The sequence below is a fragment of the Nitrospirillum iridis genome, from assembly GCF_014205765.1.
GTDB lineage: Bacteria > Pseudomonadota > Alphaproteobacteria > Azospirillales > Azospirillaceae > Nitrospirillum > Nitrospirillum iridis.
Genome location: NZ_JACIIZ010000007.1, coordinates 1 through 57,671, shown reverse-complemented (window position 1 = coordinate 57,671; position 57,671 = coordinate 1). Strand labels below are relative to the sequence as shown.

Annotated in this window: 45 protein-coding genes (1 of these 45 running past the window's edge); 20 read left to right on the top strand and 25 right to left on the bottom strand. The window is 67.2% G+C overall.

Going from position 1 to position 57,671, the window contains the following annotated elements; genetic code table 11:
* The 6 genes from FHS74_RS13610 to FHS74_RS13585 all read right to left on the bottom strand — a co-directional run.
* On the bottom strand, nucleotides 1-451 hold the start of the coding sequence (locus tag FHS74_RS13610) for a flagellin N-terminal helical domain-containing protein (RefSeq protein WP_184801358.1). It extends 1,403 nt beyond the left edge of the window; the window shows 451 of its 1,854 coding nt (coding positions 1-451); its start codon is at nucleotides 449-451; its stop codon lies off the left edge, out of view.
* A 186-nt stretch (nucleotides 452-637) separates the two neighbouring features.
* Complete coding sequence (locus FHS74_RS13605; protein ID WP_184801356.1) at nucleotides 638-2,875, bottom strand: tetratricopeptide repeat protein; 2,238 nt, start codon at nucleotides 2,873-2,875, stop codon at nucleotides 638-640.
* A 213-nt stretch (nucleotides 2,876-3,088) separates the two neighbouring features.
* A complete protein-coding gene (locus FHS74_RS13600; RefSeq protein WP_184801354.1) occupies nucleotides 3,089-3,697 on the bottom strand; it encodes a hypothetical protein in 609 nt (202 codons plus the stop codon).
* A 348-nt stretch (nucleotides 3,698-4,045) separates the two neighbouring features.
* A complete protein-coding gene (locus tag FHS74_RS13595; protein ID WP_184801352.1) occupies nucleotides 4,046-6,100 on the bottom strand; it encodes a tetratricopeptide repeat protein in 2,055 nt (684 codons plus the stop codon).
* 24 nt (nucleotides 6,101-6,124) lie between these two features.
* Complete coding sequence (locus FHS74_RS13590) at nucleotides 6,125-6,841, bottom strand: MBL fold metallo-hydrolase (protein ID WP_281384650.1); 717 nt, start codon at nucleotides 6,839-6,841, stop codon at nucleotides 6,125-6,127.
* Between the two features lie 81 nt (nucleotides 6,842-6,922).
* The gene (locus FHS74_RS13585; RefSeq protein ID WP_184801350.1) at nucleotides 6,923-7,435 is read right to left on the bottom strand and encodes a CcdC protein domain-containing protein; all 513 of its coding nucleotides are present in this window, start codon (nucleotides 7,433-7,435) and stop codon (nucleotides 6,923-6,925) included.
* Nucleotides 7,436-8,311: 876 nt separating this feature from the next.
* On the opposite strand from FHS74_RS13585, the gene FHS74_RS13580 reads away from it, so the two are divergent.
* Entirely contained in the window at nucleotides 8,312-8,533 is a 222-nt protein-coding gene (locus tag FHS74_RS13580; RefSeq protein WP_184801348.1) for a hypothetical protein, read from the top strand.
* Complete coding sequence (locus tag FHS74_RS13575; protein ID WP_184801346.1) at nucleotides 8,523-8,954, top strand: helix-turn-helix domain-containing protein; 432 nt, start codon at nucleotides 8,523-8,525, stop codon at nucleotides 8,952-8,954. Before FHS74_RS13580 ends, FHS74_RS13575 begins: the two co-directional genes overlap by 11 nt.
* Nucleotides 8,955-9,038: 84 nt before the next feature.
* On the opposite strand, the gene FHS74_RS13570 is transcribed toward FHS74_RS13575, so the two are convergent.
* Nucleotides 9,039-10,052 (bottom strand): NADP-dependent oxidoreductase, encoded by a 1,014-nt coding sequence (locus FHS74_RS13570; protein ID WP_184801343.1) that lies wholly within the window; start codon nucleotides 10,050-10,052, stop codon nucleotides 9,039-9,041.
* 197 nt (nucleotides 10,053-10,249) lie between these two features.
* Nucleotides 10,250-13,198 carry a TonB-dependent receptor domain-containing protein gene (locus FHS74_RS13565; protein WP_343066916.1) on the bottom strand — a complete coding sequence of 983 codons (2,949 nt, stop codon included), beginning with the start codon at nucleotides 13,196-13,198 and terminating at the stop codon, nucleotides 10,250-10,252.
* 411 nt (nucleotides 13,199-13,609) lie between these two features.
* Between FHS74_RS13565 and FHS74_RS13560 the strand changes: the two genes are divergently transcribed.
* Nucleotides 13,610-14,851 (top strand): aspartyl/asparaginyl beta-hydroxylase domain-containing protein, encoded by a 1,242-nt coding sequence (locus FHS74_RS13560; protein ID WP_184801341.1) that lies wholly within the window; start codon nucleotides 13,610-13,612, stop codon nucleotides 14,849-14,851.
* A 136-nt stretch (nucleotides 14,852-14,987) separates the two neighbouring features.
* Here FHS74_RS13560 and FHS74_RS13555 read toward each other — a convergent pair whose 3' ends face one another.
* A complete protein-coding gene (locus tag FHS74_RS13555; protein ID WP_184801339.1) occupies nucleotides 14,988-15,590 on the bottom strand; it encodes a TetR/AcrR family transcriptional regulator in 603 nt (200 codons plus the stop codon).
* A 210-nt stretch (nucleotides 15,591-15,800) separates the two neighbouring features.
* On the opposite strand from FHS74_RS13555, the gene FHS74_RS13550 reads away from it, so the two are divergent.
* From FHS74_RS13550 to FHS74_RS13540, 3 genes are read left to right on the top strand one after another with little or no spacing between them, the layout of a single operon-like run.
* Entirely contained in the window at nucleotides 15,801-17,288 is a 1,488-nt protein-coding gene (locus FHS74_RS13550; protein ID WP_184801337.1) for an efflux transporter outer membrane subunit, read from the top strand.
* A gap of 26 nt (nucleotides 17,289-17,314) precedes the next feature.
* Nucleotides 17,315-18,511, top strand: a complete 1,197-nt coding sequence (locus FHS74_RS13545) for an HlyD family secretion protein (protein WP_184801335.1) — start codon at nucleotides 17,315-17,317, stop codon at nucleotides 18,509-18,511.
* 12 nt (nucleotides 18,512-18,523) lie between these two features.
* Entirely contained in the window at nucleotides 18,524-20,029 is a 1,506-nt protein-coding gene (locus FHS74_RS13540; RefSeq protein WP_184801333.1) for a DHA2 family efflux MFS transporter permease subunit, read from the top strand.
* Between the two features lie 127 nt (nucleotides 20,030-20,156).
* On the opposite strand, the gene FHS74_RS13535 is transcribed toward FHS74_RS13540, so the two are convergent.
* From FHS74_RS13535 to FHS74_RS13525, 3 genes are all read right to left on the bottom strand, one after another.
* Complete coding sequence (locus FHS74_RS13535) at nucleotides 20,157-20,675, bottom strand: hypothetical protein (RefSeq protein WP_184801331.1); 519 nt, start codon at nucleotides 20,673-20,675, stop codon at nucleotides 20,157-20,159.
* A gap of 192 nt (nucleotides 20,676-20,867) precedes the next feature.
* Nucleotides 20,868-23,795: a TonB-dependent receptor domain-containing protein gene (locus tag FHS74_RS13530; RefSeq protein WP_184801329.1), complete on the bottom strand. Its 2,928-nt coding sequence runs from the start codon at nucleotides 23,793-23,795 to the stop codon at nucleotides 20,868-20,870.
* 527 nt (nucleotides 23,796-24,322) lie between these two features.
* Nucleotides 24,323-26,755: a TonB-dependent receptor gene (locus FHS74_RS13525; protein WP_184801327.1), complete on the bottom strand. Its 2,433-nt coding sequence runs from the start codon at nucleotides 26,753-26,755 to the stop codon at nucleotides 24,323-24,325.
* A gap of 704 nt (nucleotides 26,756-27,459) precedes the next feature.
* On the opposite strand from FHS74_RS13525, the gene FHS74_RS13520 reads away from it, so the two are divergent.
* Nucleotides 27,460-31,032, top strand: coding sequence for a PAS domain S-box protein (locus FHS74_RS13520; RefSeq protein WP_184801325.1), 3,573 nt, complete (start codon nucleotides 27,460-27,462; stop codon nucleotides 31,030-31,032).
* Nucleotides 31,033-31,127: 95 nt separating this feature from the next.
* Here FHS74_RS13520 and mbfA read toward each other — a convergent pair whose 3' ends face one another.
* Nucleotides 31,128-32,084, bottom strand: coding sequence for an iron exporter MbfA (mbfA, locus tag FHS74_RS13515; RefSeq protein WP_184801323.1), 957 nt, complete (start codon nucleotides 32,082-32,084; stop codon nucleotides 31,128-31,130).
* A 262-nt stretch (nucleotides 32,085-32,346) separates the two neighbouring features.
* Here mbfA and FHS74_RS13510 point away from each other — a divergent pair, with 262 nt between their 5' ends.
* Complete coding sequence (locus FHS74_RS13510) at nucleotides 32,347-32,997, top strand: LysE family translocator (RefSeq protein ID WP_246463119.1); 651 nt, start codon at nucleotides 32,347-32,349, stop codon at nucleotides 32,995-32,997.
* Nucleotides 32,998-33,128: 131 nt separating this feature from the next.
* The gene (locus tag FHS74_RS13505; RefSeq protein ID WP_184801321.1) at nucleotides 33,129-34,175 is read left to right on the top strand and encodes an SEL1-like repeat protein; all 1,047 of its coding nucleotides are present in this window, start codon (nucleotides 33,129-33,131) and stop codon (nucleotides 34,173-34,175) included.
* 12 nt (nucleotides 34,176-34,187) lie between these two features.
* Here the strand turns inward: FHS74_RS13505 and FHS74_RS13500 are convergent, their stop codons facing one another.
* From FHS74_RS13500 to aceA, 3 genes are all read right to left on the bottom strand, one after another.
* A complete protein-coding gene (locus FHS74_RS13500; RefSeq protein WP_184801319.1) occupies nucleotides 34,188-35,234 on the bottom strand; it encodes a hypothetical protein in 1,047 nt (348 codons plus the stop codon).
* A 258-nt stretch (nucleotides 35,235-35,492) separates the two neighbouring features.
* Complete coding sequence (aceB, locus tag FHS74_RS13495; protein ID WP_184801317.1) at nucleotides 35,493-37,139, bottom strand: malate synthase A; 1,647 nt, start codon at nucleotides 37,137-37,139, stop codon at nucleotides 35,493-35,495.
* 327 nt (nucleotides 37,140-37,466) lie between these two features.
* A complete protein-coding gene (aceA, locus tag FHS74_RS13490; protein WP_184801315.1) occupies nucleotides 37,467-38,756 on the bottom strand; it encodes an isocitrate lyase in 1,290 nt (429 codons plus the stop codon).
* Nucleotides 38,757-39,076: 320 nt separating this feature from the next.
* On the opposite strand from aceA, the gene FHS74_RS13485 reads away from it, so the two are divergent.
* Nucleotides 39,077-40,519: a helix-turn-helix domain-containing protein gene (locus FHS74_RS13485; protein WP_184801313.1), complete on the top strand. Its 1,443-nt coding sequence runs from the start codon at nucleotides 39,077-39,079 to the stop codon at nucleotides 40,517-40,519.
* A 167-nt stretch (nucleotides 40,520-40,686) separates the two neighbouring features.
* Here the strand turns inward: FHS74_RS13485 and FHS74_RS13480 are convergent, their stop codons facing one another.
* Complete coding sequence (locus FHS74_RS13480) at nucleotides 40,687-40,989, bottom strand: hypothetical protein (protein ID WP_184801311.1); 303 nt, start codon at nucleotides 40,987-40,989, stop codon at nucleotides 40,687-40,689.
* 226 nt (nucleotides 40,990-41,215) lie between these two features.
* On the opposite strand from FHS74_RS13480, the gene FHS74_RS13475 reads away from it, so the two are divergent.
* A complete protein-coding gene (locus FHS74_RS13475) occupies nucleotides 41,216-41,434 on the top strand; it encodes a short-chain fatty acyl-CoA regulator family protein (protein WP_425491295.1) in 219 nt (72 codons plus the stop codon).
* A gap of 133 nt (nucleotides 41,435-41,567) precedes the next feature.
* Nucleotides 41,568-42,065: a hypothetical protein gene (locus tag FHS74_RS13470; protein ID WP_246463118.1), complete on the top strand. Its 498-nt coding sequence runs from the start codon at nucleotides 41,568-41,570 to the stop codon at nucleotides 42,063-42,065.
* A gap of 25 nt (nucleotides 42,066-42,090) precedes the next feature.
* Here FHS74_RS13470 and FHS74_RS13465 read toward each other — a convergent pair whose 3' ends face one another.
* Nucleotides 42,091-42,726 (bottom strand): hypothetical protein, encoded by a 636-nt coding sequence (locus FHS74_RS13465; RefSeq protein ID WP_184801307.1) that lies wholly within the window; start codon nucleotides 42,724-42,726, stop codon nucleotides 42,091-42,093.
* A gap of 41 nt (nucleotides 42,727-42,767) precedes the next feature.
* On the bottom strand, nucleotides 42,768-43,319 hold the full coding sequence (locus tag FHS74_RS13460; protein WP_184801305.1) for a GNAT family N-acetyltransferase: 552 nt from the start codon (nucleotides 43,317-43,319) through the stop codon (nucleotides 42,768-42,770).
* A 190-nt stretch (nucleotides 43,320-43,509) separates the two neighbouring features.
* Here FHS74_RS13460 and FHS74_RS13455 point away from each other — a divergent pair, with 190 nt between their 5' ends.
* From FHS74_RS13455 to FHS74_RS13445, 3 genes are all read left to right on the top strand, one after another.
* Nucleotides 43,510-44,832 (top strand): metal-dependent hydrolase family protein, encoded by a 1,323-nt coding sequence (locus FHS74_RS13455; protein ID WP_211106292.1) that lies wholly within the window; start codon nucleotides 43,510-43,512, stop codon nucleotides 44,830-44,832.
* A gap of 34 nt (nucleotides 44,833-44,866) precedes the next feature.
* Nucleotides 44,867-45,805 carry a phytanoyl-CoA dioxygenase family protein gene (locus FHS74_RS13450; protein WP_184801303.1) on the top strand — a complete coding sequence of 313 codons (939 nt, stop codon included), beginning with the start codon at nucleotides 44,867-44,869 and terminating at the stop codon, nucleotides 45,803-45,805.
* Nucleotides 45,806-45,918: 113 nt separating this feature from the next.
* Nucleotides 45,919-46,923, top strand: a complete 1,005-nt coding sequence (locus tag FHS74_RS13445; RefSeq protein ID WP_184801301.1) for a DUF6624 domain-containing protein — start codon at nucleotides 45,919-45,921, stop codon at nucleotides 46,921-46,923.
* A gap of 237 nt (nucleotides 46,924-47,160) precedes the next feature.
* Here FHS74_RS13445 and FHS74_RS13440 read toward each other — a convergent pair whose 3' ends face one another.
* On the bottom strand, nucleotides 47,161-47,640 hold the full coding sequence (locus tag FHS74_RS13440) for a YchJ family protein (protein ID WP_184801299.1): 480 nt from the start codon (nucleotides 47,638-47,640) through the stop codon (nucleotides 47,161-47,163).
* 325 nt (nucleotides 47,641-47,965) lie between these two features.
* Between FHS74_RS13440 and FHS74_RS13435 the strand changes: the two genes are divergently transcribed.
* The 4 genes from FHS74_RS13435 to FHS74_RS13420 all read left to right on the top strand — a co-directional run bounded on the left by FHS74_RS13435 (nucleotide 47,966) and on the right by FHS74_RS13420 (nucleotide 52,151).
* Entirely contained in the window at nucleotides 47,966-48,346 is a 381-nt protein-coding gene (locus tag FHS74_RS13435; RefSeq protein WP_184801297.1) for a hypothetical protein, read from the top strand.
* A gap of 280 nt (nucleotides 48,347-48,626) precedes the next feature.
* Nucleotides 48,627-48,791: a hypothetical protein gene (locus FHS74_RS13430; RefSeq protein WP_184801805.1), complete on the top strand. Its 165-nt coding sequence runs from the start codon at nucleotides 48,627-48,629 to the stop codon at nucleotides 48,789-48,791.
* 263 nt (nucleotides 48,792-49,054) lie between these two features.
* Nucleotides 49,055-50,326 carry a Bcr/CflA family multidrug efflux MFS transporter gene (locus FHS74_RS13425; RefSeq protein ID WP_246463117.1) on the top strand — a complete coding sequence of 424 codons (1,272 nt, stop codon included), beginning with the start codon at nucleotides 49,055-49,057 and terminating at the stop codon, nucleotides 50,324-50,326.
* A gap of 253 nt (nucleotides 50,327-50,579) precedes the next feature.
* Nucleotides 50,580-52,151, top strand: coding sequence for an efflux transporter outer membrane subunit (locus FHS74_RS13420; RefSeq protein WP_184801295.1), 1,572 nt, complete (start codon nucleotides 50,580-50,582; stop codon nucleotides 52,149-52,151).
* A 164-nt stretch (nucleotides 52,152-52,315) separates the two neighbouring features.
* Here the strand turns inward: FHS74_RS13420 and FHS74_RS13415 are convergent, their stop codons facing one another.
* The 5 genes from FHS74_RS13415 to FHS74_RS13395 all read right to left on the bottom strand — a co-directional run bounded on the left by FHS74_RS13415 (nucleotide 52,316) and on the right by FHS74_RS13395 (nucleotide 57,299).
* The gene (locus FHS74_RS13415) at nucleotides 52,316-53,098 is read right to left on the bottom strand and encodes a MerR family transcriptional regulator (RefSeq protein ID WP_184801293.1); all 783 of its coding nucleotides are present in this window, start codon (nucleotides 53,096-53,098) and stop codon (nucleotides 52,316-52,318) included.
* A 128-nt stretch (nucleotides 53,099-53,226) separates the two neighbouring features.
* Nucleotides 53,227-53,997, bottom strand: a complete 771-nt coding sequence (locus FHS74_RS13410) for an exodeoxyribonuclease III (protein ID WP_184801291.1) — start codon at nucleotides 53,995-53,997, stop codon at nucleotides 53,227-53,229.
* Nucleotides 53,998-54,074: 77 nt separating this feature from the next.
* On the bottom strand, nucleotides 54,075-54,275 hold the full coding sequence (locus tag FHS74_RS13405) for a YbdD/YjiX family protein (RefSeq protein WP_184801289.1): 201 nt from the start codon (nucleotides 54,273-54,275) through the stop codon (nucleotides 54,075-54,077).
* 4 nt (nucleotides 54,276-54,279) lie between these two features.
* Nucleotides 54,280-56,349 carry a carbon starvation CstA family protein gene (locus FHS74_RS13400; protein ID WP_184801287.1) on the bottom strand — a complete coding sequence of 690 codons (2,070 nt, stop codon included), beginning with the start codon at nucleotides 56,347-56,349 and terminating at the stop codon, nucleotides 54,280-54,282.
* A 473-nt stretch (nucleotides 56,350-56,822) separates the two neighbouring features.
* Nucleotides 56,823-57,299, bottom strand: coding sequence for a spore coat protein U domain-containing protein (locus FHS74_RS13395; RefSeq protein WP_184801285.1), 477 nt, complete (start codon nucleotides 57,297-57,299; stop codon nucleotides 56,823-56,825).
* Nucleotides 57,300-57,378: 79 nt separating this feature from the next.
* Here FHS74_RS13395 and FHS74_RS30150 point away from each other — a divergent pair.
* Nucleotides 57,379-57,671, top strand: a 293-nt coding sequence (locus FHS74_RS30150; protein WP_211106291.1) for a hypothetical protein, incomplete at its 3' end; no start/stop codon positions are given.

Below are 57,671 nucleotides of genomic sequence, written 5' to 3'. Positions count from 1 at the left end.
CGGCGAAGCCTTGGCCGTTGCCGGCGACGAGATTCTTGCCTGAATAGCCGCTGTCGCCAGCCAGCTTGTCGATTTGGTCCTTGATCGCGTTGAACTGTGTCGCCAGGGACTTACGAGTCGAAATGGAGCTCGCGTCGGTGCCCAAGTTGGCATAGGCGCTGGTTAGCAAGCCCTGGGCTTGGCCAACGAGAGACTGAACGGAGGTGATGCCCTGGTTACCCGCCTTGATGGTGCTGACGGCTTGCGTCATCGCATCCTTCAGGGTGGACAGATCGCTTGCGCGCTGATTAAGGCTCTGCGCGGCGAAATACGCGGTCGGACCGTCAAGGGCGGTGTTGACCTTGTTACCGGTCGACAGCTGGTTTTCCAGCTTGGCGGTAGACGTATTCGTCTGCTGCAGCAGCAGCAGGTTGGTCCGCATGCTGGAAGAAAGCTGAACGGCGTCAGACATAATAATCTCCTTTGGAGGGTATGAGTCGCCCGAATTTTTCGGACAGCCTTAGAGATGACGTGTTTCGGCGGTGGAGTCAAGGCGTGATTGATAAAATTTTAGATATCGGGTCCGCTTCAATCAAGGTTACCGTCATGCCGTGCCTCACCGCCAGACCTGAATATATCCCCGATCATTGAAAATCTCTTAAAGCAACCCGGCCAATTCCGTCAGCTCGCCGGCCACACGCCGCATCACGGCCCGCCAATCGCCACGGCCCTCCTGTCTGAAGAGGCGGGCGGTTGGGTACCAGGCGCTATCACAGGCGCCCAGGCCCCAGCGCCAATCGGGCGCCTGCGGCAAAACGACCCACACCGGCCGGCCCAGGGCACCGGCCAAATGCACAGGCGCCGTGCAGGAACTGATCAGCAGATCAGCTTCGGTCAGGATGGCGGCGGTGTCGGCGAAATCGGCGATGTCGGGGCCAAGATCGGTGAACCCCGCCGGCAGGTCGGCACCTTCCAAATCACGCCGCCCATCCCCCATCTGTATGCTGAAGAACCGCACCCCCGGCACCCGTAGCACCGGGGCGAACGCGGGCAGGCGGGGCGACCGCCAGCGATCGCCGGTGAAATTGGGGTTGCCCGCCCAGACCAGCGCCACCTTAAGGGTGCCGCCGCCAGCCAACCGGTCCCGCCAGTGGGTCCGGCGGCCCTCGTCCACCGATAGATAGGGGACCCCGGCCGGGATGGGGTCGATACCGGCGCGGAACAGTCCCGGCAGGCTCATGACCGGGCATTGCAGATCAAAAGGGGGCAGGGGGCGGTCGGTGGGCGCCAGATCCAGCCGGCCGGGTTGGACCATGCCTTGGAACAGGGCCGCCAGGTCCGGTGGCGTTTCCACCAGCAACCGGCCCCCCCGCGCCGCCACCAGTGGCAGATAGCGCGCTATCATCAGCATGTCGCCCAGCCCCTGTTCGATATGGACGAGCAGGGTGCGTCCCGGAAACGGCGCCCCGTCCCACGCGGGGACGTCGAACGTGCGCAAGGGGTTGGTGCGGCTGTGGCGACGCCATTCATAGAGCGGCCACCCCTGGGCATGGCGGCCCAGCAGCAGCGCCACCAGCCCCAGATTCCAGTTGGCCTCCACGCTGTCGGGTTTGAGCGCCAGGGCCTTTTCCGCCGCCTGGGCCGCGTCCTCGAAGCGGCCCAGATCGTACAAGGCGGCGCCGAGGGCGGTCCAGGCGCGGTGGAAGCTCGGGTCCAGCGCCAGCGCCCGGCCATAGGCCTCGACCGCGCCGTCCAGGTCGCCCACCCCCCGCCGGCCCATGCCGACGTTGAGCCAGCCGCCAATGAAGGCGGGGTTCAGGCGCACCGCCTCCTCATAAGCGGCCAGGGCCTCCGTGGGCCTGCTCAACTCGGCCAGCGCGGTGCCCAGATTGGTATGAATCTCCGCCACCCTGGGGAACAGGGCCAGCGCCCGGCGGTAGCTGTCGACGGCTTCATCCAGTCGCTTGGCCGCCTTCAGCGCGTTGCCCAGGTTGGACAGCGCCTCGCCGTAGCGTGGATCGGCGTCCACGGCCGCCTGGAAGGCCGCCACCGCGTCGGCCACCCGGCCCGCCGCCAACTGGCTGACACCCAGGCTGTTCCACAGGTCTGGGGCCGGGGCCAGCCCGCCGTCGCGAAGTGTGGCCAACGCCTGCTGGTGCACAGGAATGGCGGCATCGGGCTGTCCCTGATCGCGCAAGAGGGTGGCGCGTGTTTCCTGGATGCGGGACAGCGCGGCACGGGCGGCGGCCACCTGTGGGTGGCTGGCCTGCGGATGGCCGGCAGGGACCGCCCGAACCACCCGCTCCAGCGCCGCGGCCGCCTGATCGGGCCGGCTCAGCCGGTCAAGCGCCAACCCCAACCCCGCCTGGGCCGGCACGAAGCCGGGAGCGAGGCGGAGCGTGGCCTCGTAATCCGCTGTCGCTTCCGTTTGCCGCCCCAGGGCGTCCAGGGCTTGCGCGCGCGCGTAGGGGTGTTCCGCCGCCTGAGGGGCTCCCGCCATGGCCGTGGCCAAAGGGGCCAGCGCTTCCGCTGGCCGGCCTGCGGCCAGCAGCAGCGCGCCCAGCGCACCGGCGGCTTGGGCGTGGCCGGGTTCGGTCGTCAGCACCTGCCGATACAGGGCTTCGGCCGCGTCCCGCCGTCCCAGGCCCTGCTGCGCGGCGGCCAACAGGGTCAGGATGGCGTCGGCGTCCGGCGCCAGGCGGCGGGCCCGCTCCAGCCGGGTCACGGCCGCGTTGTCGTCGCCCCGCAGATGGGCCACCATGCCCCAGAGATAAAGCGCTTGCACGTGGCCGGGGGCCACAGCCACCACACGGCCATAGAGAATCTCGGCTTCGGCCAGGCGGCCGGCCTCATGGTGTTCCAGCGCCAGCTTCAGCGCCTGTTCAACGGTGGCCATGGTGCGCCCGGTCCTCATGCTGCGTGCCCCGCAGCATCGCCGTAGCGGCCGCCCGGTTCAAAGCAAATAGCGGAAGGGGAGGTTCGGGATGCCCGGCGAAGCGGAAAGCAGGCGATCTGCTCGCGGACAGACTGAGCTATAGCCGGCGGTGGTTCCGATTAAACGCGGCCCACAATAGCCGGCCGAGGGATGACGAGAAGCCGAGGCGGGAGGTCAGGCGACCACGTTCACGGACGCCGCCGCAGCACCCAGGGTGATGGCGGCCACGGTGGGGCTGATCACGGCACCGCCCGATCCGCCACTGGCGCCTGTTCCGGCGGTGGACGTGCCGGACCCGGCATCCGTTCCGCCCGCCGCGGTGCCCGCCGTTCCGCTTCCCGTGCTGGCCGTCCGGTCTGGTGCCCCCCCGGCTGTCGGCTGGTCGCGCGATGGGGCCGTCACCTCGGCTGGTAAAAGGGTGGTGCCACCCTGGTAGCGTGGCGAGCCGGCGGCCCGCAGGCGGTATTGCTCCACCACCTGACGCGACGGGATCTGGTAATCCACGGCACCGGTCACGCTGTCGCGGAACTCGGTAACGGCGATGGCCGCCTGGCTGTCATAATTGACGACAGGACTGATGTAGGCGGGTGCTGAAAACCGGGAGGCCGCATCTTCCGATGATCCCGTCCCACCGGCACGGGTGGCGCCGGCGCTCGTCCCGCCGCTGGCCGCATTGCCGGCTGTTTCAGTCGCGGTGTCGCTGGAGGCATAAGCCGCCGTCAGGTTCCCGTTGGGGACCTGCGCATACAGGGAGCCAGTGCTTAACACGCCATCCAGTGCCATGGACTCGGGTCCTTGGTTAGGAGACAATGGGAAATATTCGCCGTCCCCTCAATAGAAGGACGCCGCAGGCCAGGAAGACATCGGTTCAATCCCCTTATTCCACCTTTGGCTCCAGGGGGTCTTCCTTTGGACGTGTCCTTAGGAAAAGCCGGGGAGAGGGTGGGCGGGGGTGGCGGATTCACGCCACAGTAAATTTTTCAACAACAACTTTAACAAAATTGACGCCGTCGCACAAATTTTTTTCGCAACTCTACCGTCAGGATAGGACCCCACCCCACCCTGAGCGCGATCAAGGCGATGGCGCCCGGCTGCCGTTGCCCGTGGCGTACCTGGTTTAAGTCAATATTTTCAATGACCTGTCAGTGCAACCAGATCGTCGGCAACCTGTCGGACGGTGGTGGACCAGTCATCCCAGTCCTGCTGGCGATAGAGCCGCATCGAGGGATACCAGGGGCTGTCCACCCGATCGCGCAACCAACGCCAGCACCCGTCCGCGCGCGACAATACCCAAACCGGCCGGCCCAGGGCGCCAGCCAAGTGGGCCACCGCCGTATCCACGGTGATGACCAGATCGAGGCAGGCCACCAGGGCGGCCGTGTCAGCGAAATCCCGCAACTCCGCCGTCCAGTCCAGCAGGGGGAACGGTGCGGCGGACGCCTGCCCCGCCGGCGCACCTTTTTGCAGGCTGATGAAGCGGACGCCGCCGACGGTCGCCAGGGGGGCCAGTGCGGTCAGCGCCAGGCTGCGCCGCCGGTCGATCAAGGCCGATACCGGATCATCCGGCCGGGGGTCCCCCGCCCAGACCAGTCCCACCGCCCGCGAGCCTGCCGGTATGGTCTGGGCCAACCGGGTTCGCCACCCGTTCCCGGGTGGCGGGGTCAGATAGGGACAGTCGGCGGGAATGGTGTCCAGGGTGGTGCCCAGGCGGTAAGGCAGTCCCATGAGGGAGATTCGGGCGTCCCAGTCAGCCGGGTCCGGCCGGGCATCGGCTGGCAGGATGGTCAGCCCCGGGAAGCTGGACGCCATCAACCGCGTCAGCGCCGGCTGCACTTTCAATCCCACCTGGCGCAGTCCCATCCGGGCGCCCGCCGCCGCCAGCAGCGGGGCGTAGCGCACGAATTGCAGGGTATCGCCATGGCCCTGTTCGGCATGCAGCAGCAGGCGCAGGCCGGCGCGGCCCTGGTGGCCTGGGCCGCGCCATTCCGGGATGGCGGCCAAGGCGGGATCCAAGGGGCCCATCTGGCCCGTACGGTGGCGCCATTCATACTCCCGCCAGCCCACGGCCATGTCGCCCGCCATCAGGCGCGCCAACGACCGCTGCCAGTGCACGGCGGGCTCATCCGGCGCGAGGGCCAGGGCCCGGGCATAATGGGTCTCGGCAGCCTGGTCATCACCCAGGTCCCGCAGCACGGTGCCCAGGTTGGTCAGGGGCCGATGATCATGGGGGGCCGCGGTGATGGCGCGGCCCAGGACCTCCGCCGCCTCGGCCAGACGGCCCTGGGCATGAAGCAGGATGCCCTTGTGGTTCAATGCTTCTACCCGGCCAGGTGCCAGGGCCAGCGCCTGGGCCAGCGCGGCCTCCGCTTCGGCGAAGCGACCCTGACGAGTCTCGGTGAAGCCCAGGTTGATCAGGATTTCCGCCGTCTCGTCCATCGGTCCGGGCAGGGGCAGCGCGCGCCGCAGGGCGTCGCCGGCCAACTGCGGGCGGTTCAATCCCATCAGCGCCAGACCCAGGCGGGCCCAGCCGTCGCGACGGCCGGGATCCAGGTCCACCGCCCGGCGGGCCAGGGCGGCCGCCTCGGCAGGTTCATCGGCCGCCAGATGGCTCGCGGCGCGGTTCAGCCACAGGCTGGCCAGGTTGCGGGTGGCGCCGGCATGGCCCGGTTGCCGGCGCAGGATCTCAATGAAGTGGGTTTCCGCTTCGTCAAGCGCGCCGGCACGGTTCAGCATGACCGCCAGATCGTCCAGGATGTCGATGTCCTCGGGCGCCAACGCCGCCGCCGACCGTAGGGCCTGCAGGCCGGCCGGGATATCCCCCGTCGTCACCAGGGCGCGGCCCCGCCGGCGCTGCCAGGATGCCGCTTGCGGTGCCGCCGGATTCAGCGCCAGGGTCTGGGCCAGGCATGTGGCCTCCAGCGCGGGCTGGCCTGTGGCCGCCGCGGCGTCGGCGCGCGTGACGTGGAACGATGGGGCGTCCGGGGTTACCTGGGTGGCGTGGGTGGATAGGCTCAACGCTTCCCCCGCCCGGCCGGTCTGCAAGCATAGCACGGCCAGCAGGTTCAGGGCGTCGCCTTCCTCCGGCGATACCGCCAATATGCGGCGGTAAATCACCTCCGCGTGGCCCAGGGCGCCGTCACGGTGATGGCGCAGGGCTTCTTCCAGGGCTTGGGCGATGCTGGCCATGGGCGCGGCTCCGCCGGCGGCCGCTTAGCCGCGCGCCACGGCGCGGTCGGAGACGAAGGGGTTGCTCAGCCGCTCCTGGCCGAAAGTCGACGGCTCGCCATGTCCCGGCAGGAAGGTGACGTCATCACCCAAGGGGAACAGCTTCTCGCGGATGGAGCGGATCAGGGCGCCATGGTCGCCCCGGGGGAAATCGGTGCGTCCGATGGACCCTTGGAAAATGACGTCGCCGACAATGGCCAAGCGCGACGCCGCATGGAAGAAGACGACATGGCCGGGGGTATGGCCGGGACAGTGCAGCACGTCCAGCGTCAGGTTGCCGACGCTCACCGTGTCGCCGTCATCCAGCCAGCGGGTGGGGGTGAAGGGTTTGGCGTACAGCATGCCATATTTGGCGCCGTCCTCGGGCAGACGGTCGATCCAGAACTTGTCCTCCCGCTGGGGGCCATCCACCGGCACCCCGGTCTGGGCCATCAGGTCGGCCACCGCGGCGGCGTGGTCGACATGGCCGTGGGTGACCAGGATGCGCTCCAGCGTCAGGCCCTGGCGCGCCAGGAATTCCTGGATTTGGGTGACCCCGTCGCCGGGGTCGACCACTGCCGCACGTCGGGTGGTCGTGCACCACAGGATGGAACAGTTCTGTTGAAAGGGGGTCACCGGCAGAATGGCGACCTTCAGCGGCGGCGCGCCGGGCGCGGTTGTACCGGCGGCATCCTGCCCGGGGGGAATGGTACGGTCCGGCATGGGGGGCCTCGGCGCTGACAGGGCTGGCGGGTGATACCCGGTCATACCCTGACCGGGGGCTCCAGGTCCAGGCTTAGGGGGTCATGCGGGGGCCTGGGCGGTGGCTGTGGCGATGTCGCGCCAGCGTCGCCACAGCACGAATTGGCGGCTTAACACGGTGCCCACCGCAACGGCCAGCAGCACGTCCGACAGCGGGCTGAAGGCCGCGGCCGGTCCGGCGGCGCCTGGGTCCAGGCCCAACTGTCGCACACCCTGGCGGATGACGAGCAATATCAGCAAAAGGATGGCACCCGCGATGGACATGCGCATGGTGACATGGCCGGTGACGGGGTCGTGGGCCAGGTGGACCAGGCGCCCAATGGCGGCACCGCAGACGGCGCCGGCTGCCAGGCCGCCGGCGATGGCCAGCCAGCCCCGGGGGGTGATGTGCGGCCCCAGACGTTGCGCGCCCCAGGCATAGAAAGCGGCCAAGGCCAGAATGACAGCCGGCACCAAGGCCAGGAGGGGGGGACGCACCCGGCGCCACACGCGTGTGCGGCGGGCCATCAGCATCAGGGCCAGCGCCATGAAAATATAAGGAATAAAAGGCTGCATGGTTTCCTCGCCTATCCCTTGTGAGCGCGCCATCCAGTTCCAGCATGGGAAAGGCTGGCCGGCGCCTCAATCTTTTTTTACGCGGGACGGCGGTCTCCCCTCCCGAGGGCCGCCGTTCCCTTTGGCTTATCCAAGTGTGATACCTCCATTGCCATTCGATCATTCGCCTATGCTTGAGAGGGTGCCGGGGAGCCATAACGCCAGGCGGGCGTTCTCCGGTGCCGCCCACCCTTCCGTCACTGCCGGGCGTGGTTCCCGTGCATGGCTGCCTTGCTCACGGCCCCCCTGGCCCTCGTGGACCCGCCGCAACCAGGGACACCATCAGCGGCTAATGTCCAGCGCCGGATGCCGCCACCATGGCGGTTCCAATCAAAAAAGCGGCCCGTCCGTGGCCTTGTCAGGCGGCGGCGAGGCATTACCGGTTAACCCTGCTCCAAACGCGGGCTCCAACGGGCTAAGCAGGCGCCGGCCCAGCCCGGCGTGGAAGCGCTTTCAGAGGCGCCACAAAATCGGCGCGCTAATCGTTCCTGCAAGCGACAGCTTTTTATCGGCCGTCCGTATAACGACAAAAGCGCACCTAATTCCCGCCGCCCTGCGGAAGAGATGGCTGAAGTGCCAAGGGGTGGTGCCGGTGTCGATGTGAATTTCGACACAGGTTCGGCGTTAGTTGCGAAATTGCATCGGTGCGTTGGGTCCGAGCGATTGTGAGTGCCATTTTTGCAACTGACTAAGTTGATCTAGCAACCATCGCAAGGATGGGTGTCTGGGTCGGCGGAGGCGGCAGCGGAATCTGGCGTTTTGTCGGACGGTTCGGCTGGCCCTCCTGGAAGGGGCACTACCGGGAGATGGCCGCACCAAAGAGGTGGATTTGCAGACATGAAGATCAAGAGCGTCATCGTCATTGAAGTAGAGGCTGAGGATTTTGTCGGCGCCGGTGATCACCAGGCGACCATTCGTCGCCTGTTTGAACCGATCATGGCCACCTATCCTCAGGCCAACCTCACTTTTTCGCAGGTGAAGCAGCGCGCGGCTTCCCAGGTGCGGCCGTCCCTGCGCCTGGCCTCCAACACGGGGAACATGCACCACTATGACAGCTAATCTGGATGATAACCGCCACCGGCAGCGCAGTGCGCCGCTGGCGGCCATGGAAGCGATGCGGGCGGTCGACGAGCAGTTCTCGCTGCTGGAAGCCTGCGGTTTCCTTTATATCTGCGAGAACGAAGGCATCAGCCTGCGGGAATTGGGCCTGCTGCTGCGCGCGCAACCTCATACGGTGTCGCGTATCGTGGCTCGTCTCTCCACCGGCTTCGGCAATCGTGCCTCGGATTTGGTGGAGGCACGCACCCTGCATCATGACAACCGGGTCCGTACCCTGCACTTGACAGAACGGGGGCGCACACTGTGCCGTACCCTGAACACGATCACCGTGCAGGCCGTGCCCCTGATCGATGATCGGGACGACGCGCCGAGCACCGGGCGTTCCGCCAGTGGTGCGTCCTGGGCCTCGGCCTCGGCCTGACCCTTACCGAAGTCGCGATCCCGGCGGCGGTTGGGCCGCCGGGGCGCGTCTTGGCGTGGATGGAATCGGACCCGGCGTCCTGGTTCAGCTGGCCACCTTCAGGGCCAGTTTGCCGAAATTCTCACCACTGAATAGCTTCAGCAGGGTGTCCGGGAAGGCCGCAACTCCGCCTTCCACGATGTCCTCGCGGGACACCAGCCGGCCTTCCTTGATCCAGCCCGCGATCTCCGCCACGGCTTCTGGATAGCGATCGGCGTAATCGAACACCACCATGCCCTCCATGCGGGCGCGGCTGACCAGCAAGGCCAGGTAGTTCGCCGGTCCCTTCACCGCCGTCGTGTTGTTGTACTGCGAGATGGCGCCGCAAACGACGATGCGCGCCTTGCGTGCCAGTTGCGCCAGCACCGCCTCCAGGATGTCGCCGCCGACATTGTCGAAATAGACGTCCACGCCATTGGGGCAGTGGGCGCGCAATTCCTTGCGGATGTCGCCGGACTTGTAGTCGATGGCGGCGTCATAGCCCAAGGTTTCCACGGCGTAGCGGCATTTGTCCGGACCGCCGGCGATGGCCACCGTGCGGCATCCCTTGATCTTGGCGATCTGGCCGACCACGGCGCCCACGGCCCCGGTCCCGGCCGATACCACCACCGTGTCACCGGGCTTGGGCTGGCCCACGTCCAGCAGGCCGAAATAGGCGGTCATGCCCGGCATGCCCAAGGCGCTCAAATGCACCGGCAGGGGCGATAAGGCGGGATCGATCCGGGTCAGGGCCTTGGTCGGCAGCGTGGCGTATTCCTGCACGCCCAGCGCGCCGCTGACATAATCGCCGGGGCTGAAGGTGGCGGCGGCACTCGCCACCACCCGGCCGATGCCGCCAGCGCGCATGACCTCACCCAGGCCCACCGGCGGGATGTAGGACTTGCCCTCGTTCATCCAGCCGCGCATGGCCGGATCCAGCGACAGGTACAGGGTCTGCACCAAAACCTCGCCTTCGGCCGGGGCGCGCGCCGGTTCTTCCGTGCGCTGCCAATCGCTATCCTTGGGCAGGCCGACGGGCCGGGCCGCCAGGCGGATCTGGTGGTTGGTGGGGGTGCTCATGGGGCGGATATCTCCCGTATCGGGGGCCGGTGTGCCCCGGCCTTGGCTGACGCGGGGTGGAGCCTAACCCCAACCGCGTGAAACCGGTATATCGAAAATAGTCGATATGCGGTCCCTTCAGCTAACCACCTAGCACCAAAAGAAAAACGGCGGATCCGAAGATCCGCCGTTCGTCTGGTCGTCGGAATGAACGCCGATCAGAAGTCGGCGGTCACGCCCAGGAAGAAGGTCCGACCCAGGGTGTCGTAGACGCCCGCGAAGGTGTTGCCGTTGCCATAGACGGACGTGCCGGCGATGCCGTAGACGTTGCTGTCCAGGATGGGCGGGTCCTTGTCGAACAGGTTGTTGACGCCGAAGCGGACCGTGTAATGGTCATACACGGTGGCCGACATGGCGATGTCGAAGTAGCTGTAGGAATTGATGCGGCCGTCAGCCTTGTCGTAATCACCGGACAGCACGGCGTTGCTGGTGTTCTGGTCCAGCTTCACGCCGCTGATGTACCGCCAGTTGCCCGACAGGTCCACGTTCCATGGCGTCTGCCAGGTGACGCGGAAGTTGTGGCGCCACATCGGGGTGGGCTGGCCGCAGGTCACGCCGAACAGGCCCTTGCAGTTATAGGCGCTTTCGCCCGGCTGGGGCTGGACCAGGTAGTTGGCCAGCCAGGTGCCGTTGAAGCTGAACAGCACCGACCCCTTGTTCTCGACGTTCAGGTCTTCCAGATCCAGCAGGTAGTTGATGCCGAAGTCGACGCCCTGCTCGTTCAGGTAGCCGGTGTTCATCTCGGTGTCGATGATGTAACCGCCGGTCAACGCCAAGCTGCCGTTGCTGGCGCGATGGATCAGGCTGCAGTAGTAGCTGTCGCCGGTGTTGATGCACTGGTTCAGGATCGAGGAGGCCGACAGGGTGCTGATCAGATCAGTCACGCGGATGTCGAAATAATCGATCGTGGCCGAGAAGTTGCGCAGGAAGGTCGGGGTGATGACGGTGCCGATGGTCCAGGTGTCGGCCGTTTCCGGCTTCAGCGCGGTGTTGCCGCCGGACAGGACGTTGCACTGCGAGGACGTGCACTCGGCGATGCTGCCGTACTGGGCCGACGTCACGCCGGTGCGGGCGCACTGGGCCAGGGTGGCAGAGGGGCTGGAACCGGCGCAGGGGTCGGAGGCCGAGGTCAGGCCCACGGTCTGGGTGGAATACAGCTCCAGGATGCTGGGGGCGCGGACGGCGCGGTTATACCCGCCGCGGAAGCTGAAGTCCGACACGGGCGCATAGGTCAGGCTGGTCTTCCAGCTGTCGACCTTGCCGGATGAGCTGTAGTCCGACCAGCGGTAGCCGGCATCCAGCGACAGTTCCTTGACCCACTCGCGGCCCTCCACCAGCGGAATGCGCAGTTCGCCGAACAGCTCCTTCACGTCATAGGAACCGCTGGAGTTCTGGGTGGCGCCGCCGGAACCCGCCAGGTCGCCCGAGGCGTTTTCCTCGTCCACCTTCAGATTCAGGCCTTCCTTGCGGTATTCGGTGCCGAAGGCGATGGCCACCGGGTTCTTGGCCAGGGGGCTCTGCGCGCCGAACTGGCCGAAGTCACCGGTGACGGAACTGCTGACCACGTCCTGGGTGACGGTGCCTTCCTTGTACGACGTCGTCTTGATGTAGTTCCAGGCGGCGTCGCTGATGCCGTTCAGCGAGAAAATGTTGAGCGGTACGCAGCTGGTGTCGGTGCCATTCACGTAAGACGCGCACTCGGCCACGCCGTTGACGCTGACGACGTCCAACGCCTTCTGGACTTTGGAGATGGAAACGTCATTCTCGTAGTGCTCGGTGTAGATGGCTTCCGAGTGCTGGGCCGAAATGTCGTAGGACCAGCCGCCACCCAGGTCGCCCTTGGTGCCGATGACGTAGCGATAGTCGGTGTGGCGGATGTCGTCGTAGCGTTCCTTGCCCGAGCCGCTGAAGCGCAGGCCGATGGTTCCCGTCCAGCTCGCGCTGCTGCTGCCGGCATTGCTGCCGCACAGCGCCGTCGCTTCCGACGACGACATCAGCGGGTTGTCGCAGTTGATGCTGTACAGGGCGGAATTGAAGATGGCCGACGGGGCGATCTGGGCCCGGGTGTGGTCGGTCATGAACATGAAGTCGGTGTAGACGTCGAACGCCGGGCTGATCTCATAGTGGGCGAAGGCGCCGCCGGTGTAACGCTCATCCTGGCGCTGCAGGTAGTTGTACGGGCCGTAGTTGTAGGCGAGGCTGCTGTTGTACTTGACGAAGGAACTCGAGCCGTCCGGATTCAGCGAATAGCCGGTGCCCGACCCGTTGGTGCGGAAGCGGCCATAGATGTTGTTGCTGGAACCCTGACAGACGTGGGTGTCGTTGTCATCGCCCGACACGGAGATGGAGCAGGCGGACCAGTCGCGGCTGGACTGCTTCACCGGTTCCGTCCAGCGGTAGGTGGCGTAGGCGGTCACGTTGCCGCGGTTGTCCGGGGCGTTGGCGCCGATGATGAAGGAGCTGTCGCGGACGAAGCCGTCGAACTGGCTGCCCGGGATCGACACGCCAAAGCTTTTCAGCGCGGTCTGCGCTTCCTTGTTGTTGTTGTCGTGCTGGGCGGCCGACAGCTGGTAGTCGACCTTCACGCCCTCGAAGTCGCGCTTCATCTTGAAGTTCACGACGCCGGCGATGGCGTCGGAGCCGTAGACCGCCGAGGCGCCACCTGTGACCACGTCGATGCTGTCAACCAGCGCCGCCGGGATGAAATTCACGTCAGTGTAGGGATAGCTGGGGTCACCGCCGACCATGCGCCGGCCATCGATCAGCACCAGGGTGCGTGAGGCGCCCAGGTTGCGCAGGTTGATGGTGGCGGTGCCGCTGGCGCCATTGGACACACCCTGCGTCTGGTCGGCGGTGACGCCCGGCAGGCGGTTCAGCATGGTTTCGACGTTGGTCGTCCCCTGCAGCTTCATTTCCTTTTCCGTGACCGTCGTCAGCGGGCTGTCGCTGGTCAGGTTCGCGGCCTGCTTGATGCGCGAGCCCGTGACGACGATTTCCTGCAGGTCATCATCCGCCGCCGCGGCTGAGCCGGCGATCAGCGCCGCCGCCATGGAACCGACCAGCATGGTCGACGTGAGTAACCGTCCCCGGTTTGTAATTTTCTTCACTGTCCTGTCTCCAACCAACCGCCTGAACCGGCGTTTTGACCGTCACGTCGGCAATTCCGCGTTAAAAAGCCCGCGGGCGCCGCATCGCTTGGAGCAGAGTTTTTGAGGAGTGAAAATCGAGCGTCAACTAAAGGCGACAAGAGCTCCTCATATGCCGAGTCAATGTCACGTTTCAGTGACACTTAATATTAATAACGCACCATGATTTTGGTAACTACTTCGTAACTGGCATAGATTTATTTGATCCGTGCCATCGTTTTTAGATGCAGTTTCGCGCAAGGCATTTGGAGAATTCGCACAACAATATGGCAAATAAGCGTATTTCAGAGCCTTAGCGGTCACATCCCTAGCATTGCGGTCAAAGTTATGCTGCCATGGCCCGGGTAAAGGCGCTTACAGCGGGGAGTAACGATGCAGCCTGATGTCCAAGCCCAGCGGTCCAACGCGGCGGCGATGGCGGCAATGAAATCAGGTAACTACGCGGATGCGCACGCCATCCTGGAGGAGGCGCTGCGCCAAGCGCCCCGGGAACTGCCGCTGTGGCTGAACCTGGCGGCGGCACGCCGCGCCATGGGACGGCATGCCGACGCCTTGGCGGCGGTGGAGCATGCGCTGACCATGGAACCCCGGTTGTTCATGGGCCTGCTGATGCGGGCGTCGCTGCTGCAGGTCCTGGGTCGCAAGCGCGAGGCGGGCGAGGCCTATGGCCTGGCCGTCGCCATGGGCGACACGCAGCAGAACCTGGATCCGCCGACTCAGCGGGCGTTGGATCAGGCGCGCAAGGCCCATGCCGCCCATATCCAGGACATGGCCGATTTTCTGCGCCCCGTGGTCGATCAGGGGGCGGCCCGCGGCACCAGCGCCGACGCCCGGCGCATGGCCTTCTTCACCGACCAGATGCTGGGCCGGCGCAAGGTCTATACCCAGCAGCCGACCCACTACCATTACCCGGACCTGCCGGCGATCGAGTTCTATGATCGCGACGAATGCCCCTGGTTGCCGACGCTTGAGGCCGCCACCGCCGACATCCAGCGGGAACTGTCGGCGGTGCTGGCGGAAGAGGCGCTGGCCGACGCCTTCGTCCCCTACATCGACTATGCCGACGGGCTGCCGCTGGACCAGTGGGCGGAACTGAACCACTCCCCGCGGTGGAGCGCCTTCCACCTGCTGCAGCAGGGCCTGCCCGTGGCCGGCAACGCCGACCGGTGTCCCAAGACCATGGCCGTGCTGGAGCAGATGCCCCAGCCCCGCATGATACGCCGGTCGCCAGCCGCCATGTTTTCCATCCTCAAACCCCGCACCCGCATTCCGCCGCACACGGGTGTGGCCAACACCCGGCTGGTGGTGCACCTGCCCTTGGTGGTGCCGCCGGGCTGTGGTTTCCGCGTGGGCAACGTGACGCGGGAATGGCAGGTCGGGGTGGGGTGGGCCTTCGACGACACCATCGAGCATGAGGCCTGGAACGACAGCGACCAGGTACGGGTGGTGATGATCTTCGATATCTGGAGCCCACGCCTGTCCGCCGCCGAACGGGACTTCATCGCCCATGTCATGGCGGCCATGGACGATTTCCAGGCGCAGCCGCCATCCGGCGGCTTCGGTGCCGCCCCGCTGACACCCAAGAGCTCAGGCGGCGGATTTTCCAGTTTCTGAACCAGCGTCGGTCCGCCAAATAATTTGATGGGCTTTAGAGTCTTGCCGGCTTTCGTTGAATCGCCGGAAGGACTCTAAGCTTTTGTTCCGTATTGCAATTCACGGTTCAGATGCGTCCATCTGAACCGATCGCACTCTAGTCCGGGGCGTAGCCGCGCAGGAACAGGTCGACCGCGGCGTCGGCCGCGCTGTCGATGGCCGCGTCGTCCGGCTTTTCCCGGGCGTTCAGCAGGAACATGTCCACATGTTCGGCTTCCATCAGGGCGCGGAAATGCGCGGCGGCGCGATCGGGGTCGACGCGGCGCAGGCGGCCCCGGTCCATCAGCCGGGTGAGATAGCCGGCGAAAAGCGACCAGCCCACCTTGGGGCCGTTCTCATAGAGAAGCCGGCCCACGTCCGATCGCGCCGCCTCCGCCACCGCGACCCGGCGGATGGCGATGGCCCAGGGTGACAGGATGAAGCGCAGATAGATGCGACCGAAGCTGACCAGTGTCTCCCGCGGGTCCCGATCCGGATCCAACGACTCGAACGAGCCCTTTTTCATCTCCGCCCCGGCTTCAGCCATGACGGCGACGAACAATTCCTCCTTGGACCGGAAGTAGCTGTACAGCGTGGCCTTCGACCCGCCCAGCCGGTTGGCCAGCTCGGACATGGAGGCGGCGGCGAACCCCACCTCCTGGAACAGGGCGCTGGCGGCATCCAGGATGGCTTGGCGGCGGGCTGTGGTCTTCACCTTCATGGTGTCGGGCGTTTCCTAAAGGACTGGGCCGGGCGGCGCCCTGGGCGTTCCGCGCGGCGGGCGGTGGTGGCGACCTTGCCCCGGCTTTTCGTTGGCGGCAAGCGGCGGGCGTTTTTAACTGTACCGTACAGTACGTTTATCGCTTGACGGCGGTCGGACGCAAGTCTATAAAACCAAACCGTACGGTTCATTTATGCCGATAAGGTTCCCATGCCCGCGCCCGCTTCCCCTTCCGGCCGCCGCTCGCCGCCGGCGGTTTCGCTGTTCCTTTCCGCCGCTCTGCTGCTGCCGGCCGCCTGCGCCTGGGTGCCGGACGATGTGGGGCCGGCACCCGCACCCCGCCCGGCGGCCGGCTATGCCGCCGATGCCAGCTTTTCGCAAAAGCCCGTCGCCGATTGGCCGCAGGACCGCTGGTGGGCCGTCTATGGCGACAGCCAGTTGGACGCCCTGATCGAAGAGGGGTTGGCCGGCGCGCCGGACCTCGCGGCGGCGGCGGCCCGCCTGCGCAAGGCGGATGCGCTGGCTGGCCAGGCGGACGCGGCCCTGCTGCCCAAGGTCACCGCCAACGCCCAGGTGACGGAGGACAAGCAGAGCTACCGGTATCTTTTCCCGCCCAGCTTCGTGCCCAAAGGCTATCACGAGGTGCCGCGCGCCACGCTGGACCTCAGCTACGACTTCGATTTCTGGGGGAAGAACCGCGCCAGTCTGGCCGCCGCCACGTCCGAGGCCGAAGCCGCCCGGGCGGAGGTGGCACAAGCCCGCCTGACCTTGTCAGCCGGCATCGCCGCGGCCTATGCCGATCTCGCGCAACAGGTGGCCGACCGCGCGGCGGCGGCCGATGCCGTGGACGTGCGGGCGCGCAGCACGGCGCTGGTGCGCCAGCGCCGGGAAAATGGCCTGGAAACCCTGGGTGCCGTCCGCCAGGCGGAGGCGCGTGAGGCCACGGCCCGCGGCGACCTTGCGGCCCAGGACGAGGCCATCGCCCTCACCCGCAACCGGCTGGCCGCCCTCATCGGCGCGGGACCCGACCGGGGCCTGACCATCGAACCGCCGGCCAAGGCGCAGCTGCGGGCCTTTGGCCTGCCGACCAGCCTGGCCGCCGATCTGCTGGGGCGCCGCCCCGACGTGGTGGCCGCCCGCCTGAAGGTCGAGGCGGCGGCCCGGCGCATCGATGGCGCCAAGGCCGCCTTCTATCCCAATGTGAACCTGGCCGCCTATTTCGGGCTGCAGACCTTGGGCCTGAACGCCCTGACCAAGTCCGGCGCCACCATCGGCAGCATCGGGCCCGCCGTCAGCCTGCCTCTGTTCGAAGGCGGGTCGCTGGCGGCGCAGTACCGGGGAGCCCGGGCCGACTATGACGCCGCCGTTGCCGACTACAACAGCACGGTGGCCAAGGCCCTGCAGGATGTCGCCGACGCCGCCGTCAGCACCCGTGCCCTGGAGACGCGCCTGGCCCATGCCCGCGACGCCCTGGCCGCCGCGGGTGACGCCCACCGCATCGCCACCGCCCGCTACGAGGGCAAGCTGTCGACCTATCTGGATGTGCTGACGGCGGAAGACACGTTGATCGCCGACCGCCGCGCCCTGGCGGATCTGGAGTCCCGGGCCTTCACCCTCGACATCACCCTTATCCGCGCCCTGGGCGGTGGCTACCTGGCCGCCTCCCCCGCGATTCCCACCACCGTCGCCGCTCGTTAAGCCGTCCGTTCCCAAGGATACTCCCCATGTCCACGCCCTCCCGCTTGCCGACCCCGTCTGAAGACATCATCGAGGCCACCATCCACCCGCTGGCGTCGCCGGCGCCGGGCCGGTCGGCGCGCGGACGCCTGTTCGCCGGACTTGGGGCCGTCGTCCTGTTGGCCGGCCTGGGGTATGGCGGCTACAGCCTGGTGATGGGGCGGCGCTATGTCTCCACCGACAACGCCTACGTCAATGCCGACGCGGCCCAGGTGACGTCGTCCCTGGATGGCACGGTGCGGTCGGTGCCGGTGGTGGACACCCAGGCGGTGAAGAAGGGGGACGTCCTGGTGGTGATCGACGACACCGACGCCCGCATCGCGTTGGCCCAGGCGGAGGCCCAATTGGGCCAGGCGGAACGCCGCGTGCGGGCCTACTTCGCCAATGACGGGGCCCTTGGGGCCCAAGTGGCGGCGCGGGAGGCCGATGGCGCCCGGGCCGAGGCGCAGTTGCTCTCCGCCCAGGCGGATTATGACCGCGCCCGGATCGACCTGGATCGGCGAAAGGCGCTGTCGGCCTCGGGTGCCGTGTCTGGGGAAGAATTGACCAGCGCCCAGAACGCTTTCGCCACGGCCAGCGCGAACCTGGCGGTGGCCAAGGCGACGAGGGCGCAGGCGGTGGCCAACCGCGTGGCGGCCCAGGGGTCGCAAAAGGCCAACACCGTGCTGATCGCCGACAGCACGGTGGAAACAAATCCCGAGGTCATGGCCGCCCGCGCCCGCGTGGATCAGGCCAAGGTGGATCTGGGCCGCACGGTGGTGCGGGCCCCCTTTGATGGCGTGGTGGCCCGCCGCCAGGTGCAGGTCGGCCAGCGGGTAAAGGCCGACACCATGCTGATGAGCGTGGTGCCGGTGGCCCAGGCCTATGTCGACGCCAACTTCAAGGAAGTGCAGCTGGCCAAGGTCCGCGCGGGCCAGCCGGTGGAACTGACCGCCGACCTGTATGGCAGCGACGTTGTTTTCCATGGCCAGGTGGCGGGCCTGGCCGGCGGCACCGGTTCCGCCTTCGCGCTCATCCCCGCACAGAACGCCACCGGCAACTGGATCAAGGTGGTGCAGCGCGTGCCCGTGCGCGTGTTGCTGGACCCCAGCGAACTGGCCGTTCACCCGCTGCGGGTGGGCCTGTCCATGAACGTCACCATCGATACCGGCGCGCCGGCGGCACCGGCCCACGGCCAGAACTGAGGTACGGGCATCATGAGCGACGCACCCGACGACGCAATCCCGACGCTGTCCGGTGGCAAGTTGCTGCTGGGTGGCCTGCTCCTGGCTGCCGCGAATTTCCTGGTGGTGCTGGACACCACCATCGCCAACGTGTCGGTGCCCAACATCGCCGGCGGCCTGGCGGTGTCCTCCAGCCAGGGTACCTACGTCATCACCTCCTATGCGGTGGCGGAGGCGGTGACGGTGCCGTTGACCGGCTGGCTGGCCGGGCGGTTCGGCACCGTGCGCACCTTCGTGGCCGCCATGCTGGGATTTGGCCTATTTTCGGCGCTGTGTGGTTTCGCCCAGTCGCTGGGCATGCTGGTGCTGTTCCGCGTCTTTCAGGGTCTGGCCGGCGGGCCGCTCATGCCCCTGTCGCAAACCTTGCTGCTGCGCATCTTCCCCAAGGAAAAGGCGCCCGCCGCCATGGGCATTTGGGCCATGACCACGCTGGTGGCGCCCATCCTGGGCCCCATCCTCGGTGGCACGCTGTGCGATGGCTGGGGGTGGCCCTATATCTTCTACATCAACGTGCCCATCGCCCTGGTGTGCGCCGTCGCCTGCTGGGGTCTGCTGAAGCCGTTCGAGACCTCCTTGCTCAAGACCCGCTTCGACGTGGTGGGCCTGGGCCTGCTGATCGTCTGGGTCGGGGCCCTGCAGATCATGCTGGATGAGGGCAAGGACCTGGACTGGTTCGCGTCCACCGAGATCGTGGCGCTGGCCATCGTGGCGGCGATCGGCTTCTGCGCCTTCATGATCTGGGAACTGACGGAGGCGCAGCCCATCGTCGATTTGCGGGTGTTCCGGCACCGGGGCTACGCCACCGCCGTGCTGACCATCAGCGTGGGCTTTGGCGCCTTCTTCGGCACCGCCGTGCTGACGCCGCTGTGGCTGCAAAGCAACATGGGATACACCGCCACCTGGGCGGGGTACGCCACCGCGGTATCCGGCATCTCCGCGGTGATCCTGGCGCCCCTGGTGGCCAAGCTGTCCGCCAAGGTCGACCCCCGCCCCCTGGTGTTCTTTGGGCTGGCGTGGATGGCCGGGGTCACCCTCTATCGCTGCGGTTCCACCTCGGACATGACCTATTTCCAGGTCTCGGTGCCACTGCTGCTCCAGGGCATCGGCATGCCCTTCTTCTTCGTGCCGCTGACGTCCCTGGCGCTGGCCAGTGTCGAGCCTGCGGAGACCGCTTCGGCGGCCGGCCTGATGAATTTCCTGCGCACCTTCTCCGGCGCCTTCGCCACCTCGCTGGTCAATACGGTGTGGGAGGACAGCACCACCCGCAACCGGGCCGAACTGGTGGATCTCCTGCGGCCCGACGTCCTGTTCGGCGACCTCTCCATCGGTCGGCTGGATCAGTTGGTGCAGGCGCAGGGCGTGATGCTGGCCACCAACCAGGTTTTCCTGGGGGTGGCGGTGGCGCTGTTCATCGCCGCGCTGGTCATCTGGCTGGCGCCCCGGCCGACCCGGGTGGCCGACACCACGGGCGTGCACTGATCCGCATGACGCGGCCCCCGCCCGGTCTCCGCCGGGCGGGGCGCTTTGGATCCCGCTGGCCCAGGGGCCGGCATGAAAAAGGGCGGCCGCTGAGGGCCGCCCATCGATTCTGTCGACTCTGGCCAGTTCAGTTGATGCGCGTGGCCTTCACCACACGGCTGCGGCCGACGACCATGGAGTAGCTGCCCAACAGGCCGTGCATCACCCGCACCTCGTCGCCCGGCTTGGGGTCGAAGGTCAGCGCTTCCTTGCTGACCCAGGTCTGGCCGTTTTCCAGCGTGACCGCGAAGATGCGATAGGGCAGGGCGACGGACTTGGCGACGGTGGAGTGCATTTCCTCCTGCTGCTCCGCGTCATCCTGGGCCCGCTGCTCCTCCGTCCGCGGCAATCTTTCCTTGCCAAAGCGTTCGGTCGGATCCTCCGGCATGGCGGGGGCCCCCGTCGCAGTGTTCGCGACGGGGGCGGGGGTATTCGCCGTCGCCGCGGCCAGGGCGTCATAGCAGGCCAGGCGCCGGGTGGCGTCACCGATGGCGCGGCAGGTGGCCAGGGTGTCGGCGGCCCAGGCGGCGTGGGTAGCGGCGGGGGCGACGGCCAGGGCCAGCGATAGGGCGGCGGCCTTTTTGAACGACGTCTTCTTGAACGGCATGGTCCGGGGTTCCAGGGGTTGGTCCATCGTGGGGCCCGTGAGGCGGTCCCCTTGAGGGGCAGTGTGCCATGGCTTTACACCCGGCGGAATAGCCCGAGCTGTCGTGTCCACACAAGGTATTGAGATCAAAAAGAAAACGGCGGGCCCCGAGGGACCCGCCGTCTCTGTACTGAACGCTACGCCTGGGTTCGATTAGAACTTGGCGGAAGCGCGGAAGAAGAAATAACGACCCAGGCTGTCGTACACCTGCGCATAGGTGTTGCCGTTGATGTACGAGGAACTCGCCACCTGGGTGGTGGCCAGAGGCGGATCCTTGTCGAAGACGTTGTTCACGCCGCCGCTGAGGGTCAGCCAGTCGCTCACCTGGTAAGAGCCGGAGAAGTCGAAGTAGTCGTAGCTGGAGATCTCGGACAGGCCGGGGATCGAGGTGCCGTGCAGGGTGGCGTTGCTGCTGTTGCGTTCCCAAGCCACGCTGCTCAGGTGACGCCATGCCACCGAAATATCGGCGTCCCACGGGGTCTGCCAGGTCGCGCGAACCTTGTGACGCCAAACGGGAGCCGGCACGCCGCAGTTGGCACCGAAGTACCCGGCGCAATCATAACCGTCCGAGCCCTTCAGGGCCTGGGTGACGAAGTCGATCAGGTAGGTGCCCGTCATGTTGAAATTCAGGGCGCCGACCTTCTCCAGGCCGATGTCAGCCAGATCAACGCGATAGTTGGCGTTGAAGTCGATACCCGACTGTTCCAGGCTACCGGTGTTCTGGTTGGTGTTGGTGACATAGCCCGTGGTGCCCAGCCACAGCGAACCCGTGGCGCTACGCTTGATCAGCGGACAGAAGGTGCTGGTGTTGATGCCGTTCAGGCAGTTGGTCATGATCAGGTCGGCACCGATGCCGTTGATCGTGTCGTCAATGTGGATGTTGTAGTAGTCGGCCGAGAAGGTCAGGTCCGGCAGGAAGGTCGGGGTGATGACGGTACCCACGGTCAGGGTGTCCGCCGCTTCCGGCTTCAGGTTCGGATTACCGCCTTCCAGGTCATTGTACTGGCCAGCGCCGTTGGCGACGATCTTGCCATACTGGGCGGCGGTCACGCCGGTACGGGCGCACTGGGCCAAGGTGTAGCTGGGCGAGGAACCGGCGCAGGGGTCGTCGGTCAGCCCCAGGGCGACACCCTGCGGTGTGAACAGTTCCACCACGTTGGGCGCGCGGACGGCGTGGTTGAAGCCGGCACGCAGGCGCAGGTCGGACGTCGGGGCCCAGTCTCCACCAACCTTGTAGGTGTCGGTCTTGCCGGAGGTGCTGTAGTCGGAGTAGCGGTAGCCACCCTCGATGTTGAATTCCTTGATGAAGGGCTTGTCCTGGATGACCGGGATCTTCACTTCCATGAAGGCTTCACGGACATCGTAGGCGCCCGCCACGCCGTGGGTCGGACCACCCTGGCCCGCCAGATCGCCGCTGTCGAATTCCTGGTCGACCTTCAGAGTCAGCTCTTCACGGCGGTATTCCGTGCCGAACACGATCGCCACGCCGCGATTGGCCAGCGGGCTTTGCAGGCCATACCGCCCCAGGTCGCCGCTGATGGACGCGTTAACCACGTCCTGGACCGTCGAACCTTCCTTGAAGCCCGGAGTCTGCAGATAGGTCAACGCGGCACTGGAAATGCTGCTGCTGCTGTCGAAGATGGTGTAGGGCGAGCAGCCGGCGGCCACGGCGGCCGAGTTGGCGCACACCAAGTTGCCGTTGCTATCCTTGGTGACGTTCAGCGCCTCGGCCGTGCGGGCCAGCGAGAAGTCGTTCTTGTAGGTTTCCGACAGGATGACGGTGCTGCGCTGGGCGGACACGTCATAGCTCCAGCCGTCGTACAGGTCGCCCTTCAGGCCGATCAACTCACGGTACGAGGTGTGGCGCAGATCGTCGATACGGCCACCGCCTTCGACGTTACGACGCAGGATGCTGACATCGGCCTTGTCGGAAGAGGTCAGGCCGTTGGCGGTGCAGAGGGTGTTGATCTGACTGGCCGACAGAAGGGGGCTGTCGCAGCCGATGGTGAATTCCTGACCGAACACACCCGACGGCGCGATTTGCGCCAGCGTGTGGTCATCGTGGAACATGAACTCGGTATAGACCTGAACATGTTCGTTGAAATCGTAATGACCGAAGAAGCCGGCCGAATAGCGCTGGTCCGGGCGCTGATAGTAGTTGTACGGCGCGTAGTTGAACGCGGACGCCGACGTGTAGTTATTCAGGTTTTTGCCGCTGACGATGTAGTCGCCGCCACCGATGTTGTCGATGATCTGGGCCGGTGCGGTCGTGCCTGAACCACCGCAGGAATAGGCGCCCTTGGAGCTGACGCTGATGGCGCATGCGCTGTAGTCGCGGGCACCCTGCTGCAGCGGCTGCGCTTTCAGGTATTCGGCGTAGACGGTGATGTTACCCTTGCCGTCGGTGCTGTTCACGCCCAGCACGCCGGAATAGGTGCGGGTGAAGCCGTCCGTCACGTCATCGTCGGGCAGCGCGAAATTGCGCGCCTTGACGGCGTTCTGGATGCGGGTGCTGTCGTTGTTGTGTTGGTAGAAGCTGTAACCGACTTCCGCCTTAGCCCCTTCGAACTTGTCGTCCATGATGAAGTTGACGACGCCGGCCACGGCGTCGGCGCCGTACACGGCCGAGGCACCGCCGCTCAGCACTTCGACGCGCTTCACCAGGGCGGTGGGGATTTCGTTCAGGTCGGCGGCGCTGTTCAACGGCGAACCGGCAGGCATCCGATGTCCGTCGATCAGCACCAGGGTGCGCTGCGACCCCAGACCGCGCAGGTTCACCGTGGCGGTGCCGGTGGAGCCGTTGGAAATGTTGCCACCCTGGCTAGCGAAGACCTGGGGCAGGTTGTTCAGGACGTCTTCCATCCTGGTGGCGCCCTGCAACTTGATTTCTTCGTTGCTAACGGTGGTCACCGGGCTGATGCCGACGGACGAGTCCGTCTTAATGCGCGAACCCGTGATGACGATTTCTTGCAGATCGTCGGCGGCGGCGTAGGCCGTCGTCGCCATCGACGTCAGGGCGCACACGCCAATGGCGGCGCCCGTCAGCAGCGACTGACGGATCCTGCTCTCAAATCCCTTCATGTAGTCCATCTCCACTCGGATTGGTTGTTCCCCGTTCGGCGCCGCCCGTGCATCGTTTCCGGCCTCAGGCGGCAGCTCCCCAGTTCGCCTCTGCCCAGCGTTCTGTTTGGCTTGGGGGAAGTTTTCCGATCACGTTAGCAATGCGTCAACGATCCAAGGGGGGTTGGGGCTCATTCCGTGCATGTCTGTAGCTTTTTGGTTACACTTAAGCGATAAACTTGCGCCAAAATTGTTGAAATTGGACAAAAATAACCTCGGGACAGAATGGTCTTCCGACACACTTCTGTTGCAAATAAAAAATCAAACGTTAACAGCGGGAAAATGCCTCATCGGGCGGCCCGGCGTCGCCCTGAAGGGAGGGGCCAGGCGGGCCTGCTGCCGAATCAGTGGGCAATGTCCGAACCTGCACAAAGCGCGGGCGGTTTGGGCCCATGCACAGAGCCGAAACGAAAAAGGGGCGGCCCGCAGGCCGCCCCTTTCGCGTAGCGCACCAGCACCCCAGGGGAGCGCCGGTGATCAGGCGATGATCAGAACGTGGTCCGGATGGTGCCCATGAACGTCCGGGGCGAGCCGACCTGGTAGAAGGGCACGTTGGCCGCCGTCGTCGAGGACGAGATGGTGTTCAGGTACCGGCGGTCAAACAGGTTGTTGACGTTGAACTGCAGATACGTGCCGCGGAAACCGGCGGCGTCCGGCAGGTCCAGGCGGGCCTCGAAGTTGGCGACGAAGAACGGCGTGGTCCATTCGTCGTTCACGTCGGTGGCGGCGCGGGTGCCGGTGTACTTGCCTTCCAGCGAGGCTGACAGGATGTCCAGCGGCTTGTATTCCACGCGGGCGCCGGTCATCCACTCCGGCGTGTCCACCAGCTGCTTGCCGGCGGTCAGGTAGGTGATGCCGTTGGGGCCGGCCAGATTGTTCTTCACTTCGGAATGCGTGTAGCTGCCCGAGGCGTAGAAGTTCACTTGGTCGGTGATGGCGAAGCCGCTCTCGATCGAGGCGCCGTACAGGTCGACGCGGCCCAGGCTGCGGTCGATGGTGTTGCTGGCGTCGGTCGGGTCCAGGGCGGACACGATGCGGTTGATGTAGCGGGTGTACCAGCCGGAGACCGAGGTCATCAGCCAGTTGGTCTGGAAACGCTCACCCAGTTCGAAGTTGTAGGTCTTTTCCGGGTCCATCACGCCGCTGGTGCGGATGACGCCGTACAGGTTGTCCGTACGCGGCGCGGAGTAGCCTTCCGAGAACTGGAAGTAGAGCTGATGTTCCGGCGTGATCTGGTACGAAATACCCAGGCTCGGCAGCGGCTCGCTGAAGTCCCTGGTCCCGGTGAAGGGCGTGCCGAACAGCTTGGACGCCGAGGCGATCGAAGCGGTGTTGCTGGTGCAGTACTGGTTGCTGCTGACCGAGGCAACGTTGCCGGAGGCGCCGGTGAAGGTGTAGCAGTACTGGTTCAGCTCACGATGGAAGTAGGGCAGGCGCAGGGCCGGGACCACGGTCAGCTTCTGGTCGAAGGCCTTGAAGATGTACTCCATCGAGGCCTGGTTCAGCTCGGCGACCGAGTAGCGGTTGCGGTTTTCCAGCTGGATGCCGTCGACGGCGTAGATACCGCCGCTGTTCTTGCCACCGAACACATCCGTCGGCTTGCCGTCGGCGCCGATGTAGGACCAGTCGCCGGTCTGGCGATGGCGGCCGTAATCCAGGGTGTAACCGACGCGCAGACGGTTGTTGTCGTCAATGTCCCAGATCAGCGAAGAGGTGACGCCGGTGCGGAAGGTGTTGGTGTTGCTGGGCGCGTACAGCAGCACGGTGTCCAGGGTGTCGCCGTCGCCATTCAGATCCATGCCCTTGGCGGTCTTGCTGCTGCCGATCAGGCGGGCGTCGGTTTCCTTGACGCTCAGCGTGCCGCCGCCGTTGGCCAGCGTGTACTGGAAGTAGGGATCGACCGTCAGCATGACGTCGTCGGCCAGGTGGAAGCGCGACTGGCCGCGGACGTTGCCGGTGTTGGAGGGGTTGACGCGCACCTGGTAGTAGTTGCTGTCGGTGCCGGGGACCGTGTCGGGCTTGCCGGCCACGGCGGTCTGCGGAACCCAGGTGTTGTTGTAGTCGGCGAAGTAGTTGTTGGCGAACGTCGCGCGGCTGTTGGTCTGGTAGGAGTTGTTGCGGTTCTCGTTGTAGTGCGCGGCCACAGAGATGAAGTCGCCGCCCCCCAAATCTTCATAGATTCGGGTATTGAACTGCTTCTTCTGCAGTTCGCCGTAGCCCTTGAACTTGTTGTAGTCCTGATAGGACGCGGAAACGAAGGCGGAGGTGCGGCCACCGGGGCCGAAATCGCCGGTGTCCAGCGCGGCGAAGACGCGCTTGTAGTTGTAGCTGCCGAAGCTCAGCTTGCCTTCGACGCCAACCTCATCCAGCGGCTTGCGGGTCTGGACGTTGATGGTGCCGCCGGTGGCCGAGGCCGTGGGGCTGTCGACGTCGGTGGTGCCGATGTTGACGGTGGCGCGGCTGATCAACTCCTCGTCAATCATCTGGTTGGAATAGATGGCGTAGTTGCCGGTGTCGTTCAGCGGGATGCCGTCGAAGGTCAGCGAGACGCGGTTGCCGTCGAAGCCGCGGATGCGGATGTTGCCGCCGGAGGAGCCGTAGGCGTCGGTGTTGGTGAAGTTCACACCCGGCAGCAGGTTCAGGCCGGCCAGCACGCTCTGGCCGGCGGTCTGCGTGGCCAGGTATTCCTGCGTCACCGTGGACTTGGACTTGGGCGCGGTTTCCGCCTGGATCAGGCCGCCGATGGAGGGCTGCTTGCGGGCGCCGGTGATGACGATTTCGTCCATTTCAGAGGCGGTGGACTGCGCCAGCGCCGGAACGGTCCAGGCGGCCGCGGTGGCCAGCGCCAGGGCACCCGTACCCAGCTTGAGGAAAGTGGCGTAACGGCGCGTCGGCGCCTTTGCGCGATAAAGACTGCTCATCGATTGCCCCCAGATTTGGATCGTTCGTCGTTCGGTCAGCCATGCACCCGCTTGGCGCACCCGCTCGTTCAGCCAAGTGTGACTGCGTCGGGCGCTTTCTTCCCTCCTTCGTATTACAACAACATTACAGACTCGCGGGCTTCTTACGCACGGCCGGCCAAAAGGCGCGGATTTCCCCCCGACTGTGGCCGCCAAAGCACATACGGCGGTAGCTCCGCGACAAAGTGCAGCGCAGCTTTTTCGCGCACAAAGCATAGAAAAATATATATATAATAGATACTTAGTTGTTGGCGCATCTGCGTGGCCCATCTGTGGCGGGCCAACTGTTGCAGAACGATGAAATCTTGACCTGTTGATCAGGAATCCGGGCGAATCAGGCGACGCGGACGTCTCACCTCCACCCAGCACCGAAAGCCGACTGAATTGTCGGCGAACTGGGTGGCGGGGGAGGTTGCGGGCGCCCCGCACCAAGGCTTGGCACTCAGGAATGGACGGAGCAGCGTGCCGGAGGCATGTAGAACCCACTTCTACCCCCCAATCTCCTGCCCGTGGCGGGTCCCGCCCTTGGCGGGCGGAACGCGGGCCCCTACTATAGCTTTCGACATGCCGCTCGGCGGGGCGGCGCGTGCCTGCTGTTTCGGGGGCGCAACTGGGGGCAAGGGCATGCGGCGTATGGGCGGTGAAAGGTGAGGCGGCTTCCGGGATTGCGCAGCAGGCTGCTGCTGCTGTTGCTGGCCGTCATCGGCGCCATGGCGGCGCTGATGGTGGTGGAGGGCCAGTCCCGGCGCCAGGCGGCGGTCGGCGCCGCCCGGTCCCATGTCCGCATCCTGACCCAGGTGGCGGAGGAGGAGCACCGCGTGCTGGTGGAGCAACTGGGCCATCTGGTGGAAACGGTGGCCTTGCAGGAGGTTGACCTGTCGGCCGGCGACTGCGCCGATGACTTGGTCCGCCTGAAAGCCGCGGAGCCTTGGATCGCCAACGTCTTCCTCTCCCGGCCGGACGGCAGCACGCTGTGCGCTTCGGCACCCGCCGCGGCCGCGGTCAATGTCGGCGACCGGCCCTATTTCAGGGAGGCGCTGCGCACCGGGCGGGCCACTCTCAGCGACTACATGATAGGGCGAACCAGCCGGGCGCCCATCCTGGCCATGGCCCGCCCCATCCTCGGGCCGGACGGTCAGATCCGGGCGGTGGCCCGCGCCAGCATGCGGCTGAACTGGGCCGGCCGGCTGGCGGCGATGGCGGCGGACATGCCCAATGGCCTCTTCGCCATCATCGATGGCCAGGGGGAGGTGCTGGTCCGCTTCCCCGCGCCGGCCTGGCCGGACGGGCAGGCGGCGTCCCCCGATGACGCGGCGGCGGAACCGGTTGCCCAACCGAAGCTGGACCCCGCCCTGGTGGAGGCACTGTTCGCCCAGCCCACGGGCACGCTGCTGTCCGCCGGGCTGGACGGCGTGCCACGCATCATCGGCTTCGGCGTGCTGCAGGGCATCAACGCCCGGGTGGTGGTCAGCCTGCCGCGGGCCGAGGCCGTGGGCGAGGCGGACGAGGATTTCTGGCGCAGCATGGTGGGCCTGGCGGCGGTGGCGGCGGTGGCCCTGCTGTTCGGCATCGTTGGCGTGGAAACCTCGGTCATGAGCCGGCTGGGCACGCTCACCCGCGTGGTGGAACGCATCGGGCGGGGGGAACGGGGGGCGCGCGCGCCGGAACGGCCGGGCGATGCGGAGTTCGGGGTGCTGGCCCGGGCCATCAACATCATGGCCAACAATCTGGAACAGGGGGCGGCGGACCTGGCGGAACGTGAGATGCGCTTCCGCGACCTGATCGACGTATCCACCGACTGGTACTGGGAAGCGGATCCGGAGCGCCGGCTGACCTATGTCTCACCCGGCGTGCGCGCCATCGGCCTCGACCCCCTGCGCATGGTGGGGGAAAAGCAGATCAGCGGCCTGACCCCCACGCCGGAGACGGCGGCGGCCCTGGCCAATGGCGCCGACAAGCAGGAATTCCGCGACCTGCGCTATGTCGTCAGCCACCCCAGCGGCCGGCGCTACCACGTCGTGCTGTCCGGTCGCCCGCTCTATGACCCGGATGGCGCCATCCGCGGCTGGCGCGGGGCGGGCCGCGATATCACGGCGCTGGTGGAGGCCCGTCACGCGTTGGAGGAAAGCGAGGCACGGTTCCGCCTGCTGGCGGATCGGGCCAGCGACATCATCCTGCTGACGCGGCCGGACGGCGCCCGCCTTTACGTCTCCCCCTCGGTGGAACGCATCCTGGGCTACAGCGTGGCGGAGTTCACGGACCTGACGTTGACGCAGCTGCGCCATCCCGACGATCACGCGGTCGACGCCACCTTCGAAGCCCTGTCGGCTGCGGCCCTGCGGGCGGGGCCGGCGCCGGCTGGTGGAGCCCCCGTTGTTCCAGAGGGGACTGGCGCGGAGGGTTTGGGCCAGGAGGGACCGGGCGGTGTCGCCGCCCGCTTCCGCCTGCGCCACAAGGACGGTCGTTGGGTCTGGCTGGAAGCCGTCATCTCGTTGACCCGGGGGGACGACGGTGCCCCGCTGCTGGTTTCCGCGTCGCGCGACGTCACTGAGCGCGTGCGCCAGGAGGAGGAGTTGCGCGCCGCCCGCGACACCCTGACGGCGGCGGCGGCGGAACTGGAGCACGCGCGCCGGGTGGCGGAGGAGGCCAACGCCGCCAAGTCCGCTTTCCTGACCGCCACCAGCCACGAGATCCGCACGCCGCTGAACGGCATCATCGGCGCGGTGCAGTTGCTGTCGGCGGAACCGCTGGCGCCACTGCAGCGCGATCTGGCCGCCATCATCCGCGACAGCGCCCAGACACTGCTGCTGTTGGTGGATGACCTGCTGGACCTGTCTAAGCTGGAGGCTGGCCGCGTGGAGCTGGTGGAGGCGGACTTCCAGCTGGCGGCGGTGGTGACGGACGCCGCCCGCTTGATGGAAGGCCAGGCACGGACCAAGGGGCTGGCCCTGCGCACCCGCATCGCGCCCGAGGCGGCGGCCACCTTCCGGGGGGATGCCCGCCGGCTGCGCCAACTGCTGTTGAACCTGCTGGGCAACGCCGTGAAGTTCACCGACAAGGGCGAAATCCAGCTGATGGCGGAGGTGTTCGAGGGCCCCGCCAATCCCGCGTCGGGGGAGGGCCCGTGCGACGTGCGCGTGGTGCTGACCGTGCGCGATACCGGCATCGGCATGACGGCGGACCAGCGGGCGCGGCTGTTCAACCGCTTCGTCCAGGGCGACGACAGCATCGGCCAGCGCTATGGCGGCAGCGGCCTGGGCCTGTCCATCTGCCGCGAACTGGTCACGCTGATGGGGGGCAGCATCGCGCTGGACAGCACCCCGGGCGAGGGCAGCACCTTCATCATTGAACTGGTCCTGCCCCGCCTGCCGGGCCAGGCGGCGGGGACGAAGGAGGCCCGGCAGCCCCGGGTGGCGTCCCGGCGCGGGAGCGGCCGCCGCGTGCTGGTGGTCGAGGACAACAGCATCAACGCCCGGCTGACGGAGATGATGCTACGGACCGAGGGCTATGACGTGGCCTTGGCCAGCGAGGGGGCGGAGGGGGCTGCGATCGCGCTGGGTTCGCCGCCGGTCGATCTGGTGCTTATGGACATCCAGATGGCGGGGCTGGACGGGCTGGAGGCCACCCGGCGCATCCGCGCGGGCGAGGCCCCCGGCCGCCGCGTGCCGGTCATCGCCATGACCGCCAACGCCATGGTGGGCATGCGCGAGGAGTATCTGGCGGCCGGCATGGACGATTATGTGTCCAAGCCCTTCGACCAGGGGCGCTTCCTGGACCTGGTGGCCCGCTGGACGGGTGGGGCATCCGCCGCCGGTGATGTGCCGGGCGCGACCGACGCAGCCGCCACGCCTGGCCCTGGCGACGACTATCCCATGGCCGAGCAGCCGCTATTCGACCGCGAGCCGCTGGCCAAGCTGGTGGACCTCGCGGGCCGTGAAGGCACCCTCGAGATGGTGCGGGAGTTCGTCAGCTTCGGCCAGGCGCGTATCGCGCGGACCGCGGGCCTGGTGGCCGCCGACAATCTGGTGGAAGCGCGGCGCGAGGCGCACAGCCTGATCTCCACCGTGGGCAATCTTGGCCTCCGCCGCCTGCAGCATCTGGCGCAATCCCTGGAGCAGGCCTGCATCCACGAGAATGCCGACGAGGCGCGTCTGCTGATGGACGCCATCGTCGGCGTGGCCCCCGCCTCCTGGGCGGCCCTGGCCCGCGACTACCCGGTGCCCGTCACGGCGGCCTGATTTTCTTCCTCAAGCGTCAGCGGACTGGAAACCGAGGATCAGCCAAGGACCGGATGGCCCGCCGGCGCGTGATGAGCAGGAAAAAATAAGAAAAGCTACGCGCTGCCGATCAGGATACCGGTGGCGAACACCAGCAGGCCGCCGATGATGACCTGGAACGCGGCGGCCAGGAAGGTGGTGTCCATATAGCGGTTGCGGATCCAGGAGATGACGCCCAGCTCCACCGCCACCACCGCCCCGGCCACGGCCGTGGCCGTCCAGAAGTGGGGGATCAGGTAGGGCAGGGTGTGGCCCAGGCCGCCCACCGCCGTCATCACGCCGCAGACCAGGCCGCGCAGCCAGGGGCTGCCCCGGCCGGTCAGGCTGCCGTCGTCTGACAGGGCCTCGGCGAAGCCCATGCTGATGCCGGCACCCACGGCGGCGGCGATGCCGACCAGGAAGGTCTGCCAGGTGTCGTGGGTGGCGAAGGCGGCGGCGAACAGCGGGGCGAGGGTGGAAACGGACCCGTCCATCAACCCCGCCAGCCCCGGCTGCACCACCTGCAGGACGAACAGCCGGCGTTCCGACGCGTGTTCCTGCTCCCGCACCTCAGGCGTGATCAGGCGGGATTCCAGGGCCTCCGCCCGGGCCTCGTGGCGGCGCTCCTCATCCGCCAGGTCGCCCAGCAGCTGGCGCACGGCGGCATCGGTGGAGCGGCGGGCGGCGCGGGTGTAGAAGCGCTTGGTTTCCGCCTCCATCAGTTCCGCCTGCTGGCGCACGGTTTCCAGTGCCAGGGGCCGCATCAGCCAGATCGGCTTGCGTTGGACGAACCCGCGCACGTCCTGCCGGCGGATCAGGGGGATATGCTCCCCGAAGCGCTGGCGGTACAGCTCGATCAGCCGGTGGCGGTGTCCATTCTCCTCGGCCGCCAGGGTGGTGAAGACCTTGGCGCTTTCCGGGAAGTTTTCGCGCAGGCCGGCGGCGAACTCGTCATAGATGCGGGCGTCCTCCTCCTCCAGCGACACGGCCAGGGCCAGCAGCTCTTGTTCGGTGAGGGCGGAGAAGTCCTTCATGGGGGCTGCCTTGAAAGGAAGGGGGGACGCTGCCAGCAAGACTAGCGGCAAGCGTCCGCCCGTCAACCCGCCGCGTGGTCGGCGATGATGAAATCTTCAAGCAATAATAATGAGTTGCGCTTGCGTCTCCCCGCGTGCGCCCAGCCCGGCGCGCCGCCATGGCCTGCTGGCATGGGCTCCCTGCGCCCGCACCCCCTCATCAGCGGGGCGCTTTCACGATAGTCTCCCCCTCCGATCCTTTAGCTCCGTGGGGACGCGCGGCATGTTGAGTTGGCAGACGCTCACCACCTTCGCCGGCATCTGTTTCTTCCTGTCGGCCACGCCGGGCCCGAACATGCTGTTCGCCCTGGGCGTGGGCCTGCGCCATGGGGTGCGCGCCGCCGCCTGGGCGGGTCTCGGCATGTGCTTGGCCCTGGGCGTCATGGCGGCGCTGTCGGCGGTGGGCATGGCGGCCCTGCTCCAGACCTCCGCCACCGCCTTCATGGTGCTGAAGGTGGCGGGCGTGGCCTATCTGCTCTACCTGGGCGTCCAGGCCTGGCGCGCCGATCCGAACGAATCCCTGCGCGCGGAAACGGACGCCGAACAGCGGGGCGAGGCGGTGCGGCCGGCGGAGGTGCGGGCCCATCGCCTGTTGCTGCGCGGCCTGCTGGTCTGCGGCTCCAACCCCAAGGCGCTGATCTTCATGGCCGCCTTCTTCCCCCAGTTCATCGATGCCGCCCGGCCGTTGACCGGTCAACTGGTGTGGCTGACCACCGTCATGGTGATCATAGAGTTCGGCTGGATCCTGACCTACGCCATCGGTGGGCAGACGTTGGCCAACCGGCTGCAGACGCCCCGCGCCGCCCGCCAACTGAACCGCCTGACCGGCAGCCTGCTGATCGGCGCCGGCGGCCTGCTGGCGTTCATGCGCTGACTCCGCCCGGCGGTTCCCGTGTAACGGCTCTCAAGCCGATTTCGGCCTGACGCGATCCGGCATAGAGTGGCGCCGGATCGGTGATCCAATCTCCCTGGCCCCTGTCCCCGGGGCCCCTGCCTTGGGGTGTCATGCGTCCGCGTTTCCCGTCCGCTCCCGTCATCGCCGCCGGCTTGGCCGCGATCCTGCTGTCCGGCTGCGCCTTTTTCGAGGGCGACGATGGCGCGCCCGCCACGCCGGCCCCGAGCCAGGGCATCCTCTCCCGGCTGGCCCCATCGCCGCAGCCCATGCCCGCGCCGGCATCCGAACCGGCGGTTTCCCAGGCCAAATCGCCTCAGGCCGTGCCGCCGGCGGCCGCACCGGCGCCCGTGACACCCCCTACCGTGGCCCAAGCGCCAGCGGTCCGGGCACCGGACACCATCATGCCCGGCGCCCAAGGCCAGTCCAGCCGCCCGGCGGCCACCTCCAACCTGCCCCTGGACGGCCATATCAACGCCCCCGTGGACCCGCCCGACGCCCAGCGGCTGGTCGCCCAGGCCGACATCGAAATGGAAGGGAAGGACGGCAAAGGCCCCACCCCGGAGAATATGGCGTCAGCCCTCAGCCTGTTCGAACAGGCCATATCCCGGGGCGGCCTGAAGGCCCGCGAGGCCCTGGCCGTCTATTATTACTACGGCCGGGGCACGGCCAAGGATCCGCAGCGGGCGGCGGATGTGGTGAGGCCCGCGGCCGAGGCCGGCCTGGCCATGGCCGCCCTGATCTATGGCCAGCTGCATAATACTGGCACCCTTCCCGGCGGCGCGGACGAGGCCCAGTACTGGTACAACGTCGCCCGTCGCGCCGGCTGCGCCCCTTGCATCTCCAGCCACCAGGAATTTCTGAATGGCATCGAGGCCAAGCTGGGCCTGCCGGCGAGCAAGGGCCAGGGCGACCTGATCAGCGATCCCATTGTGCTGCAGGGCGTGAGCGACGATGCCGCGGGGGTGAAGCGGGAATACACCGTGCTGGGCATCCTCTATCCAGGCTGGAAGCGGGTGGAGCAGCGGCTGGTGACGGAAAACGGGCGGCGGTACGACCAGCTGACGCTGGAGAACACGCACCAGCGCCGGGTGCGCGTCTATTTCGATGTCACCGACTGGATGAAGCCCGCCCCCAAGGCGCCAGGCGCCAAATCCTGAGCGGAGGGCGGCTCAAGCGCCCGCCGTCCAGGCGCGACGCAGGGCCTGGCCGCAGGCCATGCTGGCCAGATAGGCCCGGGGCGCCACGACCTCGCGCGCGACCAGGCCATAGGTGCCGCGGTCGGCGCTGATCCAGGGGTAGAAGCCCATCATGCCGGGACTGCTGAAGGCGCCATCGCCACCGGCGCCGTCCTCCACCCAATGGTTCAGGCTGTAGTGCCAGGACTGGGGCAGGGCGGGGCCCTGCACGGCGGGGCAGTCCGGCCCCTGGGTACAGATGGGGTGGCTGCCCAGCATGTCGTGGATGCGCAGCCGTCCCGACACCACCTTGCGCAGAAAGGCGCCATAGGCGGCCGGGCTGGCCTTCAGCCCACCGGCCACCCGGGGTGCCGCGAAGTCCAGGTACAGTTCGGGCCCCAGCACGCGCCGCATCTCCGCGGCCAGGCCATAGCGGTCCAGGTCGCCCAGGCCCAAGGTCGTCGCCAGATGCTGGTCGTGACCGCCGTTGTAGCTGAAGCGCCCCCGGTGGTCGGCATTCAACTGGCCGTTGCCGCGCCGGTCCAGGCAAGCGCCCACCGTGCGCGCGCCGAAGCAGGCCAGCGGGTTGAAGTTGTCATAGCCCGACCGCATCTCCAGCGCGTCCAGCTGGTCCGCCGTCAGCTGGCCGCCGGTGCGTTCCACCACATAGGCGGCGAATACCAGCTTGCTGGCGGACGCCACTTGCAGCGGCCGGTTGGCGGAGTAGCGGACGCCCCGGCTGCCGCTGACCAGGGGGCCGGTACCGTCGCCGATCTCCCAGTAGAAATCCCCCAGGTCACGGCAGGCGGCGTCGCCGTTGGCCGCGGCGGTCACCGCCGCCTTGCGTCGGGCCAGGCCCCGATGCGGATCCGCCTTGCTGAACAGGGGCACCTGCGCCGCGTTGTTGGCGGAAACCGTCTCCGCCGGCACCTGGGCCCGGGCGTCGGCGACGTTCAGCAGGGCGCCTGCCGCCAGGCAGATCCCCAGGAGGGACGTCCGCCGCCGCGCCGCCGATATCCGCCCACGCCGTTTGCCGCGCACGTCCACTGATCACACACCCGCTGTCTTGAGGGGGCGATGATATCAGCCCCCCCCGGCGGGGGGTATGCATGGGGGCGGTACTGTCGTCTTTGTCGCAGCCCCGGGCCCAGGCCGGGGCCCAGCCAGGCGGGGGCAGGGTGGAGCGAAAACGCGAAAGGCCGGCACGTCGGGGCGTCCGGCCTTTCGGCATGTCGCCTTCGGGGGCGACTCTTCCTTGCCCGGCCTGTCGCCGGGCGTCCTGGGTTCAGGCGCGGAATGTCAGGCGCCCGCGGCCATCAGCTGGTCATAGGCGGGCAGGGTCAGGAACTCCGCGAAGCGGTGCTGGAACACCAGGTTGGAGAAAAGGCGGGCGGCCTCCTCGTGACGGCTGTGGGCCAGGGCGACCTCGCCCACCCGGCCGATCCAGGCGGCCAGTTCCTCCTCGATGATCCTTTCCACCAGCGCGTGGTCCACGGTACGGCCGTCATCCAGCGTGGCGCCGTGGCGCAGCCACTGCCAAACCTGGGCGCGGCTGATCTCCGCCGTGGCGGCGTCTTCCATCAGGTTGAACAGGGGCACACAGCCCTGGCCGCGCAGCCAGGCCTCGATATAGCCGATGCCCACCGCCACGTTTTGGCGCAGGCCCGCTTCGGTGCGCGGGCCCTGTGGGACGGCCAGCAGATCCTCCGCCGTCACCCGCACGTCGTGGCAGGTGGCGTGGATCTGGTTGGGCGTCCGCATCAGGTCGTCGAACACCGCGCGGGCAACCGGCACCAGCGCCGGATGGGCCACCCAGGTACCGTCATGGCCGTTGCGGGCCTCCCGCTCCTTGTCGGCGCGGACCTGGGCGAAGGCCCGATCGTTCGCCACCGGATCGTCCTTCACCGGAATATAGGCCGCCATGCCGCCGATGGCGGGGGCGCCGCGGCGGTGGCAGGTCTTGACCGCCAGGCGGGAATAGGCGTTCAGGAAGCCCTTATCCATGGTGACCGCCCCCCGGTCGGGCAGCATGGCGTCCGGGTCATTACGGAACTTCTTGATGAAGCTGAAGATGTAATCCCAGCGGCCGCAGTTCAGGCCGGCGGAATGACAGCGCAGCTCATACAGGATCTCGTCCATCTCGAACGCGGCCAGGATGCTTTCGATCAGCACGGTGGCCTTGATGGTGCCGGGCTCCAGCCCCAGGCAGTCCTGGGCATGCAGGAAGATGTCGTTCCACAGCCGGGCCTCGGCCCGGCCCTCGATCTTGGGCAGGTAGAAATAGGGGCCACTGCCCCGGGCCAGCAGTTCATGGGCGTTGTGGAAGAAATAGAGGCCGAAGTCGAACAGCGCGGCGGACACCGGCCGGCCGTCGATCAGCACATGCTTCTCCTCCAGGTGCCAGCCGCGCGGGCGGACCATCAGCACGGCGACCTTGTGGTTCAGGGCATAGTGCTTGCCCGTGACCGGATCGGTATGGGCGATGGTGCGGCGGATGGCGTCGCGCAGGTTGACCTGCCCGTCCATCAGGTTGGCCCAGGTGGGGGCGTTGCTGTCCTCAAAATCGGCCATGAACACCTGCGCGCCGGAATTCAGCGCGTTGATGATCATCTTGCGCTCCACCGGCCCGGTGATCTCCACCCGGCGGTCGCGCAGGTCGGCGGGCTGCGGCTCGACCGTCCATTCCTCATGCCGGGCATAGCCGCAGGCGGGGTTGAACGCCGGCTTCTCGCCCGCGTCCAGGCGGACCTGGCGTTCAACCCGCTTTTCCAGCAGGTACCGGCGGCGCCAGCCGAAGCGGCGTTCCAGGTCGGCGACGAAGGCCAGGGCGGCGGGGGTCAGGAGGGCGTCATAACCGGGCTTGGACGCGGCGCGGATCTCGATGCGTCCCGCCGGGGCATCCGGGGAAAGACGGGGGGCCGAGGGGGCGAACAGGGCGTCAGGCATGATGCTCTCCCTTCAAGACTGGGGCCCGTCGCGGATAGCCTGCGGCCGAGGCCCTGGAGGCGGTGTCGGGGAGGAACGGTGCGGCGGCGGGACGCTCCAGCGTCGTTAAACCCCGTCGCCGCACCCTTCCGGGCGGTGCCAGGGAATGAACCCGGCACCGCCGATCGGTGGTGGACGCTTTGAAAGCTCTGGCAGGAACCGGAAGGGAAACCGGGCGGCGGCGGGACGCTCCAGCGTCGTTCACTCCCGCCGCCGCCCGAAGGGTGGTCCCAGGCGAACGGTGCGTCGGCCTTCCCTGGGATCACCCCGTTCCGGGGATGGGACCGATCAGTGGAACTGGTCGGTCTCGGTCGAGTCCTTCATGGCGGTGGTGCTGCTGGTGCCGCCGGAAATCGCCAGGGACACGGCGTCGAAGTAGCCGGTACCGACCTCGCGCTGGTGCTTCACGGCGGTGAAGCCCTGGGCCTCGGCCGCGAATTCCTTCTGCTGCAGCTCGGAGAAGGCGGCCATGCCCCGCTCCTTGTAGCCGCGGGCCAGTTCGAAGGTGGCGTAGTTCAGCGAGTGGAAGCCGGCCAGGGTGATGAACTGGAACTTGTAGCCCATGGCGCCCAGTTCCTGCTGGAAGCGGGCGATGGTCGCCTCATCCAGGTTGGCGCGCCAGTTGAAGCTGGGCGAGCAGTTGTAGGCCAAGAGCTTGCCCGGGAACTGCTTGTGCACGGCCTCGGCGAAGCGGCGGGCGTCGTCCAGGTTGGGCTTGGACGTTTCCCACCATAGCAGGTCGGCATAGGGCGCATAGGCCAGGCCGCGGGCGATGCAGTAGTCGACACCCATGCCCTTGCGGATGCGGAAGAAGCCCTCCGGCGTGCGGTCGTTGCGGTCGATGAAGGGATGGTCGCGCTCATCCACGTCCGACGTGATCAGCTGCGCGCTCTCGGCGTCGGTGCGGGCGACCACCAGGGTGGAGGTGCCGGAGACGTCGGCGCCCAAGCGGGCGGCGTTCAGGATGCGGATGAACTGCTGGATGGGGATCAGCACCTTGCCACCCAGATGGCCGCACTTCTTCTCCGACGCCAGCTGGTCCTCGAAATGGACGCCGGCGGCGCCGGCCTCGATCATGGACTTCATCAGCTCGAAGGCGTTCAGCGGGCCGCCGAAGCCGGCCTCGGCGTCGGCGACGATGGGCACCATCCAGTTGATGCTGTCCTTGCCCTCGGCATGGTTGATCTGGTCAGCGCGCAGCAGGGCGTTGTTGATGCGCTTCACGACGCTGGGCACGGAATTGGCGGGGTACAGGCTCTGGTCCGGGTACATCTGGCCCGCCAGGTTGGCGTCGGCCGCGACCTGCCAGCCCGACAGGTAGATGGCTTCCAGGCCGGCCTTGGCCATCTGCATGGCCTGGTTGCCGGTGAAGGCGCCCAGGCTGTGGACGTAGGGGCGGGTGTGCAGCAGTTCCCACAGGCGGCGCGCGCCCAGTTCGGCCAGGGTGTATTCGATCTTGACCGAGCCCGACAGGCGCTTGATGTCCTGTTCGGTGTAGTCGCGCTTCACACCTTCGAAGCGGCGGGCATGCAGCGCCTTCAGGTCGGTGGGGGTGGTGCCTTGATCCAGCGGAGCCATGATCGCCTAATCCTTTCCTTAAGAGACTTTGGGGCGGTTCCCGGTTCCGGTCGCCCCGATGATGTTTCCCGTGACCGCTTCGTCCGCTCTTGTTTGCGGTGCGTCCGTCGCGTTCACTGCACTGCGTTAGACTTGGCGATTTGGTAAATTGGATCAATAAGTCTTTGATTGAAAAGTGGTAACGATGTAATCTCTTGTAATGTCGGTAAGTGAAAACTTGTAAAGTTTGTAAATCCACTTACCCCTTCCGGCGCGGTGCGAAAGCGGCGGGATAGTCCCCGGGGCCACCGGGGCGGAAACATGGAAGACGGGTGGCGGCGATGGCGGCGGAAAAGAAGGCGATGCTGGGGCACAAGGTGCGCCGCCTGCGTCGCGACATCCACCTGACCCAGGCGCAGATGGCGGAGATGTTGGGCATCTCCCCCTCCTACCTGAACCTGATCGAGGGCAACCAGCGGCCGCTGACCGTCACCTTGCTGCTGAAGATCGGCCAGACCTTCGACGTCGATTTGGCCACCTTCGCCGAGGATGACGAGGTCCGGCTGGTGGCGGGCTTGCGCGAGGTGTTCGCCGACCCGCTGTTCGACCATAGCGACATCAAGAACCAGGACATGAAGGAACTGGCCGCCGTGGCCCCCTCCCTGGGCCAGGCGGTCGTCACCCTGTATCGGGCTTATCTCGAGGCGCGCGAGGATGTGCAGGCGCTGGCGGAAAAGGTGGACGACCGCGATCGCCAGCATCCCCAGGCGGCGGGCCAGCAGTTCGCCCAGGATGAGGTGGGGGAGTTCTTCCAGGACCAGAGCAACCATTTCCCGGACCTGGAGCTGGCGGCGGAGACGCTGTGGTTCGATGGTGACCTGGACTCCTCCGACCTCTACGGCTCCCTCTCCCGCTTCGTGCACAAGGCGCATGGCCTGACGGTCAAGCTGATGCCGGTGGAAGTGATGGGGGAGACGGTGCGCCGCTATGACCGCCATTCCAAGCGGGTGCTGATCTCGGAAATGCTGCCGCCGGCGGGGCGGACCTTCCAGTTGGCGGTGCAGGTGGCCCTGATGCGCCACCGCGACCTGCTGACCGCCACGGTGGCCAAGGCCAACATGGCCAATGAGGAGTCGCGCCAGCTGGCCCGCATCGTCCTGGCGGGCTATTTCGCCGCCGCGGTCATGATGCCCTATGGCCGCTTCTTGGAGGCGGCGAAGTCGGCGCGCTATGACATCGAGGTGCTGATGCACCGCTTCGTCGCCAGTTTCGAACAGGTCTGCCACCGCCTGACCACCCTGCAGCGGCCGGGGGCCAAGGGCATCCCCTTTTTCCTGGTGCGGGTGGACCCGGCGGGCAACATCTCCAAGCGCTTCAGCGCCGTGCCCGGCTTCCACATGGCGCGTTTCGGCGGCGGCTGCCCGCGCTGGACCGTGCACCAGGCCTTCCGCAACCCCGGCCAGATCCTGACCCAGCTGATGCGCATGCCCGATGGTGTCAGCTATTTCGCCGTCGCCCGCACCCTGAGCAAGGCCGGCGGGTGGAAAAGCGTGCCGCGCCAGTTCGCCCTCAGCCTGGGCTGCGAGGCGACCCAGGCCCACCAGCTGATCTACGCCGACGGCATCGACCTGGCGGGGGCGCAAGCGACGCCCGTGGGCACCAACTGCCGCCTCTGTCCCCGGCTGGACTGCACCCAGCGCGCCTTCCCGCCCCTGAACCACCGCCTGGTGGTGGACGAGAACATCCGCGGCCTGTCCAGCTACATCGGGCCCCCCACGGGCTGAGCGCCAAGGCCGGCGGGTTGAGGCTTTCGCGCCCAAAAAATCTTAACGCCTTAAAGATGTTTCTCTTTAAGGCGTTAATCTCTGATCACTGGGCGGCTGCTTTTTTAACAATTACTAGTGCATACGGTCGTTCTGGTGTTCGGGAGACGATATCTTGAATGATTGCTTCAAAATCCAATGGCGATGAATGAAAAACTGCAGTTGCTCTGACTTCCATCGGTTCCGAGGCCCGTGATAGCTGTTACAGAATCGTTGTTGATGAAAGGAAAAACGACGTTGTCAGTCGGCCATTCAGCGGAGGAGCCGAACATGGTTTGAGAGCCGCAAACGGTCGGAACTTGGGAGAATGCAGTGTTGAAGCTAATATTATAATGACCACCGCTAGTATTGCTAACTAAGAAATTCCCGCTTCCGGAAACAATATCTCCATTAGCGGAAACATTTCCCCATATTATTGGGGGAGTGGACATATGGATTCTCCTTGGGCTGATCGACGGAATTGAAATTTGAGCGAAATGTTTTTCGCGTCATAATATGGCATCCATCGCCGGATGCTGTCACATGTTAGAATCTGTTGAAATATGCTCAACTATTGCGCCATTTAAATGGAAATGGAGCGGCGATAGTGCGTGAGGCTTTGGCCGTAAACCTAAGCCCTGGCTGGGGGCCCGGACCGGTGGGGCAACGGGTCAGCTCATGGCGCGTTTCGGCGGCGGCTGCCCGCGCTGGACCGTGCACCAGGCCTTCCGCAACCCGGGCCAGATCCTGACCCAGCTGATGCGCATGCCGGACAACTGCCGCCTCTGTACCCGGCTGGACTGCACCCAGCGCGCCTTCCCGCCCCTGAACCACCGCCTGGTGGTGGACGAGAACATCCGCGGCCTGTCCAGCTACATCGGCCCCCCCACGGGCTGAGCGCCAAGGCCGGCGGGCCGGATCCCCACCCCTGACCCCATCCCCTTGCACACTTGCCGCCTAAGCAGGTAGGCGGCAGGGTGCGCGTGGTTGTGGGGTGGAGATGTCCGACGTGCGCAGGTTGGTTTGGGGTATGGCCTTGGGCGCTATCGCGGGCGTATCGGTGGCGGCCTTCGCCGATCCGTCGCCGGGCCTGAAACCCATGGCCTTCCTGGCCGGCCATTGCTGGATGGGGGAATTTCCCGGCAGCCAGCGGACCGACACCCATTGCTTCCAGTGGGTGTATGAAGGCAAGGCCCTGCGCGACACCCACACCGTGCGCGCCCCGGGGCGTCCGGATTATGTCGGCGAAACCACCTACTATTGGGATCCGGCCGGCAAGCGGGTGGAGTATCTCTACATTGAGAACCAGGGCGGGGTCAGCCACGGCACGGTGACCGTCGATGGCGACGCGCTGGTCTTTCCCGCCGCCCAATACGTGGCGGAAGGCGAGGCCATGACCTACCGCGTCCGCTGGACGCCCCAGACGTCAGACGGCGACGGTCCCGCTTCCTATGAGGCGTGGAGCGAGGCCCAGACCAAGGACGGCTGGACCACCATGTTCAAGCTGGTGCTGAAGCGCCAGCCCTGACAGCCCCCCCGGCTCCACCGATGGCTCAGTGCGGCTTGTCCCCGCCCAGGGCGCGGTCGGCGGCGGCCAGGGCGCCCTTGCCCGCCATGTTCAGGACGATGACGTAGTTCTGGTAGTGGTGCAGACGCTCGATCAGCGTCTGGCGCTGGGCCGGCGTCATCTGGGCCGGATCGGTGCCGTAAAGGCGCACATCCGGCCACTCCGCCAGCTGCGCCTTCTCCTGCTCGACGAACAGGCGAAAGCCGGCATAGGCGTCGGCATAGGCCCGCGCCTCGGCATAGGGCAACTCCCCCAAGGCGTGGGTGGCGATGGCGGCATCCCAACTGGCGCTGGACACCAGGTCCAGCCGAATGCCGGGGTACTTCAGCTCCGTGCCGGGCGTGCCCTTGCCGGCCTGCCAGGCGTTCAGCAGGGCGATGCCCTCCTCCGCCCGGGTGTTGTGTTCGGCGATCTCCGCCAGCACCTCCTGCACCGCCTTGCGGTTGTCCGACAGCTCGGCATGGAAGCTCTCCACCGCCTCGCGCGCCAGCTCATGGCGGTGATAGGCCTCCACCGCCTGCTCCAGTCCCAGGGCGATCAGGATGCCGATGGTGACCACGCCGATGTGGATGGCGAAGTCCTTGAATGACTGGATCGGGCTTTCCGGGGCGTGGATTTCCATTTGGGGGGCCGTCGCGTCGTTGAGGAGGGGGACTGGGCGGGTCAGCTTAGTATTTTTTGCAGGAACACCAGGTCCAGCCAGCGGTCGAACTTGCGCCCCACCTGCCGCAGGCGCCCGGTTTCCTGGAAGCCGAAGCGCTGGTGCAGGCGGATGCTGGTCAGGTTGCTGGCCTCGATCCCGGCGATCATGACATGCAGGCGGGCCGCCGTCGCGCGGGCCAGCAGGGCCGACAGCAGGGCGGTGCCGACGCCCCGTCCCCGCGCCGCCTCGTCCACGTACAGCGAATTCTCCACGGTGTGGAGATAGCCGGCGAAGGGTCGGAAATCACCATAGGAGGCGAAGCCCAGCACCTCGCCCGGCAGCGCGTCGGGGCCTGGCGTCGCCACCAGCACGGGAAAGCCCCGGGCCTGCCGGTCCGCCAGCCAGGGGGTGCGCGCCGCCACCGACGTCGGCTCCAGGCTCCACACCGCCGTCGTGTGGATGATGGCCTCGTTCAGGATGGTCACGATTCGCGGCAGGTCGGCGGCGTTGGCCTCCCGGATATGGACGCCCGGCGGGGGCCGGGAGGCGGGTGGTGGGGGCGAGGCGGGCATGGGTGTTTTCTTTATGAGGCCGGCGGCATCGGTAAGACACATCAATGCCACCGCTTTGGCAATGGTCGTTGCCGTGCCGGGGCCGCGCCGGATACCGTGCCACACCGGCAGGCGCGGGGTGGATGCGCCCCGCGATGAAACGGCCGAAAAAACACAAGATGGGCAGAGAGGGTATGCGATGAGGGACGGAATGGGGCGCCGCCTGCTGGCGGCGGCATTGATGTCGACGGCCTTGGGCGGCGCGGCCATGGCGCGGGCCGAGCCGGTACCGGCGCAGGATTCGGTGATCTACGCCGGCGCGTTGATCGACGGCGTCACCTTCACCCCGCGCCGCCAGGTCACCATCGTGGTGCACGAGGGCAAGGTGACGGCGGTGGAGGCGGGCTATGTCGCCCACCCCGGTGTCCCGGTCATCGACATGAAGGACCAGACGGTGCTGCCCGGCCTGATCGACTGCCATGTCCACATCTCCGCCAAGCTGCCCAGCCAGGGCAACGCGGTGGAGGACATGATGACCCACACCGCTGTGGACGCGGTGTTGGACGGCGCCATTTTCGCTCGCGCCATGCTGCTGCAGGGCTTCACCAGCGCCCGCGACGTGGGCGGTGGGGACGATACGGTGTCGCTGCGCAACGCCATCGACGCGGGCAAGGTGCCAGGTCCCCGCCTGTGGGTGTCGCTGGAGCCGCTGGGCCCCACCGGCGGCCATGGCGACCCGTCCAACGGCTTCGATTCCCGCCTGCACCATCCCGACTGGCAGAACGGCATCGTCGATACGCCGGACATGGCCCGCCTGCGGGTGCGCGAACACCACAAGCGCGGCGCCACCGTCATCAAGATCATGCCCTCGGGCGGCATCGCCAGCACGGGCGACGACCCCCGCGCCCAGCTGATGACGAATGAGGAGATCAAGGCCGCCATCGATACGGCGCACAGCCTGGGCCTGAAGGTGGCGGCCCACACCTACCCGTCGCAGGCCATCATCAACACGGTGAACGCCGGGGTGGATTCCATCGAGCATGGCTCCTTCGCCGATGCTGACGCGGTGAAGGCGATGAAGACCCACGGCACCTATCTGGTGCCCACGCTGACCGTCTACGACGTCTTCATGAAGGCGGCGCAGGAACATCCCGAACTGCTGCCCCCGGGCACGGCGGAAAAGGAACTGGCCAACGACGCCATCCCCAAGAGGAACCTGCCCCTGGCCTACAAGGCGGGGGTGAAGATCGCCTATGGCACCGACATCGGCGAGGGCGACCATGCCCGCGAATTCGCCCTGCTGGCCGAGGCGGGGGTGACCCCCGCCGACGCGCTGCTGTTCGCCACGCGCAACGCCGCCGACCTGATCGGCGCCACCGACCGCATTGGCACGGTCCAGGCCGGCCGCTACGCCGACCTGATCGCCGTGGCCGGCGACCCTCTGGCCCATCTGGAGTTGATGGAACAAGTGCGGTTTGTCATGAAGGGGGGCGTGGTCTACAAGGCCGATGGCCACCCGGTGCCACCGTCCTAGGGGCGGCACCGTAGCTGGGAAAAGGGGATGACCGATGCGCGAGGGGCAGGTGGGGCTGGTTGACCGTTGGCGCACCCGTATCCCGTCCTTCCGCACCTTCCTGGAGCGGGCCCAGACGGACGGGCGGCTGGCGGTGTACGACCTGCTGCCCCTGGTCTGGACCCCCAGGGCCCGCGACGTCGTGGCGGCGGCGGTGGCCTTCTTCCAGCCCAAGTCATTGTGGCCCCGGCCGGGCAACCAGGCCCGGTCCTGGGCGCGTGACCTGGCCTGGCAGGGCCTTGTCCCCCTGCCGGCCCTGGATGGCGAGGTGGCGGCGGAGATCCGCCAGTATTTCCAGGGCGTGCCCTGCGCCGACCCCTATCGCCCCCAACTGGGCACCTTCGCCTGGGACCAGCCGGCCAGCGACGAGACCAACATGGGCTACTACGCGGTGCAGGACATCCTGGCCGCGCCGCACGTCATGTCATTGCTGAACGATCCCACCCTGCTGGACGTGGCGGAACTGTACCTGGGCTGCAAGCCGGTGCTGGACAACATCGGCTGCTGGTGGTCCTACGGCGACCGGCCGGCGGCCAAGGGCACCCAGCGCTATCACCGCGACTGGGATTCGCTGAAGGGCTTCAAGCTGTTCATCTACCTGACCGACGTGGGGGAGGAGGACGGCCCCCATGTCTTCGTGCGCGGCAGCCACCGCGACCCCCGCTTGGCGGTGGGCCAGGCCCAGCCCGACGATGTCGTCCACCGCGTCTTCGGCGCGGACAAGGTGGCGACGGTGACCGGTGCCGCCGGCACCCGCTTCATCGCCGACACCTTCGGCTTCCACAAGGGCCTGCTGCCGGGCCGGGGCCGCCGCCTGATGCTGACGGCGCAGTACAACGTCAACCCGTCGCCGCACATGCCCCGCCGCCCCTGGCTGCCCCGCGACAGCCATTTCGACCCGGACGTCAACCGCCTGGTGATGAAGCGGCGCTGATCCCTGACGGGGGATGCGGCAGCCTGCCGCATCCGGTCGGGCGCCACCTGCCATGATAGTATTACCCCATCCGAAACCAATCGGTGGGGTGGTGCGCGATGCGTCCTTGGTGCTTGGCGTTGGTTTTGGTCGCCGGCTTGCTGGCGGGTGCGCCGCCGGCGGGCGCGTTCTTCAAATCCGCCGCGACCGTTCCGTTGGCGGAGGCGGAACAGCGGGCCGAGGCGCTGATGGCCAAGGCGGAGGCCGCCGGGCGGGAACCGGCCTGCGACCTGGCGGACCGCATTTGCGCCCTTGGGGTCGCCGGGTTCGCGAAATCCGCCGCCATGGCCGTGGCCACCGCCGTTTGCCCCCTGGCGGCGACGGATGAAGGACAGGCGTGCGAGGTCCGGCGGACCGCCCTGCGCCAGCGGTATGATACGCGCGTCGACGCCGTCCTGGCGGCCTTGCATACCGACCTAAGTCTGAGGGCGGCGATGGCGCGCCAGGACCTGCCGCCGACGGGTGCCAGCGTGGACCTGCTGTGGCATCAGGGCCGGTCCGACCTTGAGGCCAGCACCTGCGGCGCGGACGTGCCGGCCTGCATCGAGGGGCAACTCTGGCTGATCTGGGATATGGACCAGTTGGTCCGCACGGTCGCCACGTGCGCGGGCATGACCGTGGACCAGGCGACGGCCTGCCGCCGCGACTGGCTGGCCCGCATGCGGGCGGTCGATGGCTTCGATCGCGGCTGGATCAAGCGGCTGATCGCTCACGCCGGCTGGCCGACGGAGGCCGAGTGGGGCCACCGGGCCTCCCAAGGCGCGTGGGTGGTGGTGCAGCATTCCGCCGTGGCGGACCCTGACTTCCAGAATGAGATGCTGCCGGTGATCAAGGCGGCGGTGGATGCGGGGCGCTGTGATCCGGCCCAGTATGCCTATCTGGCTGATCGCATCGCCGTGACGGCGCACCGGACCCAGTTATATGGCACCCAGGGCACGTGCACCCAGGACCGCGACTGGCAGATGGACCCGGTCAGCGACCCCGATCATTTGGACGAACGGCGGGCCCAATTCGGCCTGCCACCCGAGGCGGAATACCAGGCGCTGTCCCGCCGCCTGTGTGGCGGCGGGGAGCCCTGATGATCCGCGCCCGGGGCACCAGGGGCTTTGTCGGCGCCGCCTGCTTCACCGACCGCGCCGCCGCAAGGCCGTGACGCAGAGCGTGTTGCGGGCGCCCGGCGGTAACGACTTTGGCATCCGGTTCATCAACTGGCTGTGGTTCCGACTAACGCAGCCGGCTATAGACAGCGGCCGTTTGGCCAAGAAAAAACCCCACCGGCGCGGGCCGGTGGGGTTCCCTCACATCCAGGCCGCTGGTCAGGCGCCGTGGCACTTCTTGTACTTCTTGCCGCTGCCGCAGGGGCAGGGGTCGTTGCGGCCGACCTTGTCGGCCGTGCGCGGGCGCGGGCCCATGGCGCCGTCGACGTAGTACCAGCGGCCGTCGCGCTTCTCAAACCGGCTGGTTTCGTGGTGCAGGTAATCCTTGCCCTCGAACTGGAAGCGGGCCACGAATTCCACCTTGCCGGTGTCATCCTCGGGGCCGCCGGCCTCGGTCCAGCGGACCTCCAGGCCCTGCCACTGGCTGTCGCGGGCCCACTGCTCCGTCTCTTCCCGGTTGAAGTCCTGGGCCGTCTCCGGCAGCAGGGTGCTCTGCAGGTAATCGACGTTCTGCACGATGAAGGCGGAATAGCGCGACCGCATCAGCGCCTCGGCCGTGGGCGGCAGGGCGGTACCGGCGTGGTAGGGGCCGCAGCAATCTTCATAGGCGCGGGCGTTGCCGCAATGGCACTGGCTCATCGTCGTACGGTCTCAAAGGCTGAAAAGGGATGGGTATCTGCGCTGCCAGATACCGCAAACCGGTGCCGGACGCCAGTGCCCAGGCGTGCGGCCAGGATCGCGCCATATCCCAACGCCCCGAACCCTGGGCCCCGAACCCTGCGCGCACGGGTCGCGCCCCAGCCCCGCGCCGGTGGCCCCTTGTGCCGCCCCGGACGGCCCCTCATTTCCTGATGATGGGATGCGCCCGGGTGCCTGCCGGGGCCGACCACAGCCGACGTCACGGCCGACCCCATCCCGCCCGCGCACGACCCCTGTCGCCTTATGTTCAGGGAGTGCAGAAATCATGTCCTTGCCTGGCAATACCGTTTCCACCGTTTCCCGGGACAGGCGCCGCTGGTCGCGGCTGGCCCTGAACGGCCTGGTCGCCGGCCTCGCCCTGATGTCGCTGGCGGGCTGCGTGGCGGACGGCTACGGCTACTACGGGGCCGCCGCCTACCCGGTCGCCCCTGTGTATGATTACACCTACCCCTATTACGGCTACGGCTATGGGTACGGTTACTACGGCTATCCGTATATCGGTGTCGGCGCCTATTACCCCTATTACTACGGCGGCGGCTGGGGGCATGGCGGCTACTGGCATGGCCATGGCGGCGGCTGGGGTGGCCACGGTGGCTGGGGCGGCGGCCACTGGGTTGGCCATGTGGGCGGGCCCATCCATCACTGAGGGGCCGGCCAAGTGGGCGGTGTTGATACGGATGCGATTATCCACGGTCGCGTTCCACGCTAAAAGGCGCCCGGTCCAGACGATGGGCCGGGCGCTTTCGTTGACCGGCGGCCGGTGTCGCGCCTGCGTCGGCATGCCACGGCAAGAACCCGATGATGCCCAGCGGTCGCCGTCTTGTCGTCTCATTTGGCTGCCATCGTTCCTCCATGCCGATAGCCGATCCCACGTCCCAGTTCCGCAGTCGTCGGGGTGGCGGCTAGGCCGAGATTGGAGAGAAATCATGCAGACCGATCGATCCCGTTCCCTTCTTACCCGCCTGTTGCTGGCGGGGATGGTGTTGGCCGGATTGTCCGGTTGCGTGGTGGAGGAGCGTCCGTACCACCGGCACTACTACCACGATTACCCGCCCCCTCCGCCGCCGCCGCACTACTGGTACCATTATTAAGTCCGACCTTCGGGCCGCCCCATCGGCAGGCCTGATCAAGCCGGAGGAATCCTGGGGGCACCGGGGTTCCTCCGGTTTCCTATTGGCGGCGTCATAGTCGCCGCTGTCGGGGGCGGGCGCGTTTCCCGCGCGGGGCTGTCATGCCGTCCGTCGTCGCACGCGGGGCTGATCCGCACAAAGGGGCGATTGGTTAGCGTCCCATCCGTGGCCATCATCAAGGCGATGTCGGATGGCTTGGGATCAAGCGCAGGGGGCGCGGCCGGATGGGCCGGCCCAGGGGGACTATCGTGGTGGCGGAACGGGTGGCCGACGGGACGGTGTTGGCAAGCGTGGCGGTGGATGGGGGGCGGCGCGGGAATGGCCTGTTCTCCGAGCGTGGCGCCGGCTTCGTCGCCATGTTGGCCATGCTGATGTCCTTCGGCTCCATGTCCGTGGACATGTACCTGCCGGCCATGCCCCAGATCGCCCAGGACCTGAATATCGCCCAGGCGGGTGTCGAATCCTCGCTGACCGCTTTTTTCCTGGCCTTCGGCCTCTGCCAGTTGTTCTGGGGCCCCCTGGGGGATCGCTTCGGGCGCCGCCGGCCCATCCTGGCGGGCATTCTGCTGTACCTGATCGGCAGCGCCGGCTGCGCCGCCGCCAGTGACATCACCATGCTCAGCCTCTGCCGCGCCGTGCAAGCGGCGGGCGCCTGCGCCGCGCCGGTGCTGGCCCGGGCCATGGTGCGCGACGTGTTCGACCGCGACCGCGCCGCCAGCGTCTTCTCCATGATGATGCTGGTCATGGGCATCGCCCCCATGGCGGCCCCGCTGGTGGGCGGCCAGGTGCTGGCCTATCTCGGCTGGCGGGCCATCTTCTGGGTGCAGGCGGGCTTCGGCCTGGTGGCCATGGTCGGGCTGATGACCCAGCCGGAAACCCTGAACCCGGCCACGCGGGCGCGATCCCACTGGCTGACGCAGCTGCGCACCTACGGCCAGCTGCTGGTCAGTGGTCGCTTCCTGGGCTACGCGCTGACCAGCAGCATGATCTATGGCGGCATGTTCGCCTACATCGCCGGCACGCCGTTTGTGTACATCGAGTATTTCCACGTGCGGCCGGGCCTGTACGGCCTGCTGTTCGCGCTCAACATCGTCGGTATGATCATCGTCAACATGATCAACAGCCGTCTGGTGCTGCGCCTGGGCACCGACCGCCTGCTGGCCTGGGGGGCTGCCTGCATCGCCGTGTTCGGCATCGGCCTGGCGGTGACGGGCTGGACCGGGTTCGGCGGCCTTTACGGCATCGTCGCCGGCCTTTTCCTGTTCATGGGCTTCACCGGGCTGATCGGCGCCAACGCCACGGCCGGCGCGCTGGCCTCATATCCCCACATGGCCGGCACCGCCTCGGCCCTGATGGGAACGACACAGTTCGTCACCGGCGCCATCGTTGGCACCTTGGTGGGCTGGCTGGCCGACGGCACGCCCTGGCCTATGGCGGCCATCATCGGCGGTGTGGGGGTGCTGGGCCTCCTCTTCAACCGCCTGCTGATCCGCTAAGGTCGCCTGGCGCCCCCTTGGCGCGGGCGGCAACATCAGCCCATGTGCGCCGCGTCACTGAGGCGCAGGCCCCGGCGGATCTAAACAACTGCACGATTGCACCGGACCGGGTGCACCGGGCTGGGGCGGGGGGGCCTCGCGATCGGCCCGTTGGATGCCCGGTTGTCTCTTATCTCGCGTTCCGTCCGCCCCAGCCCCGCGCCGTTTCGGTCCCGGGGCACGAAACCGTTTTGCCGGATCGAAGGTCTTCACGATGTCCACGTCGCCGTCGCGCTCCCTGGTTTCCTCCCCCTGGTTCCGCCGTCTGGCCACCCGCCGTCTGGCCGTCCGCCCTCTGGCCGCCGCGTTCCTGCCGTTGATGCTGGCCGCGTGCGCGCTGGACGGGGAAACCCCGGCCGACCCCGCCAAGTCGCTGGTGATGCCGTCCCACTGGGATGCCACCACCACCCAGGGCGGTGCGGCTGATGGCATCACCCAAACCGCCGCCATCAGCACCGAGGCGGCCGCCTGGCCGACGACGGAGTGGTGGGCGGGCTTCAACTCGGCGGAGCTGACGCAGCTGCTGGCCCAGGCCCGCGCCGACAACCCCGATTTGGGCGCCGCCGCCGCCCGCATCGCCCAGGCGGAGGCCCAGGCGGAGATTTCCGGCGCTTCGCTGTGGCCCAGTGTCCAGCTGGGGCTGGGCAGCACCCGCAGCGGTACCCGCAACATCAAGGGCTCGGCCGCCGCCGGCCTGGCTTCCGTTCCGGCCAGCGACTACGCCTCCAACGTGCACCAGGCGTCGCTGTCCGCCAGCTATGAGATCGACTTCTGGGGGAAGAACCGCGCGACGCGCGACAGCGCCCAGTTCAGCCTGGACGCCAGCCGCTTCGACAGCGAGACGGTGGCCCTGTCGCTCAGCAGCAACGTGGCCGCCACGTATTTCCAAATCCTGGCGCTGCGCGACCGGCTGACGGTGGCCCGCGGCAACCTGGAAAACGCCCAACATGTGCTGTCGCTGATTGACGCCCGCGTGCAGGCCGGCGCCGACAGCCAGCTCGACCTGGTGCAGCAGAAATCGACGGTGGCGACACAGCGCGCCGCCATCCCCGCCCTGGAACAGCAGGAACGCGCCCAGCTGAACGCGCTGGCCATTCTGCTGGGCCGCGCGCCGGAAGGCTTCACCGTGCAGGCCAAGGGCCTGGCCGACGTGCAGCCGCCGGCGCTCGGCACCGGCGTCCCCGCCGAACTGCTGACCCGCCGCCCCGACATCCGCTATGCCGAGGCCCAGCTGGCCGCGGCTGGCGCCGACATCACGGTGGCGCGCACCCAGATGCTGCCGTCGGTCACGCTGAGCGCCAGTACGGGCGTCGAGGCGGCGACCCTGGCCCATCTGGTGAACGCCCCCACCCTGTTGTTCAGCCTGGGCGGTGACATCGCGCAGAGCCTGTTCTCCGGCGGCAAGCTGGAGGGCCAGGTGCGCCAGGCCGAGGGCCGGCACCGTGAACTGGCGGAGGATTATCGCAAGGCGGCGCTGTCCGCGCTGTCGGACGTGGAGGGGGCGGTCTACTCCATCGACCGCTACCAGGACCAGTACACCCTGCAAAAGGACGCCGTGGCCCAGAGCCAGCGGGCGTTCGAACTGGCCGAGGACCGCTACAAGGGCGGCCTGACCGACCTGCAGACCCTGCTGGATACCCAGCGCACCCTGCTGTCCACCCAGGACACGCTGGCCCAGGTGAAGCTGTCGCGGGTGCAGGCCAGCGTCACCCTGTTCAAGGCCCTGGGCGGCGGCTGGCAGGATGACGGCAACAGCTTCCTGTCCCAGGCCAAGGCCGCGCGCTGACGATTCGAAAGAGCGCAAATCACGGGGAAAGCCCGCTCCGGTCCGGCCGGGGCGGGCTTTCGTGCTTTTCAGGCTTGGCTAGAGCAGATCGCCCGAAGGCGGAATCGCCTTTGGGCGTGAAGTTGCTCGCGGACAGACTCAGCTATAGCCGGCGATGGTTCCGATTAAACGCGGCCGGCTATAGCCTTCATGGCGGCGCCGACGTATGTCCACAGCCCCTGGTCGAAGGGCAGCCCCTGGCCCCGCGGGTCGCGGGTCAGCGCCTTCTGCCACAGGCCGGCGGTGCGCTGCTCCACGGCGGCGTCGCCTTGGGTGAAGGCCGCCACCAGGCCCTGCCAGCGCTGGGCCGCCTCTTGGGCGCGGGGGTCCGTGGTGGGCACGCCGGCCGCCATCAGCGCCTGGATGTCGGCGATCAGCCGGGTCCAGGCCTGGGCCCCTTCGGCGGCGGCCTCGGGCGTGCCGGTCGGGGTCATCAGGGTGGCGCGTTCGTCGGCCGTGTAGTCTTCGGCCAGCACGGTGCGCAGGGTGTCGGGCAGGGTACTCATGTCCAATCTCCGGATCAGGGTGCATAGATCATCGACGGAGAGGGGGGTGGTGTCGGTGCGGGCCAGGGCCTGTTCCACCAGGTCCAGGCCGGCCTGGGCCGCCGCCAGCCGCCCGCGCCAGAGGGCGGCCTGCACCTCCAGCACGCGCCGCAGGGACGGGGTGTCGCCGGCCAGGACGCGGGATATCTCGGCCAGCGACAACCCTAAGGACTTCAGCGCCTGGATGACGCCCAGGCGTTGGAACTCCCGGGGGCCGTACAGCCGCCAGCCCTTGGCCGTGCGCGGCGGGTCCAGCAGGCCGCGCGCCTCATAAACCCTGAGGGCGCGGACGGTCAGCCCGGTGCGGGCGGCCGCCTCCGCCGCCGTCAGCACCGCGGCCGCCTGGACCTGTCTGCGGGACATGCCATTCGCCTTCATCAACACCCTTGGGCCCCCCTCCTCGTCGATGAAGGGACGGTGCGGGTATGACCCGGGGTTCGGCTCGAGAGGTTTTTTCGCCAAACGGCAGCGACTGCCGTTTGAGGAAAAACTTACGCGTAGTCCACCGTCAGCGGCGCGTGGTCGCTGAAGCGCTGGTCCTTGTAGATGGCGGCGGCCCGCGCCGTGGCGGCGACACCGGGGGTCGCGATTTGATAGTCGATGCGCCAGCCCACGTTCTTGGCCCAGGCTTGGCCGCGGTTGGACCACCACGTGTAGCCCTCCTCCCCCGCTTCGGGGTAGAGGCGGCGGTAGATGTCGACCCAGCCCTGCTCATCGAACAGGCGGGTGAGCCAGGCGCGCTCCTCCGGCAGGAAGCCGGAATTCTTCAGGTTGCCCTTCCAGTTCTTCAGATCGATTTCCTTGTGGGCGATGTTCCAGTCACCGCAGATCACCACCTGGCGCCCGGCCTGGGCCAGGGCCGCCATGTGGGGCAGGAAACGCTCCATGAAGGCGAACTTGGCGGCCTGGCGATGCTCCCCGCTGGACCCGGACGGCAGGTAGACGGACACCACCGACAGGTCGCCGAACACCGCTTCCACGTACCGGCCCTCGGCGTCGATGTCGTCGTGTCCCAGGCCCACGATCACCCGGTCCGGCGCCGTGCGGGTATAGAGGCCGACGCCGCTATAGCCCTTCTTCTCCGCATACTGGAAATAGCCGGCGTAGCCTGGGGGCGCCAACATCAGGGGCGTCATGTCCTCCGCCTGCGCCTTCAGTTCCTGCACGCAGACGATGTCGGCCTCCTGGGCCGCCATCCACTCGAAGAAGCCCTTGGTGGTGGCGGAGCGGATGCCGTTCAGGTTGGCGGATATGATGCGCATGGGCGGGCTTTCGGTTGGTCACGGGCAAAAAGAAGGGGGCCGGATGGCCCCCTTCTCGGTAAACAAATCGGACGGGTTCAGCAACAGCGGCCGACCTTGCCGCTGTACCGCGCCTCCTGACGTTCGCGGAAGAACGCCTCCCGCGACATCACCGGCTGGTCCGGATGGTTGAGGCGCCGATGCTCGACATAGCTGTCATAGTCCGGCAGCCCAACCATCAGGTTGGCCATGCGGGCCACCAGTTTGGCGAAGGGCAAGGCCTGCGGTTGCGCCGTCATGGGCTCAATCATCCCCCATGGCGACAGCCGCGCCACCGACGCCGACCTCGTGCGCTGTGGCCCGCGGGTTGGCCAGGGCCTTGCGGATGGCCAGCAGGCCGAACACCAGCATGGAGATGACCACGGCCATGAACAGGCCGCACAGGGTGGCGTCCACATAGTCGTTGGTGATGACCCGGGCCATGGCCTCCGGCGTCTTGGCCGGGGCCAGCACCTTGCCCTCCGCCAACGCGGCGGAGAACTTTTTGGCATGGGCCAGGAAGCCCACCGCCGGGTTGGCGTCGAACAGCTTCTGCCAGCCGGCGGTCAGGGTGCAGATGGCCAGCCAGGTGGTCGGCAGGATGGTCACCCAGGCGAACTTCTCGCGCTTCATCTTGAACAGGATGACGGTGCCCAGCATCAGGGCGATGGCCGCCAGCATCTGGTTGGAGATGCCGAACAGGGGCCACAGCGTGTTGATGCCGCCCAGCGGATCGACCACGCCCTGGTACAGGAAATAGCCCCAACCGGCGACGGCCAGCCCGGTGGCCAGCAGGTTGGCGCCCCAGCTCTGGGTCCGGCGCAGGGCCGGCACCGCCGTGCCCAGCAGGTCCTGGATCATGAAGCGGGCGACGCGGGTGCCGGCGTCCACCGTGGTCAGGATGAACAGGGCCTCGAACAGGATGGCGAAATGGTACCAGAAGGCGGTCATGGACTGGCCGCCGACCAGGCTGGACAGGATGGTGGACATGCCCACCGCCAGGGTGGGGGCGCCGCCAGCGCGGCTGAGGATGGTCGATTCGCCCACGTTCTTGGCCACTTGGGCCAGTTCCTCGGGCGTGATGGCGAAGCCCCAGTTGCTGACCACCTGGGCCGCCTGGTCCACCGTGGTGCCGATGACGCCGGCCGGCGTGTTCATGGCGAAGTAGACGCCCGGGTGCAGCACGCAGGCCGAGATCAACGCCATGATGGCGACGAAGCTTTCAGCCAGCATGGCGCCGTAGCCGATCAGGCGGGCCTGGGCCTCGTTCTCCAGCATCTTGGGCGTGGTGCCGGAGGAGATCAGGGCGTGGAAGCCTGAGACGGAGCCGCAAGCGATGGTGATGAACAGGAAGGGGAACAGCTGGCCGGAGAAGACCGGGCCGCTGCCGTCGACGAAACGGCTGACCGCCGGCATGTGCAACTCGGGCATGACGATCAGGATGCCCACGGCCAGCGCGATGATGGTGCCGATCTTGAGGAAGGTCGACAGATAGTCGCGTGGTGCCAGCAGCAGCCACACCGGCAGGACCGAGGCGATGAAGCCGTAGCCGATCAGCAGCAGGGCCAGCGTCTCACCCTTGAAGGTGAAGGCCGCCGCCCAGGCGGGGTCCTCCGCCACCCACTGGCCGGACAGGATGGCCAGCAGCAGCAGCACCAGGCCGATGGCGGACATCTCGCCCACCCGGCCCGGGCGGATGAAGCGGCCGTAGACGCCCATCAGCACGGCGATGGGCATGGTGGCGAAGACGGTGAAGGTGCCCCAGGGGCTGCCGGCCAGCGCCTTGACCACGATCAGGGCCAGCACCGCCAGCAGGATGATCATGATCAGCAGCACACCGAACAGGGCGATGACGCCCGGCATCGTGCCCAATTCCGACTTGATCATGTCGCCCAGCGACCGGCCGTCGCGACGGGTGGAGGCGAAGAGGATGATGAAGTCCTGCACGGCGCCGGCGAAGACCACGCCCACCAGGATCCACAGCGTGCCCGGCAGATAGCCCATCTGGGCCGCGAGCACGGGGCCGACCAGGGGGCCGGCGCCGGCGATGGCGGCGAAGTGGTGACCGAACAGCACCCATTTGTCGGTGGGCACGTAATCCAGGCCGTCATTGTGGCGTATGGCCGGGGTGGCCCGCCCGCCGTCCAGCTTCAGGGCGGTGTTCGCGATGTACAGGCTGTAGAAGCGATAGGCGGTGGTGTAGGTGCACAGGGCCGCCACCACCAGCCACAGCGCGTTCACGGTCTCGCCGCGCGACAGCGCGACGACGCCCAGCGATGCGGCGCCGACAAGCGCCACAATCAGCCAGACGAGCCGTCCGGCGGTTCCGTTCATTCCGTTTCCTCCCGAATGCAAAATCCCACGCCCCAACCCTGGCCGCATGGGGTACCTCAAATTTTCTTGTCGCCGCCGGTCCGCGTTCCGGGTGTCGCCGTCGCGGGCGGCGGGGGCCGCCTTGTGCCGTACCAGGGCTGATCGCGTTGATATTACAGGATCGTTTGCCGCTTGGACAGGCCCCGGCGCGACCGTTCGCCGACGCCTTCCCGAGATCGTGTGTGCGGTGCGGTAAAGGAATTATTCATAGTTTTGCGCGATAACAGGAGTGCAACTTGGTTGCGTTTTCCTCCCTTCTGAAAACTCAGCCCCGGCGCCATCTGGCCGCCGGGGCTTTTTATTGCGCGGGTGGCGGCCCGCCCATGTTGCGACCGCGAACGGCAACGGCCCCGCCCGCATTGTGCGGACGGGGCCGTTTTCCTTGGTGGACGGATGAGCGGACCGATGGGGGGAGGCGTCTTGGGGGTGCCCGCTCAGCGGCCCTGGATGGTGATGGTCAGGGTGTCAGTGTAGCTGCCGGCGATGGCCTGGGCGTTGGCGGGAACGGTGACGGCGACGGTTGCGGACTTGTTGAACTGGGCGGAGGAGCGGACGACGTTGACGCTGCTGCCGGCGGACTGGCCGTCGTAGATGGGGGTGTAGCTGATGGGCTGGGCGCCTGTGGCGCTGGACTTCAGGGTGGCGCCGTTGGCGGATGAGACGCTGATCTGGTAGCCGGCGCCGTCGTTGCAGGTTTCGACGACGGTGCCGACGGTGACGGCGGTGGACCCGGAGAGGATGTTGAGGGTGGCGCCGGCATCGGTGACGGCGACGGTGCAGGTCTGGGCGACGGTGCTGTTCAGCTGGACGGTGCCCGAGGCGCCGGCGGCGGCGAAGGCGGGGGCGGCGGCGAACAGGGCGGCGGAAACCAGGGCGGCGGTGGCGGCGACGGCGGCGATGCGGCGGATCATGGGGTAGGTCCTATCGGTTCGGCTGGGCTTGTTGCCCGGTTGCTTTGATGGGAGGTGTAAAAGCAATCGCGGTGCCAGGATGGGCGCCAAAGTCGCATTTTTAGTTAACGGATTGATAATAATCGCTTATGTCGGCTGGGCCTGGCGCCGCACCCGGGGCGGGGCCGCCAGTCTTTGCGTTCCGCATCGTGCGAAGCGCCAGGAATCAAGGAAGATCAATGCATTAGGAGATGCGTTCCGCCAGGGTGCGAACGCGGAAAAGGGCGGCCCCTGGGGACCGCCCTTCTTCGAACCGGGGGTGAGGATCGCGGGCTTACTTGCCGGCGATGGTCACGGTCAGGGTGTCGGCGTAGCTGCCGGCGATGGCCTGGG

Coding starts and splice junctions, on each gene's coding strand:
- FHS74_RS13425 (WP_246463117.1), top strand. CDS start 49,055: ATGGGCCGGCCCAGGGGGACTATCGTGGTGGCGGAACGGGTGGCCGAC.
- FHS74_RS13605 (WP_184801356.1), bottom strand. CDS start 2,875: ATGGCCACCGTTGAACAGGCGCTGAAGCTGGCGCTGGAACACCATGAG.
- FHS74_RS13460 (WP_184801305.1), bottom strand. CDS start 43,319: ATGCCCGCCTCGCCCCCACCACCCGCCTCCCGGCCCCCGCCGGGCGTC.
- FHS74_RS13535 (WP_184801331.1), bottom strand. CDS start 20,675: ATGCCGTTCAAGAAGACGTCGTTCAAAAAGGCCGCCGCCCTATCGCTG.
- FHS74_RS13590 (WP_281384650.1), bottom strand. CDS start 6,841: ATGCCGGACCGTACCATTCCCCCCGGGCAGGATGCCGCCGGTACAACC.
- FHS74_RS13575 (WP_184801346.1), top strand. CDS start 8,523: ATGACAGCTAATCTGGATGATAACCGCCACCGGCAGCGCAGTGCGCCG.
- FHS74_RS13400 (WP_184801287.1), bottom strand. CDS start 56,349: ATGAACGGAACCGCCGGACGGCTCGTCTGGCTGATTGTGGCGCTTGTC.
- FHS74_RS13450 (WP_184801303.1), top strand. CDS start 44,867: ATGCGCGAGGGGCAGGTGGGGCTGGTTGACCGTTGGCGCACCCGTATC.
- FHS74_RS13600 (WP_184801354.1), bottom strand. CDS start 3,697: ATGGCACTGGATGGCGTGTTAAGCACTGGCTCCCTGTATGCGCAGGTC.
- FHS74_RS13430 (WP_184801805.1), top strand. CDS start 48,627: ATGCAGACCGATCGATCCCGTTCCCTTCTTACCCGCCTGTTGCTGGCG.
- FHS74_RS13410 (WP_184801291.1), bottom strand. CDS start 53,997: ATGCGCATCATATCCGCCAACCTGAACGGCATCCGCTCCGCCACCACC.
- FHS74_RS13595 (WP_184801352.1), bottom strand. CDS start 6,100: ATGGCCAGCATCGCCCAAGCCCTGGAAGAAGCCCTGCGCCATCACCGT.
- mbfA (WP_184801323.1), bottom strand. CDS start 32,084: ATGAAGGACTTCTCCGCCCTCACCGAACAAGAGCTGCTGGCCCTGGCC.
- FHS74_RS13435 (WP_184801297.1), top strand. CDS start 47,966: ATGTCCTTGCCTGGCAATACCGTTTCCACCGTTTCCCGGGACAGGCGC.
- FHS74_RS13510 (WP_246463119.1), top strand. CDS start 32,347: ATGTTGAGTTGGCAGACGCTCACCACCTTCGCCGGCATCTGTTTCTTC.
- FHS74_RS13560 (WP_184801341.1), top strand. CDS start 13,610: ATGCAGCCTGATGTCCAAGCCCAGCGGTCCAACGCGGCGGCGATGGCG.
- FHS74_RS13420 (WP_184801295.1), top strand. CDS start 50,580: ATGTCCACGTCGCCGTCGCGCTCCCTGGTTTCCTCCCCCTGGTTCCGC.
- FHS74_RS13395 (WP_184801285.1), bottom strand. CDS start 57,299: ATGATCCGCCGCATCGCCGCCGTCGCCGCCACCGCCGCCCTGGTTTCC.
- FHS74_RS13480 (WP_184801311.1), bottom strand. CDS start 40,989: ATGTCCACTCCCCCAATAATATGGGGAAATGTTTCCGCTAATGGAGAT.
- FHS74_RS13555 (WP_184801339.1), bottom strand. CDS start 15,590: ATGAAGGTGAAGACCACAGCCCGCCGCCAAGCCATCCTGGATGCCGCC.
- FHS74_RS13455 (WP_211106292.1), top strand. CDS start 43,510: ATGGGGCGCCGCCTGCTGGCGGCGGCATTGATGTCGACGGCCTTGGGC.
- aceB (WP_184801317.1), bottom strand. CDS start 37,139: ATGCCTGACGCCCTGTTCGCCCCCTCGGCCCCCCGTCTTTCCCCGGAT.
- FHS74_RS13545 (WP_184801335.1), top strand. CDS start 17,315: ATGTCCACGCCCTCCCGCTTGCCGACCCCGTCTGAAGACATCATCGAG.
- FHS74_RS13475 (WP_425491295.1), top strand. CDS start 41,216: ATGGCGCGTTTCGGCGGCGGCTGCCCGCGCTGGACCGTGCACCAGGCC.
- FHS74_RS13585 (WP_184801350.1), bottom strand. CDS start 7,435: ATGCAGCCTTTTATTCCTTATATTTTCATGGCGCTGGCCCTGATGCTG.
- FHS74_RS13470 (WP_246463118.1), top strand. CDS start 41,568: ATGGCCTTGGGCGCTATCGCGGGCGTATCGGTGGCGGCCTTCGCCGAT.
- FHS74_RS13440 (WP_184801299.1), bottom strand. CDS start 47,640: ATGAGCCAGTGCCATTGCGGCAACGCCCGCGCCTATGAAGATTGCTGC.
- FHS74_RS13505 (WP_184801321.1), top strand. CDS start 33,129: ATGCGTCCGCGTTTCCCGTCCGCTCCCGTCATCGCCGCCGGCTTGGCC.
- FHS74_RS13550 (WP_184801337.1), top strand. CDS start 15,801: ATGCCCGCGCCCGCTTCCCCTTCCGGCCGCCGCTCGCCGCCGGCGGTT.
- FHS74_RS13530 (WP_184801329.1), bottom strand. CDS start 23,795: ATGAAGGGATTTGAGAGCAGGATCCGTCAGTCGCTGCTGACGGGCGCC.
- FHS74_RS13485 (WP_184801313.1), top strand. CDS start 39,077: ATGGCGGCGGAAAAGAAGGCGATGCTGGGGCACAAGGTGCGCCGCCTG.
- FHS74_RS13570 (WP_184801343.1), bottom strand. CDS start 10,052: ATGAGCACCCCCACCAACCACCAGATCCGCCTGGCGGCCCGGCCCGTC.
- FHS74_RS13540 (WP_184801333.1), top strand. CDS start 18,524: ATGAGCGACGCACCCGACGACGCAATCCCGACGCTGTCCGGTGGCAAG.
- aceA (WP_184801315.1), bottom strand. CDS start 38,756: ATGGCTCCGCTGGATCAAGGCACCACCCCCACCGACCTGAAGGCGCTG.
- FHS74_RS13415 (WP_184801293.1), bottom strand. CDS start 53,098: ATGTCCCGCAGACAGGTCCAGGCGGCCGCGGTGCTGACGGCGGCGGAG.
- FHS74_RS13580 (WP_184801348.1), top strand. CDS start 8,312: ATGAAGATCAAGAGCGTCATCGTCATTGAAGTAGAGGCTGAGGATTTT.
- FHS74_RS13525 (WP_184801327.1), bottom strand. CDS start 26,755: ATGAGCAGTCTTTATCGCGCAAAGGCGCCGACGCGCCGTTACGCCACT.
- FHS74_RS13405 (WP_184801289.1), bottom strand. CDS start 54,275: ATGACGGCGCAACCGCAGGCCTTGCCCTTCGCCAAACTGGTGGCCCGC.
- FHS74_RS13465 (WP_184801307.1), bottom strand. CDS start 42,726: ATGGAAATCCACGCCCCGGAAAGCCCGATCCAGTCATTCAAGGACTTC.